Consider the following 57,671-nt stretch of genomic DNA (forward strand, 5'->3'; position numbering starts at 1 on the left):
GCCCGTTCGCTCGGCCAGGCCGCAGGGCTCACCCCCGCCGCCGCACGCTGGTACGATACGCACCACTGGCTGCGCGGCTGGGCGCTCGCCGCGCTGGCCGGGTTCCTCGTCATGGGGACCTATTACGACCACTACACCGCGGCCCTGCTCCCCTCGCTCAGCGTGCTCATCGCCCCGGCGCTGGGCACCGACGCGCCGCGGCGGGTGGTGACCGCGCTCGTCTTCGCCTTCCTTCTGGTCGCGGGCAGCGCGATCCTGGTAAGCAACCGCATCGGCTTTGGCGGCGCGCGCGATCTTGCCGTCGCGGCACGCGCGATCGAGGCGAACCTCGACGGGCGCTGCCTCTACGTTTTCGAAGGCAACGCCGCGCTCTATTCGGCGACCAGCGCCTGCATGGTGAGCAAGTACGCCTTCCCCCAGCACCTCTCGGGCGCGACCGATGCGGTGGCGCTGGGCGAGGATTCGCGCGCCGCGCTGGCCCGCGCGCTGGCGCGCCGCCCCGGCGTGATCGTGACCGGGCAGAAGCCGCTCCAGAGCCGGTCCAACTGGGCGGTCTGGCCGCTGATGGGCCGCACGCTGGCGCGCGACTACGAAGCCTTTGCCGACGTCAGGCTGGGCCACGTCAAGCTGCGGCTGTGGCGCTTGCGCAAGGCTCGCGCTCCCAGCCGCTGAGCGCTGCGCTCAGCGCGCCTTGGCGATCGAAAAGCCGTGGGTTTTCGCCGCGTCCTTGGTCGATTCCTCGGTGCGGTTGAGCGCCTTGGCGATTTCCTTGAGCCCCTTGCCCTTGCCCGCCAGGGTCTGGAGCTTTTGCAGTTCTTCCGGCTTCCAGGGCTGCTTGTGCTTGGCGATCTTCTGGCTCATCGTGTGATCTCTTGCGCTGATGGGGTCGTGGCGGGCGTGGTGCCCGCCAGCAAACCGCAGGAAGCCGCAGTTCGCTCTGCGGCCAATGCCGAAAAACCGGAGCGGAGCCGAAGCTCTCACCCCTCGGTGTCCCAGGGCACGTCGTCACCCTGATCCTCGACGACGTCAGCCTTCTTGGCAGGGGCCTTCTTCGCGGCCGCCTTCCTGGCCGGAGCCTTCTTGGCGGCCGGCTTGGCCTCGCCGTCCTTGGCCGCGGCCTTCTTGGGCGCCGCCTTCTTCTTGGGGGCGGCCTTCTTCCTGCCCTTGGGCGGGCCCTTGGCGGCCTTGGCGTCGATCAGCGCGATCGCCTCGGCGTCGGTCAGGTCCTCGGGCTTGGCGTCGCGCGGGAGCGTGGCGTTGTAGGTGCCATCGGTCACGTAGGGGCCATAGCGGCCCGACATGACCTTCATCTCGCCCTCGGTCGTGGGATGCTTGCCGAGCACCTTGATCGGCTCGGCCTTGGCGCGCGCGCCCCGCCCGCCGCCCTGCGCCGCTTCGGCGAGGATGGAGACGGCCGCGTTCATCCCGGTCTCGAACACGTCGGCCGTCGTACGCAGCTTGCCGTACTTGCCATCGTGCAGCAGGTACGGCCCGTAACGCCCGATGTTGGCGACGATTTCCTGCCCGGTTTCGGGGTGCGTACCGACCGTGCGCGGCAGGCTCAGCAGCTTGAGCGCCCAGTCGAGCGTCAGCTCGTCGATGTCCTTGGGGATCGAGGCGCGCTTGGCCTCCTTGCCCTCGCCCAGCTGGATGTAGGGGCCGAAGCGACCGACCTTGCGCACGATTTCCTCGCCGGTCTCGGGGTCCTTGCCCAGCGCCTCATCGTCCGCCTGCTCGCCGCTGCCACCGGGCTGCGCGAACTTGCGGGTGAACTTGCACTCGGGATAGTTCGAACAGGCGATGAAGGCGCCGTAGCGGCCACCGCGCAGCGACAGGCGCCCTTCCCCGCACTTGGGGCACACGCGCGGGTCCGAACCATCGTCCTTGGGGGGGAAGAGGTAGTCGGAGAGAAACTCGTCGAGCGCCTCGGTCACTTCGGAGGGCTTCTTCTCCATGACCTCGTCGGACTTGGGCTTGAAGTCGCGCCAGAAGGCCTCGAGCAGCTCCTTCCATTCCTGTCGGCCACCCGACACGTCGTCGAGTTCGTCCTCCATCCCGGCGGTGAAGTCATAGGCGACATAGCGCTCGAAGAAGCGTTCGAGGAACGAGGTGAGAAGTCGGCCCGATTCCTCAGCGAAGAAGCGGTTTTTCTCGGTCCGCACGTAGGCGCGGTCCTTGAGCACCTGGATCGTCGCGGCATACGTCGACGGGCGCCCGATGCCCAGTTCCTCCAGCCGCTTGACGAGGCTGGCTTCCGAAAAACGCGGCGGCGGCTGGGTGAAGTGCTGCTCGGCCGAAACGCTCTTCTTGGCGGGCATGTCGCCCGACTTCATGAACGGCAGCAGGCCGCCGTCGTCGTCGTCACCCTTGTTGTCCTGCCCTTCCTCGTAAACCGCGAGGAAGCCGGGGAACTTGACCACCTGACCCGAGGCGCGCAGCTCGTTCTGGCCGGTCCCGTCGCGCAGGGTGACGGTGGTGCGCTCGAGCTGGGCGGAGGCCATCTGGCTGGCCATCGCGCGCTTGAAGATGAGATCGTAAAGCCGCGCCGCATCGCCCGAACCATAGGTATCGCGGGTGAAATCGGTCGGGCGGATCGCCTCGTGGGCTTCCTGCGCGTTCTTGGCCTTGGTCTCGTAGTGGCGCGGCTTGTCGGGCAGGAAGTGCGCGTCGTAGCGCTCGGCCACGGCCTTGCGGCAATCCTGGATCGCGCTCGGGTCCATCTGCACGCCGTCGGTACGCATGTAGGTGATCGCGCCCGCCTCATAGAGGCCTTGCGCCACGCGCATGGTCTGGCTGGCCGCGAAGCCGAGCTTGCGCGCGGCCTCCTGCTGGAGCGTCGAGGTGGTGAACGGGGGCTGCGGATTGCGCCGATGCGGCTTGGTCTCGACCGTCTCGACCCGGAACGCGCCGTTTTCGACCGCGGCCTTGGCGCGCAGCGCCACGCCTTCCTCGCCAAGGCTGAGACGATCGAGCTTGTTGCCCTCGAAGGTCACCAGCTTGGCGGCGAAATCGGTCCCGTCGTGCGCCATGAGCGCGCCGACCGACCAGTATTCCTGCGGCTTGAACGCCTCGATCTCGCGTTCACGATCCACGATGATGCGCAGAGCGACCGACTGCACGCGGCCCGCCGACTTGGCGCCGGGCAGCTTGCGCCAGAGCACCGGCGAAAGCGTGAAGCCGAACAGGTAGTCGAGCGCGCGGCGCGCGAGATAGGCATCGATCAGGTCCTGATCGAGCTCGCGCGGCTCCTGCATGGCCTTGGTGACGGTCGCCTTGGTGATCGCGTTGAACGTGACGCGCTCGACCTCCTTGGGCAGCGCGCGGCGCTTCTTGAGCAGCTCGAGCACGTGCCAGGAGATGGCTTCCCCTTCGCGATCAGGGTCAGTCGCGAGGATCAGACGGTCGGCTTCCTTGGCCGCATCGGTGATCGCGCGGACCTGCTTCTGCTTGTCGCCGTACAGCTCCCAGTCCATCTCGAAGCCCTCGTCCGGGCGCACCGAGCCGTCCTTGGGCGGCAGGTCGCGGACATGGCCGTAGCTGGCGAGTACCTTGTAGTCCTTGCCGAGGTATTTTTCGATGGTCTTGGCCTTGGCAGGCGACTCAACGATAACAAGCTGCATTTCAGACTTTCTTTTATGCCCCTCACGTGCGTGCGTGTGCACATACACGTGTATGTGTGTACGCATAGGGTGGGAATCGCAGGAGCGGTTCGTCAAGCACCAAAGCATGACAGGGACGTTTCAATCGCATCACGCCGATTGCCGGGCAATGACCCTTCGCAATATCGCGAACAGCCGCACACCATCGCTTCCACCAATCGGCAGAAGGTTTATCACTGCCCCGCCTGAAGCGACCGTCGTGCCGGCAGCGGCAAGAGCAACGCTCCATTCACGCCATCCGTGGGCATGGGGCGTCGCCGCCACGAGGTGCGCATAGGCGAAGAGAACCCCAGCCAGGAGCAATTCAGCCAGCGGCCCACTCGCAAACATGACAGCCGCGTCGCGAACCTGCGCCTGAGGATGCCAGCGGACAACGACATAACCCGCAATATCGCTTCCTCTCGGGCGCCGGGCGGAACTCATTGGGCGCGTCGTCAAATCGAAAGCGAAAGGCAGAACGGCAATGCGTATCACGCGGCTCCCACTTGCCCACGCGCCGCCTGCATGCCCCAATTCGTGAACCAGCGTCACCAGCCACTGCACCGCCAAAATAACGCAGGGCACAGCCACGCCTTCGTGTACCAGCCCCGCACGATCGAACGCATCACCCGCCGCGAAAAAGACAGACAGGGCGAATAGAATCCTTAAGCCCCGCCCAACCCCTGTTAGGATTCGTGCGATCATCCAAAGCCCTCTTCGAGTTGCAATTCTTCTTCGGGCAGCCGCAGATGGATGGCAATGGGAAGCGGTAGAATACGCACTTCCCAGCTACCTTACGATCAAGACAAACTGACCCGCCCACCCGCGTGGCGCACCAGCCGTCCGGCGAGTTCGAGTTCGAGCAGCGCGAGCTGGACCGAGGCCGCGCTGGCCCCGCTCTGGCGGATCAGTTCGTCCACGCCGACAGGCGCGGTGGTGAGCAGCGCGGCAACCTCGGCCGGATTGTCATCGCTTGCAGGCTCGCCGCCCTCCCCGGCCAGGTCCCAGGCCTCGTTTTCCTCGCGAAAGGTCGAACGGGGCGAGAGGCCGTCGAAGGCGGTGAGCAGTTCGCGCACGTCCTCGACCGACTGGACCAGCACCGCGCCATCGCGGATGAGGCCGTTGCAGCCGTGCGCGCGCGGATCGAGCGGGGAGCCGGGGATCGCCATGACCTCGCGCCCCATCTCGCCCGCCAGCCGTGCGGTGATGAGCGAGCCCGACTTGGGCGCCGCCTCGACCACCAGCGTGCCCGCGCTCAGCCCGGCGATGATCCGGTTGCGCGCGGGGAAATGGCGCGCGAGCGGTTCGGCTCCGGGAGGCTGTTCGGCGAGCAGCAGGCCCTTTTCGGCAATGCGTTCGTGCAGTTCGGCGTGCTGGGGCGGGTAGGCGATGTCGATCCCGCTGGCGATCACCCCCACCGTCGCGCCGCCGGCGGCCAGCGCGCCTTCGTGCGCCGCCCCGTCGATCCCGCGCGCCAGCCCCGAGACCACGGTGTAGCCTGCCTGCGCCAGTCCATGCGCGAAGTCGCGCGCCAGCCGCACCGCCGCCGCCGAAGCGTTGCGCGCGCCGACCATCGCGACGCAGGGACGGTGCAGCAGAGCGACGTTCCCCCGGCAGGTCAGAATCGGCGGCGCGCCGGGCGCGGCGGCCAGCAGCGGGGGATATTCGGGCGAATCGTGAAAGAGATAGCGCGCGCCCGCCTTGCGCATCGCGGCGGCCTCAGCGTGGATCTGGCCGACCGGGGCAATGGCATAGCGCTTGCCCGCCTTCCCGGCGAGATCGGGCAGCGCCTCAAGCGCGGCGGTGGCGGTCGCGAAGCGGCTCAGCAGCTGGCGATAGCTGACCGGCCCGACATGGGGCGAACGCAGCAGGCGAATGCGCGCAAACGCCTCTTCCTGCGTAAGATCGCGCGCTTCGACTTCGGCCCCGTTCGCTCCGTCCATTCGCCCCCGCTCGAAATGCCTACTTCTTGCTGCCCACGCGGGGCTCGGTGCCCGCGATCAGGCGGGCGATGTTGGCACGATGCTGAAACAGCACGACCAACGCAATAACCCCTAGAACCATTGCGGCTTCATTCTGGCCGAGCGCGAGCGCAACGAGCGGCGCGATCACCGCCGCACACATCCCCGCGACCGAGGAAATACGCACCAGCGCGAGCAGGCCGATCCACGCGACAGCATAGGCCAGCCCGATCGGCCAGGCGTAGCCAAAGGCGATCCCCGCCGTCGTCGCCACGCCCTTGCCACCCTTGAAGCGCAGCCACAGCGGGAAGCAGTGCCCGGCGAAGGCGCCCAGCGCCGCGGCCCAGGTATAGGCCGGCCACAGCGCCGCGGCGATCAGTACGGCGGCCAGTCCCTTGGCCAGATCGAGCAGCAGCGTGGCCGCGGCCAGCTTCTTGTTGCCGGTCCGCAGGACGTTGGTCGCCCCGATGTTGCCCGAACCGATCGAGCGCAGGTCCTGCGTCCCCGCCATGCGGGTGAGCAACAGGCCAAAGGGTATCGAACCGAGGGCATAGCCCGCGAGCGGTGCAAGAATCCAATCCATCGCGCGCCCATAGCCCGAATGCGCGTCAAGGCGAAGACGTGTTGCTTTGCCTGCGCGTCCAATTGCGCCATCGCGCCTTGTTCCCGTGTGTGAAACGGGCCAGACTGGGGTTCGATTCAGGGCAAGGCAATGGCGACAGAAACTCTCGAAGAGCCCCGCACGGGGCAATCCGGCACCGCGCCGCGCGCGTCCATCATCGATGCGGCCGCGCCCGTGCTGCTGTTCGATTCGGGCGTGGGCGGGCTCACCGTGCTCGAAGAAGTGCGCCGCAGCCTGCCCGATGCGCCCATTCTCTACGCCGCGGACACCGCCGGCCTGCCCTATGGCACCAAGAGCGAGGCGCAGATCGCCGCGCGCGTCGCCGGGCTGCTGGGCCGCATGGCCGAGCGCTTTCGCCCCCGCCTCATCTGCATTGCCTGCAACACCGCCTCGACCATTGCGCTGGGCATGGTGCGCGAAGTGCTGGAAACCCCGATCGTGGGCACCGTCCCTGCGATCAAGCCCGCCTCCGCGATGACCCGCAGCGGGGTGATCGGCCTGCTCGGCACGCAGGCGACGATCCGCCAGGGCTATGTCGATCGGCTCGAACGCGAATTCGCCGCCGACAAGCGCCTGCTGCGGCACGGCGCGCCCGAACTGGTCGACGCGGCCGAAGCCAAGCTGCGCGGAGAACCCGTCGATCCGGCCGCGATTGCGCACGCGGTCGAAGCCCTGCGCACGATGCCCGGCGGCGCGCAGATCGACACCGTGGTCCTTGCCTGCACGCATTTTCCGCTGCTCGAAGAGGAACTCGCCCCCGCCTTCGGACCCGATGTGCGCTTCGTCCACGGCGCGCAAGGCATCGCGCGCCGGATCTCGCACCTGCTCGAAGGGCAGCCGTTCGCGCGCAGCGGCCCCGACCGCGCGCTGTTCACCGGCGACCCGGCTTTCGCCGAGGCCTACCGCGCCGCGCTCGATGGGCGCGGGCTCAGCGTGATCGAACGCTTCTGAAGCGTGGCCAGGCCCGCCGCTTGTTGACCGCGATCAATGCCCTCTTGCGCAATCCACGCGATGAGAGCGGCCATCCGGGAAACTGCGCAAGTCCTTCGAGACGGCTTGCGCAGCGCCCCTCAGCTAGGGTCTCGCGGGGTAGGACAAGGCGTCCACTATGCGAATTTCCGATCGCTGTATAAGGGACATTCGTCTGGTCATGGACCAAGGGATAATGTATTGGCCCGCAATACGGGGTAGGTTACGCATCCAGGTGGGACGTTCCGGCAGCGAACGGACAGCCATGTGGACACAGGCAAAGGTTAAGCCGGCGCAGATAAAATGGCATAGCGGCGTAGAGCAGGACAAGGCTTACGTGAATTACGATCAGATTTTCGACCAGGCGATCGATCGCCTTCACTCCGAAGGTCGCTATCGCGTCTTCATCGACATCCTGCGCAACAAGGGGGCCTATCCCAACGCCCGCTGCTTTGCCGGCCACAACGGTCCCAAGCCGATCACGGTGTGGTGTTCGAACGACTATCTCGCCATGGGCCAGCACCCCAAGGTGATCGAGGCCATGGAAGAAGCGCTGCACGACGTGGGCGCGGGCTCGGGCGGCACGCGCAACATCGGCGGCAACACCCACTACCACATCGAGCTGGAACGCGAACTCGCCGATCTGCACGGCAAGGAAGGCGCGCTGCTGTTCACCTCGGGCTATGTCTCGAACGACGCCACGCTCTCGACCCTGGCCAAGCTGCTGCCCGGCTGCGTGATCTTCTCGGACGAGCTGAACCACGCCAGCATGATCGCGGGCATCCGCAATTCGGGCTGCCCGAAAAAGATCTTCCGCCACAACGATCTTGAGCATCTTGAGGAACTGCTGGCCGAGACCGACCCGTCGCTGCCCAAGCTGATCGCCTTCGAATCGGTCTATTCGATGGACGCGGACATCGCCCCGATCCACGAAATCTGCGACCTTGCTGAAAAGTACAACGCGCTCACCTACATCGACGAAGTCCACGCGGTGGGCATGTACGGCCCGCGCGGCGGCGGCATCACCGACCGTGACGAAGCCGCGCACCGCATCGACATCATCGAGGGTACGCTGGGCAAGGCGTTCGGCGTCATGGGCGGCTACATCGCAGCCGACCAGAAGATCATCGACTGCATCCGCTCCTACGCGCCGGGCTTTATCTTCACGACCTCGCTCTCGCCGGTGCTGGTCGCGGGCGTGCTCGCCTCGGTCAAGCACCTCAAGAGCTCGAACGTCGAGCGTGAGGCCCAGCAGAAGTCGGCGGCGATGATGAAGGCCAAGTTCCGCGAGGCGGGCCTGCCGGTCATGAACTCGACCACCCACATCGTGCCGCTGATGGTCGGCGATCCGGTCAAGGCCAAGAAGATCAGCGACATCCTGCTCGCCGAATACGGCGCCTACGTCCAGCCGATCAACTTCCCGACCGTGCCGCGCGGCAAGGAGCGCCTGCGCTTCACACCGGGTCCGGCGCACACCGAGGCGATGATGGACGATCTCACCGCCGCACTGGTGGAAATCTGGGAACGCCTCGAGATGCGCAAGGCGGCCTGAGGCCCCTTCGCGCGCACATTTCGAAAACACGAACGGGCCTGCCATCGGCGGGCCCGTTTCGCGTGCGGCGTCCCCCTCGGCAGCGCCGAAGGTTCCCGTCCCTGCCCCAAGCGCTTCTTGGGGCAGGCCAAGCAATCCCCTGCAAGACGGCCCTTTTTCCGGCCCGGCCGCGCCCTATCTAGAAGGTCCGGGCCGCGCTTCCCCCTCTTCCGCGGCCTGTGACACCTTCGGAGCACGCGACATGGCCAAACTCTTCGAGCCGATCACGCTGGGCGATCTCACGCTTTCCAACCGCATCGTCATTGCCCCGATGTGCCAGTATTCGGCCGAGGATGGCTGCATGACCGACTGGCACGCCCAGCACATCGGCCAGCTCGCGCAGTCGGGCGCGGGCGCCTTCACCATCGAGGCCACCGCCGTCACCCCCGAAGGGCGCATCAGCTATGGCGACGTCGGGCTGTGGGACGATGCGAGCGAGGCGGCGATGGCGCGCGTGCTTGCCTCGGTGCGCCGCTGGTCGGACATGCCCATCGTCATCCAGCTCGCCCACGCAGGGCGCAAGGCAAGCTCGGCCAAGCCGTGGGACGGCGGCGGCCAGATCGCCCCCGATGCGCCCAACGGCTGGCAGACGCTATCAGCCTCCAACGTGCCCTTCGCGCCCGCGCACAACGCCCCTGTCGCGCTCGACGAAGCGGGCCTCACCCGCATTCGCGACGCGTTTGCCGACGCGGCCCGGCGCGCCGCGCGCCTTGGCATCGACGCGATCCAGCTTCACGGCGCGCACGGCTACCTGCTGCACCAGTTCCTCTCGCCGCTCGCCAACCAGCGCACCGACCGGTACGGAGGCAGCCTTGAAAACCGCATGCGCTTCCCCCTCGACGTGTTCGACGCGGTGCGCGCCGCGTTCCCGGCGCAAAAACCGGTAACGATGCGGCTGTCGGGCACCGACTGGGTCGCGGGCGGCTGGGATATCGAGCAGACGCTGGTCTTCGCCCGCGAACTGGAAAAGCGCGGCGTGTCCGCGATCCACGTCTCGAGCGGCGGGCTCCACCCGGACCAGGCGATCCCGGTCGGACCGAGCTATCAGGTGCCGCTCGCCCGCGCGGTCAAACAGGCGATCTCGGTCCCGGTCATCGCGGTCGGCCTCATCACCGAGCCCGAACAGGCCGAGGCGATCGTCGCAACCGGGGATGCCGATATGGTCGCCATCGCGCGCACCGTGCTCTACGACCCGCGCTGGCCCTGGCACGCCGCCGCCGCACTCGGTGCGCAGGTCCACGCCTCGCCGCAGTACTTGCGCTGCCAGCCGCGCCGCTACAGGGACCTGTTCGCGGCGCGCTGAGCCCCCTCACGCCTCGCGCCGATGGTCCTCATCGTTCCGGCGAGTTTAACCATGAGGCGCACCAGATCGTCGAACTCGCCCTCGCTCCACGCGGCAAAGCCTTCGTTCAGCAGCCGCTCGCGCGCGGCGTCGATGGCGCGGTTCATCGCCTCGCCAGCAGGCGTGATGTGCGCCTCACGCACGCGGCGGTCGGTCGCGCCCGGTCGGCGTTCGACGAGCCCCAGCTCATCGAGCCGGCCCATCTGGCGGCTGACGGTGGTGTAGTCGCGCCCGACCCGGTCGGCGATGTCGACCACCCCGATCGGGCCGAACTTGCCCACCGTCACGAGGAGCGGGAACAACGCCCGGTCAAGCCGGATCCCGGCTTCGCGAATGAGGATCTCGTCGCGCTCGGCGCCGTTCATCATCCCCACGATCTGAAGCAGGGCAAGGTGGAATTCACGCAGCTGCGCCGATTTATGTGTACTTTGCATATAATTTCTTGCCAAAACCCCCGGCGGTCTATTAGGTGCATCTTGCATATAAGTCTCCGGCAGGAAAGGACCCGCCCGTGAAAGCCGCCCTGATCGACCACTTCACGACCCCGCCCACGTGGCAGGACTACCCCGAACCCCAGCCGCAAGAGGACGAAGTGCTGATCGACGTGCGCGCCGCCGCGCTCAGCCAGCTGGTGCGCGCCCGCGCCTCGGGCCAGCATTACAGCGTGCGCTCGCTGCCGCTGCCCCAGATCGCCGGGGTCGACGGCGTGGGCACCCTGCCCGATGGCCGCCCCGCCTACTTCGTGCTTGCGCGCGCGCCCTACGGCACAATGGCCGAACGCGCGCCGGTGCGGATCGACCACACCGTCGCCCTGCCCGAAGGGCTCGACCCGGTGCTGGCCGCCGGGCTGGCCAACCCCGGCATGTCGTCCTGGGCCGCGCTTGCCGAACGCGCGCGCGTTAAGCCGGGTGAAACCGTGCTCGTCAACGGCGCCACCGGCACCTCGGGCCAGCTGGCGGTCAAGGTGGCGCGCCACATGGGCGCGGCGCGGGTGATCGCCACCGGGCGCAACCAGGCCGTGCTCGACAGCCTTGGCGCCGATGCCACGATCGGGCTCAACGCCTCCGCGGAGGATCTGGCCCTGCGCTTTGCCTCCTGCCTGTCCGAAGGCGTCGACGTGGTGCTCGACTATCTGTGGGGGCCGAGCGCGCTGGCGCTGCTCTCCACTGCCGCACGGCTGGCCCCGCACGGGCGCGAGATGCGCTTCGTCCAGATCGGGACGATGGCCGCAGCCGAGATCGCGCTGCCCGGCGCGGTGCTGCGTTCGAATTCCATTTCGCTCATGGGCAGCGGCTTTGGCAGTGTCTCGCTCCCGCGCCTGCTCCACACGATCGGCGCGCTGTTCAAAGCCGCCGCACAGGAAGGCTGGACCATCCCGCTCGACACCCTGGCGATGGAAGAGGTCCACCAGGCCTGGCAACGCCCCGGCAGCGACCGCATCGTGCTGGTGCGCTGAGCGCAACGAAAAGCCCCCCGCAAGCATGGGCTTGCGGGGGGCTTTCGAAACACGGCCATCGGCCCTGCGATCAGCGCAGCGACACCACGTTGTCCGAAACGCGCGGGTCCTTGCGCTCGCCGGTGTAGAGGCTGGCCATCGGCTCATCACTGACCACTACGACTTCGGCGCCGCCAAAACCGTTGAACGCGGTCTTCATCGCCGCGCCATAAGCGCCGAGCATGCCGACCTCGATCCAGTCCCCCGCCTTGATACCCGGCGGCAGCATGAACGGGCCTTCCATGAAGTCCGCATCATCGCAGGTCGGACCGTAGAACGAGAACGCCTCGAGATCCGCCGCATCGATCGCCGCGTTGTCGTTGTCCATGTCGCGCGCGATGTGGCGGACCGGGAAACGCCAGGCCACGTGCGCCGCGTCATAGAGCGCGCCATAGGCCCCGTCGTTGATGAACAGCTCGTCGCCGCGGCGCTTTTCGACCTTGACGATCAGCGAGTTGTACTCGGCCGACAGCGCACGGCCCGGTTCGCACCACAGCTCCGCGTTGTAGGCGATCGGCATCGCCTCGAAGTGGCGGTGAATGATCGCGAAGTAATCTTCGAGCGGCGGCGGCTCCATGCCCGGATAGCTCGACGGGAAGCCCCCGCCGACGTCGATCATGTCGATGACCACGCCCGCATCGGCAATCGCCGCGCGCGCGCGTTCGAGCGCCTGGACATAGGCGAACGGGGTCATCGCCTGGCTGCCGACGTGGAAGCACACGCCCAGCCAGTCCGCAACCTGGCGGGTCGACTGGAGCAGCTTGCCGGCATCGACCAGATCGACACCGAACTTCGACGCGAGGCTGAGCTCGGAATATTCCGACGAGACGCGCAGGCGCACGCACAGGCGCAGATCGCGCGCGCGTTCGCCATTCGCATCGGTCGTCGCCGCGACGATCTTCTCGACTTCCTCGATCGTGTCGAGGCTGAAAGTACGCACGCCGTGCTGGAAATAGGCCTCGCGGATCGCGCTCGCCGTCTTGACCGGGTGCATGAAGCACAAGGTCGCCTGGGGCAGCGTGGCGCGGACCATGCGCACCTCGGCGATCGAGGCAACGTCGTAGTGCGTGATCCCGTTATCCCACAGGATCTGGATCAGATCAGGCGAGGGATTGGCCTTGACCGCATAGAGCGACTTGCCCGGAAACTTCGTCGCGAAGAACTGGGCAGCGCGCGCCGCGGCGTGCGGGCGGTTCAGGATGACGGGTTCGTCGGGCGCGAGTTCGCGCGCTACGGCCGGTGCGTCGAGATGTTGGAGCAATTCAAGGGACCCCCAGCGAAATTGTTAGCGACAAAGCTGCCTTGCGGTTTGGAAGTCCCCATGGGGCAGCGAGGGGCGGGATATAGGATCGATGGGGCAAATCGCAAGCGAAAAACCACACGCTTCACAAAACTGTCGCAAAGGCGGAAAAAATCCTTTGCACAGGCCCGGAAATCCCGGGTTTCTTCCTTCCATTCCAGCGCGATACGCGGGGCAAAAGGGACCGTTCCGGCAAACCCCGATAGCGCCCGTCCAACGCCGCGTCGCAGCGTGTCGAACACAACGCCAAGCTTATCGCCGCGATCCCCGCGAATCGCCCCTGGCGTGCCCGGCCGAGCCTCGCACACGGCCAGCCGAGCATCGCTGCAGGAAGCCCACCGCTCAGCTCAGGCGCGCGCGGAAGTCCTCGTAGCCGAACGTACGGATGCATTCGAGCGAATCGGTCTCGCTGTCCCACAGCCAGATCGAGGGCAGCGGCACGCCGTTGAAGGTCGTCGTCTTGACCATCGAGTAGTGCGCCTGATCGAGAAACGCGAAGCGCGTGCCCGGCTGCGGATCGCCGGGAAAGCGATAGTCGCCGATGACATCCCCCGCGAGGCACGACGGCCCGCCCAGACGCACCGCGCCGCCCTGCCCTTCGTCGATCATGCCGTGGTCGGCCGCAGGGACCTCGCCCAGCATCGCCGGGCGATAGGGGGCCTCGATCACGTCGGGCATGTGGCAGGTCGCCGATATGTCGACCACCGCGACCGGCATCCCGTTCCAGCCCATGTCGAGCACGGTGCCCACCAGGATGCCCGCATCGAGCGCGACCGCCTCACCCGGCTCGATATATATCTGCGCGCCCGTGTCGTCGGCCATGTCGGACAGGAATTCGACCAGCGCGTCGCGGTCGTAATCGGCGCGGGTGACGTGGTGCCCGCCGCCCACGTTGATCCACTTGAGCTGGCCGAAGAAGGGTTCGAGATAGTCGAACACCTTGTCCCAGGTCCGCTCGAGCGGGCCCAGGTCCTGCTCGCACAAGTTGTGGAAGTGGATACCATCGACCAGTTCGACATGCTCTTCGGTCAGCTGATCGATCGGAAAGCCCAGACGCGAGTGCGGCGCGGACGGATCGTACTTGGGCACTTCGCCCTCGGGGTGCATCGGATTGATGCGCAGGCCGATGTCGAAATTCTCACCGCGCGCGCGCGCCGCCTCGATGATCGCCGAGCAGCGCACGATCTGCTGGGGCGAGTTGAAGATGACGTGGTCCGACAGGCGCAGGATCTCGTCGAGCTCATCGGGCTTGTAGGCTGCGCAGTAGGTCGCGATTTCGCCATCGTAGAACTCGGAAGCCAGGCGCGCTTCCCACAATCCCGAAGTGCACACCCCATCGAGGTACTCGCCCACGATCGGCGCGGTCGACCACATCGAGAACGCCTTGAGCGCGGCCAGCACCTTGGCGCCCGAGCGTTCGCCAACGTCCTGCAAAATCTGCAGGTTGGCCCTCAGCCTGGCGGCATCGACCACGAAGGCCGGGCTGTCGACCCGCGACAGATCGAAATGGGCAAAGGCGCCCGGATCACCGGCCTTGGTTTCCATAGCACGCATCCTCGCTTCGAAAAGAGACGGGCCGCCCGCGCCTTAGCGCAGCGGCCCCTTAAAAATGAACCACGCCCCCGCGCCCACGAGCGCGAAGCCGACCAGCTCGTTGAGACCCGGCTTCTGGCCGAACAGGAACCACGCCACCACCACGAAGGCGCCAAGCGACATGGCTTCCTGAAGGACCTTGAGCTGGTCGAGCGAATAGACCCGCGCGCCGATCCGGTTGGCCGGCACCGCGAGCCAGTATTCGAAAAAGGCAATTCCCCAACTGAGCAACACGGCTAGCCACAAGGCCTTTCCCGGCACCTTGAGATGCCAGTACCACGCCGTGTTCATCAGCAGGTTGGAGCCGGCCAGCATGACGACCGGCGCCACGAACGCCCAGTTCAATCCGTGCGCCTCAGAACGGAAGCGGCTCGGCCAGTTCCTCGACGCTCCAGGGCAGGCCCTGCTCGCCCAGCATTGCAAGGAACGGATCGGGATCGAACTGCTCCATGTTGAACACGCCTTCGCCGGCCCACTTGCCGGTCAGCAGCATCGCCGCACCGACCATCGCGGGAACCCCGGTGGTGTAGGACACGGCCTGGTTGCCGGTTTCCTCGAAAGCCTCTTCATGGTCGCAGATGTTCTTGATGTAAAACGTCTTCTCCCCCGAACCATCGAGCGCTTCGCCGGTCGCGATGTCACCGATGTTGGTCTTGCCCTTGGTCGTCGCGCCAAGCGAGCTGGGCTCGGGCAGCACGGCTTTCAGGAACTGCAGCGGAATGATCTCGACACCGTTGTAAAGCACCGGATCGATCCGCGTCATGCCCACGTTTTGCAGCACGGTGAGGTGCTTGATGTACTCATCGCCAAAGGTCATCCAGAAACGGCCACGTTCCATTTCGGGCAGGAACTTGGCGAGGCTTTCCAGTTCCTCGTGGTACATCATGTACATGTTCTTGGGGCCGACGGCCTCGAAATCGAAGGCCTGCTTATGCGCCATCGCCGGGGTCTCGACGAACTGGCCGTTCTCCCAGTGGCGCGCCGGCGCTGTCACTTCGCGGATGTTGATTTCCGGGTTGAAGTTGGTCGCGAAGGCCTGGCCATGATCGCCGCCGTTGCAGTCGAGAATGTCGAGCAGGCGGATGGTCTTCAATCGGTGCTTCTTGAGCCACATCGCGAACACGCTCGTCACGCCCGGATCGAAGCCTGAGCCGAGCAGCGCGGTCAGGCCCGCTTCCTTGAAGCGCTCCTGATAGGCCCACTGCCAGTGGTATTCGAACTTGGCCACGTCCTTGGGCTCGTAGTTCGCGGTGTCCATGTAGTTGACGCCGGTCGCCAGGCACGCGTCCATGATCGCGAGATCCTGGTAGGGCAGCGCCAGATTGACGACGAGTTCGGGGCCGATCTGGCGGATCAGCGCCGAGGTCGCCTCCACGTCATCGGCATCGATGGCATAGGTGCCGATGGTCACGCCGGTACGTGACTTGACCGATTCGGCAATCGCCTCACACTTCGAAACCGTGCGGCTGGCGAGATGGATATCGCTGAAGATATCCGGATTCATGGCCATCTTGTGGACCGCGACCGAGCCGACGCCACCAGCGCCGATCACCAGAACCTTGCTCACCTGTCATTCTCCTTCGCCGCGAGCCGGGGAAAGGAGCGCATATAAGGGTCCTGTGTGACAACTCAACTGTTGCAAAAGACGCGATCAACACCGGCGTTGCCGGCGGGGGACCGAGCCACTCGCCCGAGCCGGTGTCACAAACTGCCATCGAGACGTCATGCCCCGGTCATCGCGCCGCGCCATGGACGAGGCCGACGCACCTGCACCGGCAAAGGACCCGACCGCCGTGATCCCCAGCAAGGCCCCTTCCGATCCCGCTTCGGCCCACTCTCCCCACCCCCATGGCAAACGGGGCGGGCGCGGCGCCCGGCTCATCAAGGGCGCGGTCGTGCGCCACGAGGCGAGCCGCAGCGCCAAGCTGCTCGACAAGGCCTTTGCGCTCGCGTTCAAGGGGCTGGTCTATGCGCAGATCTGGGAAGACCCCGTCGCCGACATGGACGCGCTCGCGCTCGATGCGGACAGCCGCGTGCTCACCATCGCCAGCGGGGGCTGCAACGCGCTGTCCTACCTCACCGCCAACCCGCAGGCGATCACCGTGGTCGACCTCAACACCGCGCATATCGCGCTCAACAAGCTCAAGCACGCCGCGCTTCGCGAACTGACCGATTACGCGCAGCTGCGCCGCTTCATCGCCGAGGCGGACCATCCCGGCAATCTCGCGCTCTACCGTGAACGCCTCGCCCCGCAGCTCGACGAGGCCACCCGGCGCTACTGGGAGGGCCGCGATCTGGTCGGCCGCCGCCGCATCAAGGCCTTCACCCGCGGGATCTACAAACAGGGCCTGCTCGGCGGCTTCATCGGCGCCGCGCACGTCGTCGCACGCCTCTACAAGGTCGATCCGGCCGAGATCCTGGGCGCCGCCACGATCGCGGAGCAGCGCCGCGTGTTCGACGAGCGCTTCGCCCCGGTGTTCGAACGCAAGCTGGTGCGCTGGCTGACCGACCACCCCGCCTCGCTGTTTGGGCTGGGCATTCCTCCCGCGCAGTATTCCTCGCTCGCCGGACAGCAGCGCATGGCCGACGTGCTGCGCGAACGGCTGGAAAAGCTCGCCTGCGGCTTCCCGGTCAACGACAACTACTTCGCCTGGCAGGCCTTCTCGCGCGGCTACGGACGCGCCGAAGCCGCGCCGCTTCCGCCCTACCTGCAGGCCGCGAACGTCGATGCGGTGCGCGAACGCCTGCCGCGCCTGTCGGTCCGGCACGCCAACTTCACCCACGTCGTGCGCGCAAGCGAGCCGGGCGCCTTCAACCGCTTCATCCTGCTCGACGCGCAGGACTGGATGAGCGATGCCCAGCTCACCGAGCTGTGGAGCGAGATGACCCGTGTCGCGCCGCCCGGCAGCCGCGTGCTGTTCCGCACCGCCGCGGCGCCGTCGCTGCTGCCAGGACGCGTGCCGGACGCCCTGCTCGACCAGTGGGAATACCGCGAAGCTGAATCGCAAATGGCAACCGAGGCCGATCGCTCCTCGATCTACGGCGGTGTTCACCTCTACGTGCGGCGCGGCTGAGGGCATGGCCAGCCAAGCGCACGACCATGCCGGACTGATGGACGCGATCTATCGCTGGCAGCGCCCGATCTATGACCTCACGCGCAAGTATTACCTTTTCGGGCGCGATCGGCTGATCCGCGAACTCGACGCGCAGCCGGGCATGGCCGTGCTTGAACTGGGCTGCGGCACGGGACGCAACCTTGAACTGATCGCGCAGGCCTGGCCGGGGGTGGAGGGCTACGGGCTCGATATCTCGAACGAAATGCTCAAGAGCGCGCGCAGGCGCCTCGGGGACCGCTTCAGCCTTGCGCAAGGCGATGCCACCCATTTCGATCCCGCCGCCCTGTTCGGGCGCGAGGCGTTCGATCGCATCGTGCTCTCCTACGCGGTCTCGATGATCCCCGACTGGCGTGGCGCGATCGCCCACGCGGCGGCCAGCCTCACGCCCGGTGGCGCGCTGCACATCGTCGATTTCGGCGATGGCGGCAGACTGCCCGGTCCGGCACGGCGGCTTCTGCTCGGCTGGCTTGCCCGGTTTCACGTTAAGCCGCGCCTCGAACTGCCCGCCCTCGCCCGCCATCTGGCCCACGCGCACGGCCTTCACGTCGAAGTGATCGACGGGCCCTTGCGCTATTACCAGTTGGTGCGGCTGACCCGCTGAGGCTATGCAGCGGGCATGACCATGCCCTCCCCCGCTTCGCTCGCTCCGGCCCCTTCCGATTCGCCGGCGTCCACCGCGCGCACACCGACTTACGAAGGCGCCTGCGAGGCCGCGCGCCGCGTCGCCGCGATCCTGCCCGAAACCCCGCTGCTCACGCTCGAGGTCGATGGCCGCACGATCTGGTGCAAGGCCGAAGGGCTCCAGCCGATCGGCGCGTTCAAGATTCGCGGCGCCTGGCACCGGCTGAGCGCACTGAGCGAGGCCGAGCGCGCGCGCGGCGTGATCGGCGTGTCGAGCGGCAACCACGCGCAGGGCGTCGCCTGGGCCGCGCGGCGTCTGGGCATCGCGGCCACCATCGTCATGCCCTGCGATGCCCCCGCGATCAAACTCGCCAACACCCGCGCGCTGGGCGCCGAAGTCGTGCTCTACGACCGCCCCGGCGGGGTCGATCGCGATGCGGTGACCGAGGAACTGCGCGCCGCCAGCGGCGCCACGCTGGTCCACCCCTTCGGCGATGCCTGGGTAATCGAAGGTCAGGGTTCGGTCGGCATCGAGATCGCCGCGCAGATGCAGCGCCAGGCCGGGTTCGCGCCCGACCTCATCGTCACCCCCTGCGGCGGCGGCGGGCTGACCGCCGGGCTCGCCATCGCCTGCCCCGAGGCCGCGATCATCCCGGTCGAACCCGAAGGCTGGAACGACGTGGGCCAGAGCCTGGCGGCGGGCCACATCGTTCCGGTCGGCAAGGACGCGCCCGCCACCCCCTGCGACGCGCTCCAGACCCCTGCGACGCACCCGCTCAATTTCGCGATCCTTTCTGCACGCTGCCCCTTCGGGCTCAACGTCAGCCCCGCTGAGGTGCGCCGCGCGCAGCGGTTGATCTTCGAAAAGCTGCACCTGGTGGTCGAACCGGGCGGCGCCGCGGCGCTCGCCGCCGTGCTTGCTGGCAAGGTCGAGCTGACCGATCGCACCGCCGTCGTCCTTTCGGGCGGCAACACCGATGCCGCCGCCTTCGCCGCGATGCTCGCTGGCCAGGACTGAGCAAAAGGATACCCGCATGGACTTCAACGACCAGTTGCGCCGCTACTTCGGCACCGACGATCTCGACGCCGTGGCGCCCGGCGCGATGGAGGCCGGGATCGAACGCATGAAAGTCGACCTAGGCATGGAAACCGACCCCGGCCGCCGCTTCGCGCTCTGGGCGCTCATGCACATGCTGGGCGAAGCGCCTGACCTTGATGTGGCCTTCAAGGACCCGCAGGAACGCGACGCGGCGCGCAATTTCATGGACCTGCTCGACAAGGCTCCCGGCGCGCTCTCCTGACGAGCCGCATCGGAACGCAAAAAAGCCCCGGACTTTGCGGTCCGGGGCTTTTTGTGCTCGGCTTCGTGAAATGCGCAAGGACTATTGGATCCAAGGGATTTACCATCCCTTGACCCTGTGACCTGTCCAGCTCGGTGCGTGCCCGAGACGTTCCGCATGCCTTGTGAAGGGCTCCCGAATACCTCGCCTCCCTTGCGCCACGAAAGCCGAAAGAAGCGAGGTCTACAGTATCGGGGTCAAGGGGTAATAACCCCTTGAATCATCTTTTTCTTCCGAAACCCAATTCGGCAGATTTCTGGAAAACGGGCCGCGACGCAAGAAACCCGCGCCAAGGCCCGCCGCCGCTTATTCGTCTTCGGCCGAGGGGCCGACCATCATTTCCTCGGCGAGGCCTTCGGTCTGGCCGCGGATCGCCTTTTCGAGGCGATCACAGACCTCGGTATTTTCCTTAAGGTAGTTCTTCGCGTTTTCACGCCCCTGACCGATGCGGATCGAATCGTAGCTGAACCACGAACCCGACTTCTCCACGATGCCGGCCTTGACGCCGAGATCGAGGATTTCGCCGATCTTGGAGATGCCTTCGCCGTACATGATGTCGAACTCGACCTGCTTGAACGGCGGGGCGACCTTGTTCTTGACCACCTTCACGCGGGTCGCGTTGCCCACGATGTCGTCACGATCCTTGATCTGGCCGGTACGGCGGATGTCGAGGCGGACCGAGGCGTAGAACTTGAGCGCGTTACCGCCCGTGGTCGTTTCCGGGTTGCCGTACATCACGCCGATCTTCATGCGCAGCTGGTTGATGAAGATCACCATGCACTTGGAGCGGTTGATCGAACCCGTCAGCTTGCGCAGCGACTGGCTCATCAGGCGGGCCTGCAGGCCGACGTGGCTATCGCCCATCTCGCCTTCGATTTCGGCGCGGGGAACGAGCGCGGCGACCGAGTCGACCACCAGCACGTCGATCGCGTTCGAGCGCACCAGCGTGTCGGTGATTTCGAGCGCCTGTTCGCCGGTGTCGGGCTGCGAGACGATCAGTTCATCGATGTCCACGCCCAGCTTCTTGGCGTAGACCGGATCGAGCGCGTGTTCGGCGTCGATGAACGCGGCCGTACCACCGTTCTTCTGCGCCTCGGCGATGACGTGCAGGGCCAGCGTGGTCTTGCCCGAGCTTTCCGGGCCGTAGACTTCGATCACGCGGCCCTTGGGCAGGCCACCCACGCCAAGCGCGATGTCGAGCCCCAGCGAACCGGTCGAGATCGCCTCGACCTGCATCGTTTCCTTCGAGCCCAGCTTCATCGCCGAGCCCTTGCCGAACGCGCGATCGATCTGGGCGAGCGCTGCGTCGAGCGCCTTCTGACGGTCCATTGCGTCCTTTTCCTTGCCTTCCTGGATCAGCTTGAGCTGAGCAGCCATAAAACTTCCCCTGTGCTACCGGGCTGACCGGAAAGGTCAACGTCACAAGAGTTCGTGTACCCTATTCGTTCTACAGGAACAAGATGGGAACATTTGCAAATTTACAAATTTTAATCGCAGGGCTGCCCGCCTTTTCGAGCATGTCCCACCGTCGGGACAGAGCCGTCAGCCCGTTCGAATGTGCCGATGCCTTGCCTCAAACTCGCGCGGATTCAAACGCTTCGCGCTCTCCCGGAAGGTCCCGCAGCCCCCTTGTGACCGGCGATCACGACGTGCGGCGCAAGCGTTCTCAGGGAAAGACCGGAATTGCCAGAAAGCCCCCCTCATCACGCCGAGTCGCCCGTGGCCCGCTTTCCACAGTTTCGAGCCAGCGGCCGCCTACTGCGCGGTCTGGGCCAGCACGTCGCCCACCTTCTCGGAGAGCTGCTGGACCGAGAACGGCTTGGGCATGAACCAGGCGTTGGCCAGCCCGATCTCCTTGCGCAACTGCTCCTCGGCGTAGCCGGACATGAACAGCACCGGCATCCCCGGCACAATCCGCCGGATCGCGCGCGCCATGCCGGGGCCATCGAGGCTGGGCATGACGACATCGGACACCACCAGATCGAAGCCGCCTCCCGCCGCCACGCTTTCCTCGACGATCGCGAGGCCATCCTCGCCATCCTCGGCGCAAGTCACTTCGTAACCCTGCCGCACCAGCGCGCGTTCGGCGATGATCCGCACGGTGACTTCGTCCTCGACCAGCAGGATACGCCCGCCGCCCGCCCACTGGCTGGGCTGCGCCTCGACGATCGGCGCGGCGGGGCGCTCCTCCACGCTGCCCGGCGCGGCGTGGTGGACCGGCAGGTAGACGATGAAACGCGTCCCCTTGCCCAGTTCGCTCTCGGCGAAAATGAACCCGCCCGACTGCTTGACGATGCCATAGACCGTCGAGAGACCAAGCCCGGTGCCCTTGCCCTGCTCCTTGGTGGTGAAGAACGGCTCGAAGATCTTGCCCAGCACGTCCGGCGCAATGCCGCCGCCGGTATCCTCGACGATCAGCGCGGTGTAATCGCCCGCAGGCACGATCTCGCTGCGCATCGCGCGCACGTCGGTGGTGAGCACCTTGCGGGTGGAAAGCGTCAGCTTGCCCGAACCGTCGCCGCGCCCCTGCATCGCATCGCGCGCGTTGACGCACAGGTTCACGATGACCTGTTCGAGCTGGGTCGGGTCAGCGCGCACGGGGCCAAGGTCGCGGTCGTGCTTGACCACCAGCTCGATCCGCTCACCGATCAGGCGGCGCAGCATCTGCGAGACATCGGCCACCACGTCGGGCAGCTGGATCACTTCGGGGCGCAGTGTCTGCTGCCGCGAGAACGCGAGCAGCTGGCGCGTGAGCGAGGCGGCGCGGTTCGAATTGGCGCGGATCTGCTGGATGTCGTCATAATCCGAATCGCCCGGCGTATGGCGCATCAGCATGAGATCGCAGGTGCCCAGGATCGCGGTCAGCACGTTGTTGAAATCGTGCGCGACACCGCCCGCCAGCTGGCCCACCGCCTGCATCTTGGTGGCCTGCGCGACCTGGCGCTTGAGCCGCGTCTCCTCGGACGTATCGGTCAGCCCCAGCAGCACCGCCGCATCGCCCAGACCGCGTACACCGGCAAGGCTGAGCGAGACGGGATCGTCCGAAATCGCCGAAAGGCGCACCGCGATGTCGCCCGCCGTGGCCGGGCCTTGCGCAAAGCGGCGGATCGCTTCGGACAAGGCGCGCTTGTCCTCGCGCACGACGAGATCGGTGGGGTAGGTCGGCGGCTCCTGCCCTTCACGCCCGGCGGCGCGCATGAAAGCCGGGTTGGCGAACAGCAGGCGCCCGTCGCGATCGGCCATGGCGAGGCCGAGCGGAAGCTGGCCGAGCAGCGCCTCGAGGTGCGGCGCGGCGGCGCTGCCTCCCGCGTTGGCGCCGATCCCCTGCGCCGCGCTCATCACCAGCATGAGCGTGGGGGCGGCTTCGGGGTCGCCGGCGTCCGGCTGGTCGGGATCGACGAGCGGCACCGGGTAGATCACCAGCGGCTCACCCCCGCCGCCATCGCGCGCCCAGCCGATACAGGCGTTTTCATCGCGCGCGAGCAGTTCGACGAAATCGCTCCCCGCGACATCGCCTTCGGCAAGACCGCTGGCGCGTTCGCAAAACGCCTCGCTCGCCGCACGGATCGAGCCATCGGGCTCGACCAGCGCAGCCAGGATCCCGGCGCGGGCGAGGCCACGCCCCAGTGGCCCGGTCAGCCGGGAGACCAGTTCGTCGAGCGAATCGGCGGCGGCGAGCGGGGCGAAAGTCCAGATCAGGAAATCGTCTCCGCGCCCGGCGCGGCGCACCCCGACACTCCAGCGCAGGGGCACCGTTCCGGCCGGCGCCGCGATCTCGCACGTGGCCTGGCCATCACGCAGGGCCAGCCGCGTGGCGCTTGCCAGACGGTCCTGCGAGGCGGCATCGAGGCCAAGCGAGGGCGGCGCGGCGACCACCCCGAAGGTGGCCTCGAAACGCGCGTTGGCACAGGTCAGACGGCCAGCCCGGTCGGTGATCGCAATGCCCATATCCTCGCGCTCGATCGCGGCGACGGTTACCGACCAGTCCGGCGGAGCGTAATCGGGCGCGACGGCATCGGGACGGCGGCGCGCGAAGAACCAGGCCAGCGCACCAAGCCCGATCAGCGTGCCGCCGAAAATAGCCGTCAGCACGCGATCGTCGGTCAGCGCCCAGACCAGCGCCAGACTGGCCAGCAGGGCAAGCACCACGGCCAGTCCATCGGTCATCGGCCGGCGCACGGCGAAAGGCTCTGTGTCCTGCGACCCGTTGTTCACCCGTCCTGCCCCGTCCTTTCCACGGCGTTTCCAGCCGCAGCGCCCGCTCCCGAAGCGCCAACCGCCGAAGCGCCGCGTATCGGGCGCGCACGCCGTTCGCGGTGCTTGTGGCCGATCCAGAAGCGCCAGACCCAGCCCGCGACGAAATAGCCCAGCACCGCGCTGACCACCGCAAGCACCACGAAGCCGATCGCCGCCTGCCCGGCCGAATGGGCAAACCAGTTGACGTCGCTCCAGAACACGTCGGCGTTACCGGCCGTCTGGACGACCTCCTGCGCGCTGTCGGGGCGCAGGAAGAAATGGCCGACGCGATTGGCCACGACAAACCAGAAAGGCAAGGTGAAGGGATTGGTGACGAAGGTCAGCAAGGCCGCAACGGCAACGTTCGCGCGCGCGGGGAAAGCCAGCAGGCACGCCAGGAAGATCTGCCCCAGCGGCACGATGAACGCGGCGAACAGGCCAAGCGCCACTCCGCGCGGCACCGAGCGGCGCGTGAAACGCCACAGCTCGGGACTGAGCGCACGCCCCGCGACGGGCGCAAGCCACTTGTTGCGCGCCACGTCCTCACGGCTGGGCATGCGCTTGTGCAGGGCCAGGGAAAGGCGATGAAGGAGCGCGCCGAGCGTCATGCCACGCGCCCATGGCCGGGACGATGCCACGGCGCGCCGGGCGCCGCGCAGCCCCCCTGATCAGGGTCCACCGGATCATCGCCGCCGGGGCTGTCGCCGGGGTTGCTATTGCTCACCCCGCCAGTCGCCAGGGTTGCCGCCTGCCCGCCGTCCACATCAAACGGCCGGTCGCGGCGGCGGCGCGCCTTGCCCGCGATACGCAGGCGCCACAGCCCTGCGGCCAGGAAATAGCCAAACACCGTGGCGACCACCGCCTGTACGAAGAGGCCGAGCACGATCGCCGGGGCGGTGTCGGAAACGATCCACACGCTCCACTGCGCCAGCCCGGCGCCGCTGTCGATCAGCGTGGTCACCGTGGCGATATCCGCGTGAAAGCCGAACAGGTTCCCGATCGAGACCGCCAGCGGCAGGATGACGAGCAGCGTGGTCAGGGGATTGCTGATGAAGGTCATCGCCACGGCGAGCGGGATATTACCGCGAAACGGCACACACAGGAGCGCCGAGCCGACGATCTGGACGCCGGGAACAAGCGCGAAGATGCCGATGAACAGACCCGCCGCGACGCCGCGCGGAACCGAGCGCCGGGTAAAGCGAAACAGCTCCCCGCGCCGGGCCAGCGGCGCGGTGAAACGATTTGCCTCGATCTGCTGATGGGTTGGCATCTGCCGGTGAAACCAGCGCGCCAGGCGCCCGAAGGCCGTGGTCATCCGTGTTCTCGCAAAAGCCGGCCCTGTTCGCGCTTCCAGTCACGCTCCTTGACCGTCTGGCGCTTGTCGGCCGCATTCTTACCCTTGGCAAGCGCCAATTCGACCTTCGCCCGGCCCCGTCCGTTGAAGTAGACGGACAGCGGGACGAGCGTCATGCCCTTGCGTTCGACCGCCCCTTGCAGGCGCGAAATCTCGCGCTCGTGGAGCAGCAGCTTGCGCGGGCGCTTGGGCTCGTGGTTGAAGCGGTTGCCGTGGCTGAATTCGGGAACGTTGGCGTTGATCAGCCAGCATTCGCCGCCGCTGATCTCGGCGTAGGATTCGGCGATCGACCCCTCACCGAAGCGCAGCGATTTCACTTCGGTTCCGGTCAGCGCGATTCCCGCCTCGAACTTCTCCTCGATGTGATAGTCGAAGCGAGCCCGGCGGTTTTCGGCGACGGTCTTGGTCTTTTCGAAAGTTGTGCGTTGCGGACGTGCCATGATGATGGGGCATGTAGTGATGCGCGAGGCAAAAGGAAACGGGAGAAACCGACGAGACGCCTTATAGCGTCGATCCGTTTAAAACCGGTGACCGGAGACCTGGTTGGCGCCCCCAAGGCGCCAGCGCCCGTTCCCCCTGCCGCAGCCCCGTGCCGCCCCCCCCCCGAGCCGGCGCCCAGCTGCGTGACGCAGAACACGGCTTTCAAATTAAATATATGTATCTGATTGAAAAACGAGTGACACATTACGGCAACACGGCTTAACCCGTGGAACTCGCAAGACGATTTACAGGGGGACAATTCGTGATCCGAACTTGCCTGACGCGCGCAGGTCTCGCGCGCCTGGTTCCGGCCGTGGCCTTGATGCTGGCCGCCACGCCCGGCCATGCGGCCGCGGCGAAATCCGAAAGCGCGCAGGCGCCCACGCTTTCGGCCTACGGCGAACTGCCTGGCGTCGTCGACTTCGCGCTCTCGCCCGACGGCACCAAGCTGGCCTCGGTGCGCAACGTCAAGAACGAGTTGTGGCTGATCGTCGTGGGCACCGATGGCACGGGCTACGTAAGGGCCTCGCTTGGCGCGGCCAAAGTGCGCGCGGTCGGCTGGGCGGACAACAACACGGTAACGCTCACCAAGTCGGACACCGTACCGGCCGGATTCGGCTTTACCGCCGCCAAGTACGAACTGACCGGGACCGTCCTGATCCCGCTCGACGGGACCGGAGAAAAGGGGCTGGTGTTCAGCCGCAACAACGACATCATGAACACCACGCGCGGCTTCTACGGCGTGCGCACGATCGACGGGCGTAGCGTGGGCTATTACGGCGGCATCGCGCTCGACACCTCGGCGATGAGCGGCAACCCCACCTTCCGCCACGGCCGCCCCTATCTCTACGCGGTCGACATCCAGACCAACCGTCCGCGCGTGGTCGCCCGCGCCGCGAGCGAGGACCACTGGCGCGACTGGCTGGTCGACGCGGCGGGCGCGGTCGCGGTGATGATCGACGTCGACGAGACCAACGGCGTGTGGCGGATCGAGAACGCCAGAGGTCAGGCATTGACCCGCGGCAAGGACAAGGTCAACGGCGCGAGCCTGATCTGCTTCAACCACGACGGCACCGGCGTGATCTTCGAACTAACCGACGAGGACGGCAAGAGCCACTGGTACGAAGTCCCGCTGGCTGGCGGCACCCCGTCCGAATTCCTCGAAGGGGTGGACGTCGAGCGTCTCTACATCGATCGCACCAGCAACCTCCTGCTGGGCTACCGCAAGATGGGCGAGAAGCCCGAGACGGTGATGTACGACCCGGTGCTCCAGGCCAAGCTCGCAATGATCTTCCGCGCCTTTCCGGACCGCAACGTGCGGCTGATGGACTGGACCGGGAACTTCAACCAAGTAGTCCTGCGCACCGATGGCAACAAGGACAGCGGGACGTGGTTCTTCGTCGATGTGCCCGGCCGCCGCGCCGATCCGGTGGGCGATGAACACGCCGCCATCCCCGCGAGCGAAGTCGGCGCGATCTCCGAGGTGGACTACGCCGCACAGGACGGCCTCAAGCTCGACGGCGTGCTCACCCTGCCTCCAGGCCGCGAAGCCAAGGGGCTCCCGCTCGTCGTGCTCCCCCACGGGGGGCCGCACGCCGCCGACGAGGTCGGTTTCGACTGGTGGGCACAGGCCTTCGCCTCGCGCGGGTACGCGGTGTTCCAGCCCAATTTCCGCGGCTCGACCGGGCGCGGAGACAGCTTTCGCAACGCGGGCAAGGGCGAATGGGGCCGCAAGATGCAGACCGACATTTCGGACGGCGTGGCCGAACTGGTCACGCGCGGCCTGGTCGATCCCAGGCGCGCCTGCATCGTGGGTGCGAGCTACGGCGGTTACGCGGCGCTTGCGGGCGTCACCTTGCAGCACGGGCTCTACCGCTGCGCGGTCTCGGTCGCGGGCGTGGCCGACGTCGGGCTGATGTACCGCACCGACGTGCAGGAAAGCGGGGGCTCGAACATGACCCGCGCCTGGCTGCGCGAGGACCTGGGCGACCCGCGCGGCTTCGATGCGATCTCGCCGCGCGCGTTCGCCGCCAGCGCCGACGCGCCGATCCTGCTGATCCACGGCAAGGACGACACCGTCGTCCCCTTCAAGCAGAGCCTGGTCATGGCCGATGCGCTCAAGGACGCGGGCAAGCCTTACGAGATGGTCGTGCTCAAGCAGGAGGACCACTGGCTCTCGCGCTCGGAAACCCGCCAGCAGATGCTCGAGGCCGCGGTCGCCTTCGTCGAGAAGAACAACCCGGCCAAGTAAGCCCGATCACGCCTCTCCCGCCCCGCGCCAGCGCGCCGGGGCGGGAGAACGAAAGGATCAGAGCAGCCCGGCGTGGACCAGCGCTTCGTCGACGGCGGCGCGGGCCTTGTCGTTGCAGGGCACCAGCGGCAGGCGCAGCTCGTTCTCGATCCAGTCGTGGACTTGCGCCAGCGCGTACTTGCACGGACCCGGCGAGGAATCCTCGAACATCGCGTAGTGCAGCGGGTAGAGCTTGTCGTTCAGCTCGCGCGCACGGGCGAAATCGTTCGCCGCACAGGCCGCCTGGAACTCGGCGCAGAGCGCGGGCGCGACGTTCGCCGTCACCGAGATGCAACCCATTCCGCCCGCCGCGTTGAACGGCAGCGCCAGCTCGTCGTCGCCCGAGAGCATGCAGAAGCCCTCGCGGCCGATCCCCATGCGGTGGTCGGTCACACGGCTCAGGTCGCCGCTGGCGTCCTTGATGCCGATGATCTTGTCGGGATAACGCCTGGCCAGCTCGCACACGGTCTCGGGCTGAAGATCGCTCACCGTGCGCCCCGGAACGTTGTAGAGCAGGATCGGAAGTTCGGCGTTTTCAGCAAGGTAGGCAAAATGCGCGAACATCCCCTGCTGGCTCGGCTTGTTGTAGTAGGGCACCACCACCAGCGCCGCGTCGGCGCCGCACTTCTTGGAGAAATTCATGTGGAGAAGTGCGTTCTTGGTATCGTTGCTGCCGCAGCCCGCGATGACCGGCACGCGGCCCGCCGCCTGCTCGATGCAGACTTCGATCACGCGGTGGTGCTCGGCGTTGGAAAGCGTGGAATTCTCCCCCGTCGTGCCGCACGGCACCAGCGCCGAGGACCCGCTGTCGATCTGCCAGTCAACCAGCCGACGGAACGCCGCTTCATCGAAGGCACCGTCCCGAAACGGTGTGACAAGCGCCGGAATGGAACCCGAGAACATGGACTTTAACCCCTAGTGATGCGCAAATACGGTCCGGTACGGGAACCTGCCCCGGCGCCGAGCCTTACCTTTCTGCGCCTGATAAGGAGCCTCCATCCAAGATGTCCAGTACGTTGCGCTTTTCCTCTCTTGCCGCGATGGCCGCAAGCATGGCCTTCGCGCTGCCCGCAATGGCGCAAGACAGCCATGATTGGGACCTTGCGCGGGCCCGGCAGGCGCAGACCATGGACGTGGGCGTGCACCAGTCGATCGACACCTGGAGCCGTCTGGTGGCCAGCGACCGACTCGACTTCGCCACTTACTCGGGCTTCCTGCTGACCTATCCCGGCTATCCGCAAGAGGAGAAGATTCGCCGCTACGCCGAAAAGGCGATGCTGCGCGAATCGCCCCCGCCGCAAACCGTGATCGCCTTCTTCGACCGCTTCCCCCCGCTCACCAACGAAGCGGCCGGGCGCTACGCCACCGCGCTCGCCGCGGTGCGTCGGTTCGACGCGCTCGACAAGGCGCGTACCGCCTGGCGCGGCGGCGACCTGACCGAAAACGCCGAGAACACGCTGCTCTCGCTCGACCAGGGGGTGTTCACCCAGGACGACAACGATGCGCGCATGGACGCGCTGCTCTGGCAGGGCGAGACCGATCAGGCCGAACGCCAGATCTCCTTCGTCTCGCCCGCCCGGCGCGCGGTGTTCATGGAGCGCCTCTCGCTGCTCCAGGGTTCGCCGCCCGGATCGCTTGGCCTGCAACTGCCCGGCGATGTCGCGACCGATCCCGGCTACGCCTTCAACCGCGCCAACCAGGCGCGCCGCAGCGGCAACCTGCCCGCAGCGATCGCCTTCCTGACCAACCGTCCCAAGCTGCGCGCGCCCGTCCCCAGGCCCGAAGCCTGGGTGCGCGAACTGCTGGCCGCCGCGCGCGGCGCGGGACCATCGGACGCGGTGCAGATCGCCGCCTCGATCGACGATGCCTTTGCGCCGGGCACCGACATCAGCCAGTTGTCCTATCGCCTGCGCGACGATTACACCTCGCTCGTCTGGCTGGGCGGGACCACCGCGCTGTGGACGCTCGACGCGCCGCAGCGGGCCGCGCCGCTGTTCTACCGCTACGGCGCCGCCGCGCAGACGCCGGGGACACGCTCCAAGGGCTTCTACTGGGCCGGGCGCGCGCTCGCCATCGGCGGGGACAGCGCAGGCGCACGGCGCTATTTCGAAATGGCCGCGCAGTACCCGCACTACTTCTATGGCCAGCTCGCGCTCGAGCGGCTCGGCCGCCCGCTGCCCGATCTCGACACCCGCCCCTCGGCGGTGCCCACCCCGGCGCAGCGCGCGGCGTTCAACGCCCGCCCGCTCACCCGCGCGGTGCGCGACGTGGCGGTCAGCGCCGACTGGCGTACCGGCATCCAGTTCTTCCGCGAAATCGCCGACCAGGCCCAGACCGAGACCGATCACGTCCTCGTCGCCGACCTTGCGCGCGAAATCGGACGGCGCGACCTGGCGGTCATCCTGGGCCAGAGCGCGCACGCCGATGGCTACGGCGATTTCGGCAGGATCGCCTTCCCCACGATGCCCGTGCCCGAGGGTTCGGACTGGACCATGGCGCACGCCCTCACCCGCCAGGAAAGCCAGTTCGCGCAGAACGCGATCAGCCATGCGGGCGCGCGCGGGCTGATGCAGCTCATGCCTGCGACCGCGCAGGAAATGGCCACCAAGCTCGGCGTTGGCTACTCGACCTCGGCGCTGATCGACGATCCGGCCTACAACATTCGCCTGGGCACCGGCTATTTCGAACGCATGCTCGCCTACTTCGACGGCTCGCGCCCGCTCGCCATCGCGGCCTATAACGCGGGCGCGGGCAACGTGAACAAGTGGCTGCGCGCCAACGGCGACCCGCGTACGGGCAGCGTCGAGTGGGTCGACTGGATTGAGCGTATCCCGTTCTACGAGACCAAGAACTACGTCATGCGCGTGCTGGAAAACGCCACCGTCTACGACGCCATGTACCCCGAGAAAGCCGAATTGCGCAGCCCCAACCTGCTCAGCAAGCTGATGGGCAAGCGCACGCCGGGCTGAAGCCGGGAGGGACCGGCGATCACCCGGCCCCGCGCCGGTACCCGCCCCGTTTCAGGCCCGCGGGGTGAGTGTGTAGAGCGCCGCGCCATGCGCCGGCAGTTCGACAGAAACCGCTTGCCCGGCTAGGCCCAGATCGCGCCGCGCCCAGGCATCGCGTAGCGACCAGGCCCCGTTCGCCCCGATCGCGGCGAGCGGTACACGCACCGTGCGCGCGGTATCGACGGTGTTGAACAGCGCGAGGTGACGCGCCTTGCCGTCCGCCCCTCGCGCGCTCCACACCCGCGTCTCGTCGGCGAGGAAGTGGGGGCAATTGCCCGTGCTTGCCTGGTTCACGGCGAGCACTTCGGGATTGGTCAGCAGCGCCAGCGTCGCCGCGTCGAGATGGCGCAGATCCCCGCCCATGATCAGCGGCGAGCGCGCGATCGCCCACAGCGTCATCAAGGTGCGCTGTTCGTCGGGCGTAAAATGCGTGTCGCGATCGCCGAGCGCGAGCCGGCCCAGCGGCAACATGTCGGCATCGGGCCAGGAGCCCGGCCCCATCCAGGCGTTCCAGTTTTCCAGCCGCGTGAACTGCGCGGCGAGCATTTTCCAATCGTCCCAGAAATCGTCCGAGATGCGCCACATCTGCGCGTGGCGGCGGACATGTTCGGCCCGCGGTACCGGGGTTTCGCCCGGCGAGAGGCTGAGCACGATCGGCCGTCCGCAGCGCGCGATCGCCCGCGCCGCCGCCTCGATCTCGGGCGCGTGGGCATCGTAGGGGCGGCTCATGTCGTCCATCTTGACGAAATCGACGCCCCACGCGGCGTAGAGCCGGAACAGCCCGTCGTAGTAGTCCTGCGCGCCGGGCCGGGTCATGTCGACGCCGACCATGTCCGGATTCCACGAACAGATGCTCGCGGTATCGGCGATGTCCCGCGCGGTATAGGGCGTGCCCTCGATCGGCAGGTCGCGCTCGACCGCGTGGCGCGCGATCCCGCGCATGACATGGATGCCGAACTTGAGCCCGAGCGCGTGGACTTTCGCCGCCAGCGGCGCGAAGCCGCGCCCGCCTTGCGCCGAGGGAAAGCGGTTGGGCGCGGGCACCAGCCGGGCGTGCGCGTCGAGCGCGGGGACCGGGTGCGGGTTGTAGGTGTAGCTCGAAGCGTCAGGCTCGTACCACTGGATGTCGACGGTCAGCACGTCGTAACCGAAGGGCAGCAGCTTTTCGGCCATGATCGCTGCGGTTTCGAGCGTCTGCGCCTCGGTAATGGTCCCGGCAAAGCTGTTCCAGCTGTTCCACCCCATCGGCGGGCGCGGGGCGAGCGTTGCGTTCGGTGCGCCTGCCGCCCTGGTCTGCTCGGCACGCGCCCCCTCGGCCCCTGCGATCAGCGGCAGCGCCGCCAGCCCGGCCGCCGCCTGCATCGCCCGCCGGCGCGACAGCGCGTTCGTCTTCCCATCCATGGCTCGCATCCTCCATCCCGCTTATCCAACGTGCTCCATTCCCTTTTGTCCGACTAATAACCCCCGCACAACCCACCGCTGCGTGCCGATCGCGGCGAAGGCGGCTTGGCCGGACCCCGTGCGCTGCCTATGAAGGGCCGATGACACCTGCTGGCCCTCCCATCACCCCCGCCGGAATGGCGGCCCTTCGCGCGCGCTATGACCATCTTCTGGGCAAGGAGCGTCCCGAAATCGTCGAGATCGTCTCCTGGGCGGCGGGCAACGGCGACCGTTCGGAGAACGGCGACTATCTCTATGGCCGCAAGCGCATGCGCGAAATCGACCGCGAACTGGGCTACCTGGCCCGCCGGATAAAGAAAGTCCGCGTGATCGACCCCGCGCAGCAGGTCGAGCGCGGCAAGGTCTTCTTCGGCGCCACCGTCGAACTTGCCGACGAGGACGACGAACGCATGGTCGTGACCATCGTGGGCGACGACGAACAGGACGCGAGTGCGGGCAAGATCGGCTGGAGCGCGCCACTCAGCAAGGCGCTGCGCGGCGCGGCCATCGGCGATTTGCGCGTCGTGCGCCTGCCTTCGGGGGAGAAGGAATGGGAAGTGATGACCGTGCGCTATCCCGAAGCGCGGTGATCGTGCGCCGTCTTGCGCGCGCTCTTGCGACAGGGCTGCTGCTGGCCACGCTGGGCGCACTTCCCGCCTGCGGGCGAACCGCCAGCAAGCCGGAGGCGAGCCGCACCACAGCGTCCGCGCCATCGGCAAGCGATACGCTGGTCCTTCACGGACGAGTAAACGATGCGGCGAATGCGCTCGCTCCCGAAAGCGAAGCGCGGCTCGATGCCCAGCTTGCCGCGCTTGAGCAGCGCACCGGCCACCAGATGGTCATCGCTACCACGCCAAGCCTCGGCGGCGAGCCGATCGCACGCTATTCGCTCGCCCTCGCCCGGCGCTGGAAAATCGGGCGCAAGGGCATCGACGACGGCGTCCTGATCGTGCTCGCCCCGCAGGATCGCACGGTGCGTATCGAGGTCGGCTATGGTCTCGAAAAGGCGCTGCCCGATGCGCTGTGCGCGCGAATCATCCAGCAGGACATGCTCGGAGCGTTCCGCCGGGAAGACTACGCTGCCGGGCTCGAGGCGGGGATCGGCGCGCGGATTGCCCACCTTCCGGCGGATTGACGCGCGCCCTGCCCGCTTCCCCCGCACGCCAAATCATGCCAGGAGCACCGCTGCCATGGTCGCGATCGCATCCGTTTTCCGCACTCTCTCCCCCGTTTGCCTCGCCGCGCTCTGCACGCTGAGCGCAGGGGCCGCCTCGGCGCGCGAAAGCCTTGGCCTCTATGAACAGTGGGGCGCCTTTCGCGATCCAATCGTGCCGCGCTGCTACGCCATCGCCGAACCGGCACCAAGCGCGCTCTGGCGCGATTACCAGCCCTTTGCCGCCATCGGCACCTGGCCCCGGCGCGACCGGCGCAACCAGCTGCATTTTCGCGTCTCGCGCAAGATGGCGCCGGACACCACGATCACCCTGCGCATCGGTCCGCAGCGCTTCACGCTCATCGGCGGCGGCGGCGATGCCTGGCCCGCCAGCGATACCGACAACGCCGCGATCACCGCCGCGATGCGCTCGGCCAGCGAGATGACGCTTTACGCCACGGGCGCGCGCGGCGGGCGCTTCTCGAACACCTGGCAACTGGCGGGCGCGGCTTCCGCGATGGACGCTGCGCTGCTGGGCTGCGCCAGCCAGCGCTGAGGGGACGCTGCGCTGCTGGGCTGCGCCAGCCAGCGCTGAGGGCCCACATCCGCACGCGAAAAGGGCGGGAGCCGCATGGCCCCCGCCCCCTTTTCTTCTCCGCGTTCAATGTCGCAAGCGCGCCGCGATCAGAAGCGCACGCCCACGCCCGCCATGATCTGGTGGCGATCGAGGTCGAGATCGAAGCGCGAGCTGTCGGGAATGTCACCGGTGTAGTCCACCTCGCCGCGCGAGTAGTTCGAATAGCGGTATTCGAGCTTGGCGAACGTGTTGTGGGTGATCGCCTGCTCGACGCCCGCGCCGATGCGCCAGCCGTCGGCATCGATGTCACGCCCGTACATGGTGCCATCGTACTGGTTGTTCACGTCGAACTTGGCGTTGGTGTAGCCGCCCTTGACGTAGAGCATCGTCTTGGGGCTGACGATGTAGCCCGCCCGCGCGCCGATGTAGAGGTCGCGGTTGGTCTTCACGTTGCCGATGCCGAAGCCTTCGAAGTCGCCATCGTTGAAGGTGGTCTTGGCGGTCGACCAGGACACTTCGGCCTCGGGACCGACGACGAAGCGGTCACCGACCTTGAAGTCGTAGCCCGCACCCACGCCGTAGGTGAAGCCGTCGATCGACTGGTCGTTGGGAACCGAGGAATCATCGTCGACGCTGCTGCCCGCCTCGGTGATGTCGTAGCCGCCCAGCGCTTCGACGTGGAACCCCTCGAAGGGACCGACGGGGCCGACGTCCTGCGCTAGCGCCGGAGTGGCGAGAGCCGCCGAACCGGCCGCAAGAGTGAACAGGATGGTCTTCATAATCAAACTCCAGACTTGTTCTTGGGTGCAGGTTGCGACCCGCATGGACCCCCTCAATTCGCGAAGAGATCGGGGAGTTTCATGAATGTAAGACAACGAAATCATTGATGTTTTTATGTCACACAAATGAGATGGAGTGGCTCACGGGCGCGGTGGATTCCCGGAACGAAACCGCCCCTTGCGGCATTCGCGCGAGCGCTGCGTGCGCGGGTATCTTCCGTTGACGCGCGAAATCGATTATAGGGCGGTGCAATCATGACAGACACGAATTCACTGCCTGCCGCCGGGATCATGACGATCCCCGGCCACGACGAGCCCCTGCCGGTTCCCCGCCCGACGCTGGTCGACGGGGTGACGCCGCGCGCCGATGGCCGCACCGACCTCATCGGCCTGCCCAAGAAACGCATCGCCGAGCTGTTCGAAGACGCCGGGCTCGACGCCAAGGCGGCCAAGCTGCGCGCCAAGCAGGTCTACCACTGGCTCTACCACCGCGGCATGACCGAATTCGAAGCGATGACCGACATCGCCAAGACCATGCGTCCCTGGCTCGCCGAACGCTTCGTGATCGGCCGCCCCGAAATCGTCGAGGCCCAGCATTCGAGCGACGGCACCCGCAAGTGGCTGCTGCGCACGGCGGACAACCACGATTTCGAAATGGTGTTCATCCCCGATGCCGACCGCGGCACGCTGTGCGTGTCCTCGCAGGTGGGTTGCACGCTCAACTGCCGGTTCTGCCACACCGGCACGATGCGGCTGGTGCGCAACCTTACCGTGGGCGAGATCGTCGGCCAGGTCATGCTCGCGCGCGACGCGCTGGGCGAATGGCCCAAGAGCGCATCCGACACGCGGCTTGCCACCATGGCCGGTCTCGACGAGGACGAAGAAGAAGGCTCCTACTCGGCCGACGGGCGCCTGCTCACCAACATCGTGATGATGGGCATGGGTGAGCCGCTCTACAATTTCGACAACGTGCGCGATGCCCTGAAGCTGGTCATGGACGGCGATGGCCTCGCGCTGTCGCGCCGGCGCATCACGCTCTCGACCTCGGGCGTGATCCCGCAGATCGAGCGGTGCGGCAAGGAAATCAGCGTCAACCTTGCGGTCTCGCTCCACGCAGTGACCAAGCAAGTGCGCGACGAGATCGTGCCTATCAACAAGAAGTACGGCATCGAGGAGCTGCTCCAGGCCCTCGCTGACTATCCCGGCGCGAGCAACGCACGGCGCATCACCTTCGAATACGTGATGCTCAAGGACAAGAACGACAGCGACGAGGACGCGCGCGAGCTTGTCCGCCTGCTCAAGAAGTACAAGCTGCCCGCCAAGGTGAACCTCATCCCGTTCAACCCCTGGCCGGGCGCCGCCTACGAATGCTCGACACCCGATCGCATCCGCTCGTTCTCGAACATCGTCTTCGAAGCGGGCATTTCGGCCCCCGTACGCACCCCGCGTGGGCGCGACATCGATGCCGCCTGCGGCCAGCTCAAGACTTCGGCCAAGAAGATGAGCCGCGCCGAGATCGACCGTCTCTACGCTGAAAAGGACAAGGACGCCGAAGCCGAGATCGCCGCTCCGGCCCCGTAAGACTGTCGAGAGTTCGGAGAGCCCGAGGGCAGTCGCCCTCGGAACCCGCCCTAATTTCTCTGCCCCTAGACCGGCGGCAGCTTGTCGAGGTACTTGTCGAGCGTGATCGGGTAGTTGCGCACGCGCACCCCGGTTGCGTTGTAGAACGCGTTGGCGATCGCCGCACCCACCCCGCACAGGCCCAGTTCGCCCACCCCCTTGGCCTTCATCGGCGAAGCGATCGGGTCGAGCGTGTCGAGGAAGATCACCTCCTGGTGCGGCACGTCGGCGTGGACCGGCACTTCGTATCCGGCAAGATCGTGGTTGACGAAAAAGCCGAGCCGGGTGTCGACCGCCAGTTCCTCGGTCAGCGCCGCGCCCAGCCCCATCGTCATCGCCCCGATCACCTGGCTGCGCGCCGAGATCGGGTTGAGGATGCGCCCCGCCTCGCACACCGCCAGCATCCGGCGCACCGCGGTTTCCCCGGTATAGGCATCGACCGCGATCTCCACAAAGTGCGCCGCGAAAGTCGATTGCTGGTAGGTCTGGTCGAGATCGCCGTATTCGAGCGTGTCCTCCACGACCAGTTCCCCCCCGCCTGCCGCCGCGCCGAGCGGGTAGCTGCGGTTGCCCGCGCGCACTTCGCCATCAAGGAAATCAGACCTTTCGGGATCGAGCCCGAGCTTGTGCGCCACCGCCGCGCGCAGCTTGACGCAGGCGGCGTAGACGCTCGAGGTGGAATTGGCCGCGCCCCATTGGCCGCCCGAGCCGGGCCCTGCGGGATGATCGGAATCGCCCAGCGTGACCGAAACCGCCGAGAGTGGCAGCCCCATCACCTCGGCCGCCGTCTGCGCGAGGATGGTGTAGGTCCCCGTGCCGATGTCGGTCATGTCGGTCTCGACCGTCAGGCGCCCTTCGCNGCCGTCTGCGCGAGGATGGTGTAGGTCCCCGTGCCGATGTCGGTCATGTCGGTCTCGACCGTCAGGCGCCCTTCGCCCGAGAGCCGCACGCGCGCCGAAGAGGTGCGCGGGATCGAATTGCGAAAGCCCACGGCCATGCCCTGCCCGACCAGCCAGCGCCCCTCGCGCCGGGCACCGGGCACGCGGTTGCGCCCCTCCCACCCGAACGCCTGCGCCCCGGTTTCGAGGCATTCGACGAGCTTGCGGCTCGAATAGCGCCGCTCGGGGTTTTCCGGGTCCACCCCGGTGTCGTTGGCGATGCGCAGCGCGATCGGGTCGATGCCCAGCTTTTCCGCCAATTCATCCATCGCCCCTTCGAGCGCCATCAGTCCCGGCGCTTCGCCAGGAGCCCGCATCGAGGCGCCTTCGGGCAGGTCGAGCGTGGCGAGACGGTGCGCGGTGTAGCGGTTGGGCGCGGCGTAGAGCAGCCGGCTCTGCGCCACCGCGCCCTCGCCCTCGCCGCCCGGCAGGTTGCCCGAAGTGCTGACGTGCGAGAACGCGGTCAGCCGCCCGTCGCGCTCGGCTCCCAGCCGCAGGCGCTGGATCGTCGCGTGGCGGTGGGTGGTGTTGTTGAAGATCAGCGCGCGGGTCAGCATGATCTTGACCGGGCGGCGCACCGTGCGCGCACCGAGCGCGGCCAGCACCGCATCGGCGCGCAGGAACAGCTTGCCGCCGAAACCACCCCCCAGATAGGGGCAGTCGACCCGCACGTTGGCCTCCTCGATCCCCAGCACCTCGGCGATCGACTGCTTGGTCCAGGCGATCATCTGGTTCGATGTCCACAAGGTCAGCTTCTCGCCCTGCCACGCGGCCATCGTCGCGTGGGGCTCCATCATCGCGTGGCTTTCATCGGGCGTGGAGTAGGTCACGTCGAGCGTGACCGGCGCACGCGCGAAGGCCGCATCGAAATCGCCGCGCGCGCTGACGTCCGGCGCGCCTTGGCCGGTGGTCTCGAACGGGGCGGTATCGGCCACGGCGCCAAGATCGTAATGGCCCTCCATCCGTTCGTAGGCGACCTGCACGAAGGCGGCCGCCGCGCGCGCCTGTTCGAAGCTCTCGGCCACCACCAGCGCAACCGCCTGGTGGTAGTGGTGAACCTCGTCCCCGCCGAACAAGACCGTAGCGTTGCCGATGCCCAGCGCCAGCGGCTCGCGCTCGGTGCTGGTCAGGATCGTGACGACGCCGGGCTGCGCCTCGGCCTCAGCCAGATCGAAAGACACGATGCGCCCCTTGGCAATGCTCGCGCCGACCACGTAGCCGACCAGCGGATCGGCGATGATGTCGTGCCGTTCATAGGCGTAGGGCGCCTGTCCCGTGACCTTGAGCGGACCATCGATGCGCGGGGTAGGCTGGCCTACCACGCGCTGGCGATCGATCAGCGTATCGCCTGCGGGCTGGGTGAACTTCATGCGACCTCTCCCTTCGCCTCAGCCACAACGCCGGCCAGCGTGCGCGCGACGAGTTCCACCTTGAACGCATTCTGCGCGGTGGTGCGCGCGCCTTGCGTCAACAGACGGGCCGCCTCGGCCGCATCGGGCAAGGCCGCGTCCGCCTCGGCCACACGCCAGGGGCGCGGCGCCACGCCGCCGACCGCAAAGCGCCCGCACCCTTCGCCATCGAGCACGGCGGCGACCGAGACGAGCGCAAAGGCATAGGAGCGCCGGTCGCGCACCTTGTGATAGAGATGCGCGCCGCCAAGCGGTGCGGGCAGAACCACCGCCGTAATCACCTCGCCCGGTTCGAGCGCGGTCTCGATGTGCGGGGTATCGCCCCACAGGCGGTGGAAATCGGCAATCGGGATCGTGCGCAAGGTGCCGTCGGCGCGCACCGTCTCGACCACGGCGTCGAGCACCCGCAGCGCCACCGCCATGTCGCCGGGATAGGTTGCGATGCAGTGCTCGCTCACCCCCAGGATGCCGAGCTGGCGGCTCACCCCGCCGACCGCCGGGCATCCACTGCCGGGGCGGCGCTTGTTGCAGGGCTGATCGGTGTCGTAGAAATAGGAACAGCGCGTGCGCTGGAGCAGGTTGCCCGCCGTCGTCGCCTTGTTGCGCAGCTGGCCCGAGGCCCCGGCGACGATCGCGCGGGCGAGCAGCGCGTAATCGCGCTTGATCCGCGGATCGCTGGCGAGCGCGGTGTTGCTGACCATCGCCCCGATGCGAAGGCCGCCTTCATCGGTTTCCGCGATCACGCCAAGCCCGGTGCGCGTCACGTCGATCAGGTGGAGCGGGGCTTCGATCTCGAGCTTCATGAGGTCGAGCAGGTTGGTGCCACCCGCGATGAACGTCGCGCCCGGACGGCGCGCGGCGGCCTCAGCGGCCTCGAGCGCCGTCCCGACGCGTTCGTAGGTGAACGGCCTCATGCGCGCTCTCCCGCGGCGGCTTCGGCCATGGCTTGCGCAATGTTCGAATAGGCGCCGCAGCGACAGATGTTGCCGCTCATGCGCTCGCGCATTTCAAGGTTGCTCGGCTCCATCGCCGCGGTCAGATCGCCGGTCACGTGGCTCGGCACGCCAGCCGCAATTTCCTGGAGCACCGACACCGCCGAACAGATCTGCCCCGGCGTGCAATAGCCGCACTGGTAGCCGTCGTGCTTCACGAAAGCCGCCTGCATCGGGTGCAGGTCCTCGGGCGTCCCCAGCCCCTCGATCGTCGTCACCGTATCGCCCTCGTGCATGATCGCGAGCGAGAGGCAGGCGTTGATCCGCGCCCCGTTGACGATGACCGTGCACGCCCCGCACTGGCCCTGATCGCACCCCTTCTTGGTCCCGGTGAGGTGGAGATGCTCGCGCAGCGCGTCGAGCAACGTGGTGCGGGTATCGAGCGTCAGGTCGCACGGCTCGCCGTTCAGGGTGAAAGCCACCCGCGCGGTCTCGACGCGGCGCGCGACGGCCTGGGCTGGCGCCGCCAGCCCCACACCCAAGGCTCCGGAAGCGACCCCTGCGGCGGTGCTGGCCAGGACACCGCGGCGCGACAGCGCAAAAGGATCGGTTTCGGGAGTTGCGGGTTTGGTCATGACGAACGGGGTTCCTCGGGATTTCGGGGATCGGCCGGGCTTGGCCACGCGGCACGACACCGCGCGCAGGTGCGGCGATCACCGCGACACCGCGCACGAGGCGCCGCCCGAGCGCACCCGATGGCCGGACAGGTATCGGCTATACGCAAAGGAAAGTCACGAGGGCCGTGAATCGTTCCAAAACACGAAAAACCTCAGGATCATGCCCCTCGACGTATCCCCAGCGTCAGACCTCGATCCGGACCGGCACGCCCTTGCTCGCCGGGGTCTTGGCCAGTTCCTCGTGGTATTCGAGCGGGACGAGCGGGTTGAGCTCGGGAAAATAGCCCACCACGGCGCCCTTGGGCAGATCGTAGGCGCGCACCGAAAGCCCCGACACGCGCCGCTCGATTCCATCGCCCACTTCGGTAACGAGCGAGACTTCCTGATATTCGTGCAGGCCCAGCCGGACGATTTCCTCAGGACTGATGAGCACGATCATGCGGTTACCCTCGAGCCCGCGCAGACGGTCCGAAAAGCCGTAGATGGTGGTGTTGAACTGATCGTTCGAACGCAGCGTGACCAGGTGCATCCCGCCGGGATGGTCGCGGATGCCGCAGGCGTTGAGGACCGTGGGGGTAGTGAACTCGGCCTTGCCGCTCTGGGTCTTCCAGATGCGCTCGTGCGCCGGATTGCCCCGGTAGAACCCGCTGGGCTCGTGCATGCGCCGTTCCATGTCGTAGAACTGCTCGGGATAGGTCTGCGCAATGAGATCGCGGATGCGCGCGTAATCCCCGCGCCAGGCGTCCCACTTCCAGCGCGGATTGGGATCGAGCGTGGCCTTGGCCAGTTCGCAGATGATCGCCGTCTCGCTCATCAGGTCCTCGCTCGCGGGCTTGCGCTTGCCCTTCGAGGCCGAGACGTGGCTGAAGCTGTCCTCGATCGAAACCCACTGGTTGCCCGTTGCCTGGATGTCCTCCTCGGCGCGCACGAGGCAAGGCAGCAGCCACGAAGCCTTGCCCGGCATGCAGTGCGTCTTGTTGAGCTTGGTGGCGATATGGACGGTCAGCTCCATCGTGCGCCAGGCGGGATAGACCCGGTCGTGATCGGGCACCGCCCGCGCGAGGTTGCCGCCAAGCCCGATGTAGCCGGTGTTGGTCCCCGCGATCAGCGCCTCGAGGAATTCGACCGTCGTGTGCCCGTCCTCGGCCGGGGTTTCGAGGCCAAGCACCTCGCGGTACTTCTCGACCGGGGCGAGCGCGACCTTCTCGGTGATGCCCACCGTGCGCTGGCCCTGCACGTTGGAGTGGCCGCGGATCGGCGAACAGCCCGCGCCCTGGCGGCCCATGTTGCCGCCCAGCAGCAGCAGGTTGACGAGCAGGCCGATCGCCTGGCTGCCGTGGACGTGCTGGGTCAGCCCCATGCCGTAGATGCCGATGACCTTGGAACTGTCGGCGTAGATGTCGCCCGCCGCTTCCATTTCGGCGCGGGTCACACCGCTCGCTTCCTCCAGTTCCTCCCACGAGGTCGCCGCCAGCTTTTCGAGGAAATCCTCGAGCCCGTGCGTGTGCTGGTCGAGGAAGGCGGTGTCGAGCACGCGCCGCACGCCCATCGCCTGTGCCTTCTCGTCGCGTTCGAGCACGCGCTTGCAGGTGCCCATCAACGCCGCGATGTCCCCGCCCGGACGCACCTGGAGGTAGAGGTGGCTCATCTTCGTCGCCTTGCCGAAGGTCATCTGCAAGGGGTTCTGCGGGCTGCGAAACTCGGTAAGCGCCTTTTCCTTGAGCGGGTTGAACACCACGATCTTGCACCCGCGCTTCACCGCCTTCTGCAAGGGGTGGAGGATACGCGGCGAGTTCGTCCCCGGATTCTGGCCGAGGTAGAAAATCGCATCGCAGTGTTCGAAATCCTCCATCTGGCAGGTGCCCACGGACGATCCGGTAACCTTGCGAAGCCCGACCGAAGTCGTCTCGTGGCACATGTTCGAACTGTCGGGCAGGTGGTTGTTGCCGTACATGCGCGCGAAGATCGCGTAGAGGTAGCTGGGTTCGAGCGCGGCCTTGCCGCTGGCGTAGAAGGTCACGCCCTTTGGATCGAGCGTGCGCAGCTTCGCCCCGATTGCCGAGAACGCCTCGCTCCAGCTGGTCGGCACGTAGTGGTCACTGACCGGATCATAGCGCATCGGCGTGGTCAGCCGCCCGGTCATCTCCAGCTCGTAGTCCGACCATCCGGCCAGCTCGCTCACCGTGTGCGCGGCGAAGAAATCGGGCGTGCAACGGTCGCTGGTAAGGTCCCATAGCGTTGCCTTGGCGCCATTTTCGCAAAACTCGAAAGGCTTGGGCTCGGCCGACTTCACCCAGGCGCACGAGGTACACATCGTCCCACCCGGCTTGTTGAGCTGGCGCAGCGTGTCGAGCGCGGCGGGCTTGGCCTTTTGCGAACGTTCGATGCGCGAAATGCCCCGCAACGATCCCCAGCCACCAGCCGAGCCACTGTACGATTGGGCCTTGGGGGGCTTGGACATGAACTTTCTCCGGTCTTTTCGCGCTCATCACGGGCAATGCGTGACGCCTAGACCTGGTTCCACGTTTCGCCAAGCACCCGCAAGGGGTAACCTTTGCGATGGTGTTGCCAGTGCCAGATTGGCAACACACCGGCAGGCTCTGGACCCAAGCCGGACGCGGTGCGTTAAAGCATTTCCCAGTCAGGTGGAATCACCTGACGGTTCAGAAAATGCGTAAAAACAAATATCTAGAGCACGATCCATTCGACCAGGAACCTTCCCAATGCGCGCGTTCGCCTGCCCTTCTTGCCACCAGCCGATCCACTTCGAAGCCCGCATCTGTCCGCATTGCGCCGCGACGCTCGGCTACGACCCGCAGATCGACGCCTTCTGCCACCTCACCGATGCCGCCACGACCTGGCGCGATGCCAGCGGTGCGCGGCGCGCCGTCGTGGTCTGCGCCAACAACAACGACTACGCGATCTGCAACTGGATGGTGGGCGAGGACGAAGCCACGCCGCTGTGCCGCGCCTGCCGCCACAACCGCACCATCCCCGATCTGGCCGAGCCTTCGGTCCCGCCGCGCTGGGCCCGGATCGAGGCCGCCAAGCGGCGCATGGTGCACACCGTCCTCAAGCTCGGCCTCCCGCTCGAGACCAAGGCCCAGGAGACGCCCCGCCACCAGGGCCTCGCCTTCGATTTCCTCTACGACCCATCGGCCGAGAACGCGGGCACGCCCCAGGTCATGACCGGGCACGAGGCGGGGCTCATCACGCTCAACCTGATCGAGGCCGACGATGCGCAGCGCGAACGCATCCGCCAGTCGATGGGCGAACCCTACCGCACCCTGCTCGGCCATTTCCGGCACGAAGTGGGCCATCACTACTGGGCGCGGCTGGTTGAACCCAACGCGCAGGCGCTGGAGGAATTCCGCCGCCTCTTCGGGGATGAACGGATCGATTACCAGCAGGCCATCGCCGATCATTACAGCGGCGCCTCGGACACCGTGTGGACCCAGGCTTACGTCAGCGCCTATGCCACCGCGCACCCGTGGGAGGACTTTGCCGAGACCTGGGCGCACTACCTGCACATGGTCGACCTCCAGGCCAGCGCGCAGGGTTTCGACCTCAGCCTCCACCTGCCCGGCGACGGGACGGTGCAAGGCGACGTAGCCGTCTCCTTCGATCCCTATCGCGCCGATGGCGCCACGCTCACCGCACACATGGAACCGATCGCCTTCGCGCTCAACACGCTCAACCGCTCGATGGGCCTGGGCGATGCCTACCCTTTCCACCTGACGGAGGCGGTCGTCGCCAAGCTCGATTTCATCGCCCGCCTCGTGGCCCGCAGCCGTGCCGGGGCGATGGTCGACTGCGACTGACAGGAGACAGGCGAATCGACCGCTCTAAGGCTTCAGACCATAGCTTTCGAAGTCACGCACCTGCCCCGGCTGGATCTTGGCGAGGTAGGCGATGTAGCTGTCACCGCTGCCATCGCCCATGCGGCGCAGCGCGATCGCGCGGAAGTAGCGGGTCGAGGTCTGGTCGGGCGCCAGCGCCAGCGCGGCGTCGGCATCGGCCTTGGCCTTCCCCGGATCGCCCAGCTGGAGCCAGGCAAGCGCGCGGCTGTCGAGCGCGGCCGAGGCCATGCCCGATTGTTCGACCGCCTTGTTGCAGGCGTCGATCATGGTGTCCTCGCCAACCTTGAAGCGCGCGCGAAACCAGCACGAGGAATTGTAGAGGTAGGCCTGCCCAGGGCGTTCCTCGATCAGCGCGTTGATCGCATCGAGCCCGTCCTGCGCGCGGCCGCCATAGGCCAGCACGTCGGCCCGCACCTCGACGAACGAGGGGTGCTGTTCGCCGTAATCGTCGAACTCGTCGATCAGCGCCAGCGCTTCCTGCGTCTTTCCGGTGCGCCCCAGCACGCCGGCCAGCGCCCGCGCCGATTGCGCTGAAGGATCCAGCTCGAAGGCCTTGCGCGCATCGAGCAGCCCCGCCTCGAAATTGCCCATAACCCTCTTGAGCAAGGCGCGGCGGCGATAGGTGGCAGCCGAGGGATCAAGCTCGATCGCCTTGTCGAAGTCCTTGAGCGCGCCGGCCAGATCGGTCGTACCCCAGCGGAAGCTGGCGCGATTGAGGTAGGCATCGGCATCGTCGGGCTCGCGCGCGATGGCCTTGGCGTAGGCTTCCTCGTAAGGCGCGATGCGAGCGCGGTACTCAGGCAGGCCCAACTGCCACTGGCGCACCGCATCGGCCGGCGAAAGCAGGAACACCGCCGAATTGGCGATGCGCGCGGCCTTGCCCTTTTCCGCCGCGATCTCGCCCGCGGGCAACTCGCCGCCCAGCGATTCCACCGATTCCACCACGTGCAGGCGATGGTCGGTCAGGGTTGCCGTGCGCTGCAGGCGGTTGCCCGCGAACGTCATGTCGAGATCGGGCCGACCGCGCAGGAGGTAGCCGTCCTCGTCCTCGGGCAAGAGCACGGTCAGCTCGGTGACCTGGTTCGAGGCGAAGCCCAGGTTCACCGGCATGTCCTTCCACAGGGCGCGGGCACGGTCGGGGTTGAAGGTCACGTCCTTGCTCGGCAGGTCGCCGAAATCCTCGCGCTTGCGCACGCCCTGGCGTTCCCAGTTGCCGCTCTGGATGCCGGTCACGTCGATATGCGCGGTCGCGCTGTCGGCATCGTAGCTGAGCGAGCCGCCGGTGATCACCAGATTGGGCAAAGTGGAACCCGCGAATTTTTCGATGATCTCGTCTTTCTGTTTCTCGCTCACTTGCGCCACGATCGCGCCGAGATTGGCCCCGATCGCACCCGACAGGCTGGCCCTTGCGGTCACCAGCGTGGGCAGGTCGATCCCGCCACGCTCGTCGAAGGTAAGCGCGACCCGCGCCTGCGGCACACGCGGCACGCGCGGCGCGATGGCCATGAGTTCGGCGCCCGCGCGCCGCAGCGGCAGGCCATTGCGAAAGCCCGGCGTATCGCCCAGATTCGCCAGCCGCGTGCCCGCCGAAGTGCCATCGAGCCAGTATTCGCCTCCCGCGATCGTTGCCCGCACGAGCACGTGATCGAAGGCGTTGGGCATCGGCAGAAGATCGGGCACCGCATCGCTCGCGCTCGAATTGACGAGCACCGGTTCGGCCGCGATCTGCAGGGCATCGAGCAGCGCAAGCAGCAGGTAGGTCTTGGCCTTGCAATCACCGTAGCGCAGCTGCCAGGTCTGCTCGGGCGTCTGCGGCACGTAGTTGCCGGTCGCCATGCCGTTCATCTGGTAGCTGATCTGGTCCTGGACGAGCTGCGTGGCGAGCGCCGCGCGGGTCAGCGGATCGGCGCTCTGCCCCGCAATGCGCGCCACTTCGCCCGCGAGCGCGCTCCCTTCGGCGATGGTCCCCTTGGGATCGTAGAGCGGCGCGAAGATCTGCGAAACCTCGGCCCAGCCCCGGAACGTGCCGGCCTGGATCGCCGAGGGGCGACGATAGCGCACCGGCGCATCCTCGGGCATGTCCTCGGGCTTGGCCAGCGGCAAGGCGATGGTCAGGCGATGGTCGCCCGCAATCTCGCTCTCCTTGACCGCGACCGTCCCCGGCCCGGTCTTCCACACGACGTGTTCGGCCTTGGGCCAGGAAATGATCTCGCGCGCGAAACCCGCCTCGGTCGGGGCGGCGATGAGCGGGTTGGTCAGCTGGACCTCGCCCTTGAGCGTGGGGTCGTGGATGGTCTGGGTATAAGCGATGCGCAGCACGTCGCCCATCTGCAGGCCGGGCACCGCCAGCGTCGCGGTCAGCGCGCCGTCGAGCGTGCGCTGTTCAAGCTGCGTCTCGCGCCGCAGCACGGTGTATTTCGCCCCGCCCGCCAGCACGTCGATCACCTGGCCGCCGCGCAGGATCTGGACCCGATGGACGATGAGATCGCCCTTGTCGGGCTGCCAGGCGGCCGAACTCGTCCCCGCCTGGGTGAGCGCCTGCGGCGCATCGAGCTTGATCGCGCGGTCGACATAGATGCTCAGCACCCCGCTCTCGATGCGCTGTTGCACGTCGTAGAGCGCCAGCGGGGTCTTGCCCGCGGTGTCGATGTCCTTGTCCTTGTAGGGCTCGACCCACCTGGCGGGCGGCGCGTAGAGCACGTCCTCCCCCGCCTGGGCCGGCCCCACCGCCAGCAGGGCCGCTCCGGCAAGCGAGGAGACCCCGGCCAGACACAGTGAAACGAACCGCATTTTACCCCCTCATTTCGCACTCTTGTATACAATAGTGGCAAGATCGTCGGGCGATGGCAACGGGGCGATTGGCGCCATGATGGAGCATCTCGCCCCACGGCAGGAGAGACCGCGCGGCGATCATGGACAATTGACCAGTATTGCGCGCAGCCCGAAGCCCAGGTGCCCCACAGCGCACGATGGAGGAACGCCGGCAGCGTAACGACGCCGTGGCCGCGCTCTTGTCGCTGGCCTCCCCTTGCGCTTGATCGCACGCGCCCCCCTGCCCCTTTCGGCAACACGCGCGCGTGTCCGGTGCGCCGCGCCGCAGCGCACTCTTGCCATGCCGCGCCCGCGATGCCACCTGTCCAGACCCGCGAAGGCGGCAGGCGCCGCGATTTTCGGGCGCCTGCGGGCCTCTTGCCGCGTATCAACGAGGGTCTACCGTCAAGTACTTATTCGCACGCGCACAAGACCCGAGCCCCCACTTCTCGCCAGCTTCACGGTCAAGCGATCTAACGAGAACGACAACGGTCGCGTCCACGGGATGGGTACTGAATTTCACGGTTTGGGGAGCTTTACATGCTGAAAAAGAAGCAAATTGCCAGGGCTCTGGCCTGTAGTGTCTCACTTGCGGCGTTCTGTGCGGGAAGCGTCCGGGCCGAAGCAGCCGACACCGCCGCCACCAGTCCGGCCGCGACGAGCGATGAGGGTTCGTCAACCACCGGCCTGCACGACATCGTGGTGACAGCCGAACGCCATGAGATCACGCTGCAGGATGCCCCGCTGTCGGTCTCGGCGATCACCGCCGACGATCTCAAGGCCTCCAACATCACCGACATCACCGGGCTCAACGGCACCGTCCCCGGCCTCGTCGTGGCGCGGTCGGGCGGCGGCGAGCGGATCCTCTCGATCCGCGGCGTGGGCTCGGAAACGCCCGAGAACACCAACACCCAGCCCGGCGTCTCCTACCACATCGACGGCGTCTACATCTTCAACTCGATCGCCGCCTCGGCCGCCTTCATCGACGTGGCGCAAGTCGAGGTGCTGCGCGGGCCGCAGGGCACGCTGTTCGGCCAGGGTTCGACCGGCGGCACGATCAACGTGGTGAGCAAGGAACCGAGCACCGATGCGCTGACCGGCGAAGTCAACGCCGGGATCGGCAACTACAACTACAAGGAAGGCAACGCCGCGCTCAACGTGCCGCTGACCGACACCCTGGCGGTGCGCGGCGCGTTCCAGTTCACCAAGCACGACGGCTACGCCTATGCCACCGCGGTCGAGGGCGTGGACAAGTACCAGCTCGACAACGAGGACAACACCGGCTGGCGCCTGGGCGCCAAGTGGTCGCCCACCTCGAACCTGTCGATCACGCTCAACACCATCCAGTATTCGAGCAACACCAACGGCCCTGCGCAGCGCAACATCCTCGATCCCTCGGGCGATGCGCGCGTGCTCACGCAGGACTATCCCGGCCGCTCGCAGGTCAAGACCCAGCTCTACACCGGCACCATCCGCTACGAAACGCCGATCGCGGTCATCAAGTCGATCTCCAGCTACCAGAAGCTGCATTCCGAACAGGCCTGGGATTCGGATGGCCTCGATTCCGACCTGTTCTACGCCGAAACCTACAACGCGGCGACTTACGGCGGCTACACGTATGACCACGTGCCGCTGTGGCGCTCGGACACCAAGAGCTGGACCCAGGAAATCAACGCGACCTCGAACACCAACGGGCCGCTGAGCTGGGTCGTCGGCGCGGTCTACCTGCATTCGAAGAACAGTCAGTACATCAACGAATACAACGGTTCGGACGATGACGGGCTGCGTTCCGCGCTTCCCGTCGACACCGCGTGGGACGACGATGCGGTGCAGTACCTGAGCTACGCCGAACTGTCCTCGATCACCCGCAAGGACTACGCCTTCTACGGTCAGGCGAGCTACGCCATCACCCCCGATCTCAAGCTGACCGCGGGCGCGCGCTACAACCACGACGAAGCCTCGGGCATGTACGACAGCATGTCGGGCGGCGAATCGAACTGGACCTCGGGCAACTACCTCCAGCCCTACAGCACCGGCACGCGCACCGCGCACGCCTGGACCGGCAAGGTCGCGCTCGACTACCAGTTCACGCCCACCAACATGCTCTACGCCAGCTGGACGCGCGGCTTCAAGCCGGGCGGCATCAACAGCGCTTCCTCGGCCGGGTCGAGCGCCTACTACGCGCTGGGCTGGACCGATTCGATCAAGCCCACCTACAAGGAGGAAATCGTCGACTCCTTCGAGATCGGCACCAAGAACCGCTTCCTCGACAACACCTTGCAGGTCAACGCCTCGGGCTTCCTGTACCTCTACAAGAACATGCAGTTCCTCGAGGAAGACCCGATCCTCTACGGCGAGGGCATCAGCAACGCGCCCAAGGCGCGGATCTACGGGCTCGAACTGGAAACCTCCTATGTGCCCACCAAGCACCTGCGCTTCGATGCTTCGGGCTCGTGGCTCGAGGGGACTTTCACCTCGCACTACGACGCGCTCGATCCCTCGGACGCCACCGCCGCGCAGAACGCGGCCGGCTATCCCGACTGGCTGTTCTGGAGCAACTACTACGCCGCCGCCGTGGCGCGCGACAGCGCGCGCAAGGACATCTACGGCAACCGCGTGCCCAAGCTGCCGCGCTGGCAGGGCCAGGCCGCGGTCACCTGGAACGACCACGTCGGTCCGGGCGAACTGAGCGCGCGCGCGCAGGTGATCTATCGCGGCAAGTACCAGTACCGCGTGTTCAACGAAGGCTCGACCGACACCGTGCCCGACTACACGCAGGTCAACCTCCAGCTCAAGTACGAGCCCGACGACACCAACACCACCATCACCCTGCGCGTGACCAACCTGTTCAACACCGACGGCGTCAACTCGCGCTTCTCCGATCCCTACGGCAGCGCGCAGGTGTTCGACACCTACATCCCGCCGCGTCAGGCGATCCTCTCGTTCGGTTACAAGTTCTGAGCCGCCATCCGGCCTGAACCGGCACGAACACACGGACCGATCCCGCATCGGTCAGGCGGGCGCGGCAGCAAAAGCTGTCCGCGCCCGTTCCTTTTGCGCGCTTGCAGCATCGCGGCGCACGAGGCATCATGCCCGCGATGTCTGCCAGATCGCCCCACTTTGCCCGTTGCGCGCCTGCAACCAGCGCGGCGGGCCTGTGCGATCAAGCGAAGAGGCGTTCTCCATCAAGAGTACGGCGCCGCAACGTAGAAACATGCCTGCCGACGAATCCCGGAGCCTCTTCCGGGGCGTCGCTGTAAGCAGGAGAAGCCATGCCCCGCTCCATCCAGGTCATGTTCGCCGCCTCACTGGCATTCTTTTTCGTGACCGCCACAACGTTCACGTCGCTGGGGTATGTCCTTTACATCATGGTCGACCAGCTGCACTGGTCGAAAGCGGCGGCGGGCTTCAGCTTCGCGCTGCTGGGCCTCGCCTGTGGCCTCGCCAGCCCGCTCCCGCCGCTGCTGATGAAGAAGATCGGCACGCGCATGACGATGGTCGTGGGCGCGGCGGTCCTCGCCAGCGGCTTCCTGCTTGCCGCGCTGGTCCATTCGCTCGCGCTGTTCTTCGTCGCCACCTCGCTGATGGGCGCAGGCTTCACCCTGCTCGCCCCCTCGCCCGCGATGTACCTGCTCGCCAACTGGTTTCCGCGCAGCTCGGCACGGATGATCGGGTTCTATTTCATGGCCGGGGCCTCTGGCGGGATCGTCGGGCCGCTGATCGTTGGCGCCATCGCCGGGGCGACTGGGGACTGGCGCCTGCACTGGATGGTCATGGCCATCGGCGCGGCGCTGCTCGGTCTGGTCTGCCTTGTCTGCATTCGCGACACCGCCGCGATCAAGAACGTTGCCGATGTCGGCGCGGCCGCGGGCAAGGACCCATCGGGCAAGGAAATTCCCGATAGCGGCTTCACCGTGCGCCAGGCGCTGTTCAGCCGCGCCTTCATCGTCCTCGCGCTGATCCTGACGGTGGTCCAGACGGTCGTCACCGCGACCCATTCGCTGCTCGTCGCGCATATCGCCAATCTGGGCCACGGCGCGGAGCCGGGCGCCATCGCGATGAGCCTGCTCGCCTTTGCCGGGACGGCGACCAAGGGCGTGACCGGCGCGGTGTGCGAACGCGTGCCCCCGCGCCTTATCCTGATCACCGGACTGCTGTTCCAGGCGGCGGGCATGGGCCTGCTCGCCCATGCGCCGGGCGTGCTCGTCGCGGTCGGCGCCTCGGCGCTGTTCGGCGCAGGCTGGGGCATGGCCTGGCTTTCGGGGCACATCCTGCTGCTGCGCTACTTTGGCCCCCGCCTCGCCGGTGACATGACCGCGATGGTCACCACCGTCTCGACGCTCGCGGTGTTCGGCCCCATCGCGGCCGGGCGCGTGGCCGACGTCAGCGGGACTTATGCGCCCGCCATCGTGGTCTTTGCCGTGCTTCTGCTGGTCGCCGCGATCGCGGGCGTGCTGCTGCTCCAGGCACCGCGCCCGCTCGTCCAGCGCGACGAGGACAGCGCGCTCGACGCCGACACGCTCAAGTTCGAACCGGCCGAATGAGCCGTCATCCGGCCGCGCGACACGCGGTTGCAAGGCCGGTCAAAAATGAGGACGCGCGCGGCCAAGCCACCTGCAGCGCGCGCGTCTAGGATCACGGTGTTGTCGCCCGGCGCCCGGCGCGCCGCGACTCCTTCCACAAAAAGCAACACGGGAACAGGCACGCATGACACTCCTCACCGACCAGTTCTTCGACAGCCTCGCCAGCTCGAAACTGGACACGCTCGAGGCCGAGACGCTGCCGCGCGAATGCTACGCGAGCGAGGAATTCCACGAATTCGAGATGGAAGCGGTGTTCGCACACGAATGGCTGTGCGTGGGCCGTGAGGAATGGCTGGAAAACCCCGGCGACTACTTCACCGTCAACCGCGTCAACGAACCGATCGTGGTGTGCAAGACGCGCGAGGGCACGATCAAGGCGCTGTCCTCGGTCTGCCAGCACCGCGCCATGCTGGTCGCCGAAGGGCACGGCAACGCGCGCGCTTTCGTGTGCCCCTACCACCACTGGACGTATGATCTCGACGGCGCGCTGGTCGGCGCCCCGGCGATGAACCGCACCTGCAATTTCGACAAGAAGGCCGCCTCGCTGCCCGAAATCCGGCTCGAGACCTGGCACGGCTTCGTGTTCATCAACCTCGACAACGCGGCCGAGCCGCTTGCCCCCCGCCTCGCCGCGCTCGAACCGGTGGTCGCCAACTACGATTTCGCCTCGCTGCGCGGGCCGCGCCCCGAAGAGCCCACCCTGTTCCCGTGGAACTGGAAGGTCATGCTCGAGAACAACAACGACGGCTACCACGCCAGCCGCCTCCACGCCGGGCCGCTGCACGACTTCATCCCGAGCGGGCTTGCCTCCTTCCCCGAAGTCCCGGCGGACAGCGCGGGCTATTACCGGCTCAACGGCACGCTGCACAAGAACGCCGGGTTCAACGCGACGCAAAAGTCGATCTTCCCGGTCTTCCCCAAGCTGACCGAGGAGGAGCAGAACCGCCTGCTGTTCGTCAACCTGCCGCCCAGCCTCTCGCTCGTCGTGCTCAACGACAGCGTGATCTACCTCATCATGGACCCGCAGAGCGCCCATTCGCACAAGCTGACCATCGGCACGCTGATGGCGCCCGAGGCGATGGACGACCCGCTCTACGAGCTCAAGGTCAAGATGACCGACGAGGCGGTCGAGCGTATCGTCGCGCAGGATTTCCACGTCGACGAGCTGGTCCAGCAGGGCCTGCGTTCACGCCACGCGCCGCGCGGGCGCTATTCCTGGCAGGAGGGCGCACAGCGCCTGCTCAACGTCTGGCTGGTCGATCGCTACTGGGCCGAATGGGACCGCCGCCGCGGCCCCAGCGCGCCGGTGACGAAGATCCGCTCGGGCGCGGTGGGCTGACGCCCCCCCCTTCCTCACACACTTCGAGCTGCGGCGTCCGGCCTCGTCCGGGCGCCGCTCTTCTTTGTTCCCGCCCCGGTGCGACGAGCCGGGTCGCGCCCGGTCAAGCTTTCGTGCGCGGGTTGCGCAGCGCTTTCGCCCCGCTCGCCGCTACGCCTCTGCGACGCATTAGGGAGCACGTATGACCAACAGCCTGATCTTCTTCGACATCCCCAGCGACGATCCGGACGCCGCGGGCAGGTTCTATGCCGAGGTGTTCGGCTGGGAGGACGATCCGCGCCTGGGCGGGCGCTACCACCGCATGGTTCCAGGCGGCATGTTCAAGAACCCGGACGGGTCGGACAGCGAAATCGGCAATCTGCACATGGGCATCGGCGATGTCGCCAACATGCGCCCGCATCCCGCCCCCGAAGGCATCGAACCGCGCGGTCCCGCCACCGGCGGACGCGGCCCGCGCATCTGGATCCTGATCGGCGACGACGACACCCCCGAGCGCATCCTGGGCAAGGCCGAGGAACTTGGCGCCACGGTGCTGTGGCGCAACCATTACTGGGCCGAATTCAACGGGCTCAACCACTGCTTCGTGGACCCCTGGGGCAACCACATCATGCTCTGGGGCAAGGCCGGCAAACCGCCGGTGATCCCGGCGGACTACACGCGCGAATAAGCCGCCACACGAGGAACGCCTTGCCGGTCAGCGCACCAGCCATGGGCCAGCCACGGGGCGCGCACGACAAATTCTTGTGCGTCCGCTCCCAAGACCGGCACGGCCCCTCCTCATAGCCTTTGCCCCATAGCCTGCCTTTTTCGCCAACGCGCATCACCCAAGAGGAGCATCCCCTGCCATGAGCCGACTTCCCATCGTCTTCTTCGGACATGGAAGCCCGATGGTAGCGCTGGAAAAGAGCGCTATCACGCGCCAGTGGAAGGCGATGGCCGATCGGATCGGCCGGCCCAGGGCGATCCTGTGCATCTCGGCCCACTGGCAGACGCGCGGCACCGCGGTTACCGCGATGCCAAGCCCGCGCACCATCCACGATTTCGGTGCCTTTCCGCAGGCGCTGTTCGACATGCAGTACCCCGCCCCCGGCGATCCCGAACTGGCGCTGCGCGTGCGCGAGCTGCTCGCGCCGATGGAGGTCACGCTCGATACCGGCTGGGGGTTCGACCACGGCACCTGGACGGTGCTCGTCCACGCCTATCCCGAGGCCGACATTCCGGTCGTCCAGCTCGGCATGGACCTTGCCAAGACCCCGCAGCAGCACTGGGAAGTGGGCCGCAGCTTGCGCGCTATGCGCGATGAAGGCGTGCTGATCATGGCCAGTGGCAACATCGTCCACAATCTGCCCGCGATGGACTGGGGCAACCCGCTCGCCGAGCCCTACCCCTGGGCAAAGGCCTTCAACGACACGATGTGCCACGCGGTCGAGAGCGACACGCCCGAAGTGGCCATCGATTACCAGGCACTGGGCGATGCGGCGCGCTACGCGGTGCCTTCCGCGGACCATTTTCTGCCGCTGCTCTATTTCCTGGGCGCGCGGCACGAAGGCGAAAAGGTCGAATTCGCCCCGCACTTCATCCAGCACAAATCGCTTTCGATGACGAGCATCCTGATCGGCGCCGACTGAGCGCTTTACAGCGCCCCCGCCGATCCGAACCGCTCGCATCCCCTCCCTTTCCCGCCCCTACAGGAGTTTCGATGGCTCTCATCAACCCCAAGTCCGACACCGTCCGAACCATGACGATGCCCGGCGCCCTGCACCACCTCAAGGCCACGCCCGAGACCGTGCACTGGGGCTACTTCTCCCCCGAGATCAAACCGGTTCTGCGCGTCAAGAGCGGCGACCTGATCCACGGTGAGGCGATCACCCACCACGCGGGCGACGATCCCGAGCTGATGTTCGACGAAAACATCCAGCGCATCTTCACCGAGATCGATCCCTCAACGCGCGCGCCGGGCTGCCACATCATGACCGGGCCGATCTATATCGAGGATGCGGAACCGGGCGACATGCTCGAGGTGCGCTACTTCGAGATGAAGCCGCGCCACAACTACGGCTCGAACCTCCAGGCCAACTGGGGCCATCTCTACAAGGAGTTCGACGAGACCGAGCGGGTGACGATCTACAAGCTCGATCCCAACGCGATGACCGCCAGCGCGCTCTACGCCTACGATGTCGAAGGGGTCTACACCACGCCCGGCCGGATCACCCACTGCCCCGCGTGCGACCGTTCTAAGGCGCTGCCCGGCATCACCATTCCCGCCCGCCCGCACCTGGGCACCGCAGGCGTGGCCCCGGCGGTCGATGCCCCGGTCAGCACGATCCCGCCCGGCCTGCACGGCGGCAACATCGACAACTGGCGCATCGGCGCGGGCGCCAAGATGTACTACCCGGTGCAGGTCAAGGGCGGCCTGTTCTCGATCGGCGATCCGCACGTCAGCCAGGGCGACGGCGAGATTTCGGGCACCGCGATCGAAAGCTCGCTCGACGTGCTGTTCCAGATCATCCTGCGCAAGGACTTCGCCTTCCCCTCGCCGCTGCTCGAGACACCCGACTACTGGATCGTCCATGGTTTCGGCGAGGATCTGGACGTCGCGATGAAAAGCGCCTCGCTCGACATGATGCACCTGCTGACCGAACATCAGGGCCTCTCGCGTCACGACGCCTATTCGCTGATGAGCGTGGCAAGCGACTTTGGCGTGACCCAGGTGGTCGATGGGACGCAGGGCATCCACTGCAAGATCGAACGGCGCATCTTCCCCGACAAGGGCACGGTGCAGGACCCCGAATAAATTGCTATTGCGGCAATGCCCGCAAGGCGGCGGCCGGCGAAGCGAACCATCGCGCTCGCACCACCGGCCACCTCCTCCGGGCGCTTACGGAGAGTGACGATGAGCTATGAAACGATCGACGTGCGGCCCGTGACCAAGCGGATCGGCGCGGAGATCTTCGGGGTCGACCTGACGCGGCCGCTCGGCAACCAGACTTACGCCGAAATCCGCACCGCGCTGCTCGAACACCAGGTGGTGTTCTTTCGCGACCAGCCGATCGATCACGAGGCGCATCGCACCTTTGGCCGCGCCTTCGGCCCGCTCGCGATCCATTCGGCGGTCGCGGGGATCGAGGGCTATCCCGAAATCGTCCAGATCCACGCCGACGCGACGAGCAAATACATCGCGGGCGACAACTGGCACTCGGACCTCTCGTGCGATCCCGCTCCGCCGATGGGCTCGATCCTCTACATGCACACGATGCCCAGGGACGGGGGCGACACGCTGTTTTCGAGCATGTACGCCGCTTACGACGCACTGTCCGAGCCGATGAAGCGTTTCCTCGAACCGCTGACCGCCGTCCACGACGCGAACCCGGTCTACAAGGCGATCTTCCCCGACATCGACAAGACCTACGAGTGCAACACCCACCCGGTGGTGCGCACCCATCCCGAAACCGGGCGCAAGCTGCTCTTCGTCAACTCGTCCTACACCACGAAGATCAACGAGCTGTCCAAGGCCGAAAGCGACGCGGTGCTGCGCTGCCTCTACGACCATGTAAAGGACCCCAATTTCCAGGTCCGCTTCCGCTGGCAACCGCACTCGATCGCGTTCTGGGACAACCGCTGCACGCAGCACTTCGCGGTGTGGGACTACTTTCCCGAAACCCGCTCGGGATACCGCGTGACGGTCGCGGGAGACAAGCCGTTTTGAAAACGGGCGCCGCGCTGGCCGGGTTCGCGCTGCTCGTGGGCCCTCCCGCCTTCGCGCAGGAACCGGCCCCGGCCGCGCGCACGCTCAAGGCCGAACTGGACGCCATGGTCGCCCATGGCGAACTGCCCCAGGCGCTGGTCCTGATCGAACAGCATGGCCAGCCGCTGGCCGAGATCACCACCGGCTATGCCAATGTCGCCAAGCGCACGCCGATCCGGCGCGATGCGCTGTTCCGGCTCTATTCGATGTCCAAGCCGATCACCACCGTCGCCGTGCTCCAGCTGGTCGAGGCGGGCAAGCTCACGCTCGATACCCCGGTCGGCCGCGTCCTGCCCGATCTGGCGCACCTGCGCGTGTGGAACGGCTCGAACGCCTATCCGCCCGAGACCGTGGCGGCGGACCGGCCGGTGACCATCCTCGACCTGCTCACCCACACCGCAGGGATCACCTATGAGTTCATGGGCAATACCCCGGTCCAGCGCTACTACCGCGAGCATGGCGTAGGCCGGGTGACGCAGGCGCAGAGCGGCGCCCCCGAGGCCCCGCCCGCACGCGACCTTGCCCAGCTGGTCCAGCGGCTGGGCCAAGCCCCACTGCTCCACCAGCCCGGCGGCCCGTTCAGCTACGGCTTTTCGACCACGGTGCTGGGCGCAGTGGTCGAAAAGGTCAGCGGGCAGAGCCTCGATGCCTATTTCCACGATCACATCTTCGCGCCGCTGGAGATGACCGATACGACCTTTGTCGTCAGCGACGCGCAGGCGCCCCGGCTGGTCACCGGCTACGCGGCAAGCGGCGACGGGCTGACCGCAGTCGACCCGCCCGAAACCTCCGAGTACCGCGATCCGAACCGGCTGCGCGACGGCGGCGGTGCGCTCGCCGGAACGCTCGAGG

General features: G+C 66.9%; 45 protein-coding genes and 2 pseudogenes (1 of these 47 running past the window's edge). 24 read left to right on the forward strand and 23 right to left on the reverse strand.

Going from position 1 to position 57,671, the window contains the following annotated elements; all coding sequences use genetic code 11:
• Positions 1-672, forward strand: a pseudogene (locus tag MTR62_RS06080) (hypothetical protein); the annotation flags it as partial.
• A gap of 9 nt (positions 673-681) precedes the next feature.
• Here the strand turns inward: MTR62_RS06080 and MTR62_RS06085 are convergent.
• From MTR62_RS06085 to plsY, 5 genes are all read right to left on the reverse strand, one after another.
• Positions 682-861 (reverse strand): hypothetical protein, encoded by a 180-nt coding sequence (locus tag MTR62_RS06085; protein ID WP_244018023.1) that lies wholly within the window; start codon positions 859-861, stop codon positions 682-684.
• A gap of 116 nt (positions 862-977) precedes the next feature.
• Positions 978-3,620 carry a type I DNA topoisomerase gene (gene topA / locus MTR62_RS06090; RefSeq protein ID WP_244018025.1) on the reverse strand — a complete coding sequence of 881 codons (2,643 nt, stop codon included), beginning with the start codon at positions 3,618-3,620 and terminating at the stop codon, positions 978-980.
• 129 nt (positions 3,621-3,749) lie between these two features.
• Positions 3,750-4,343, reverse strand: coding sequence for a zinc metalloprotease (locus MTR62_RS06095; protein WP_244018027.1), 594 nt, complete (start codon positions 4,341-4,343; stop codon positions 3,750-3,752).
• Positions 4,344-4,438: 95 nt separating this feature from the next.
• Positions 4,439-5,581: a DNA-processing protein DprA gene (gene dprA, locus MTR62_RS06100; protein ID WP_244018029.1), complete on the reverse strand. Its 1,143-nt coding sequence runs from the start codon at positions 5,579-5,581 to the stop codon at positions 4,439-4,441.
• Positions 5,582-5,600: 19 nt separating this feature from the next.
• Positions 5,601-6,182: a glycerol-3-phosphate 1-O-acyltransferase PlsY gene (gene plsY / locus MTR62_RS06105; protein ID WP_244018031.1), complete on the reverse strand. Its 582-nt coding sequence runs from the start codon at positions 6,180-6,182 to the stop codon at positions 5,601-5,603.
• Between the two features lie 129 nt (positions 6,183-6,311).
• Here plsY and murI point away from each other — a divergent pair, with 129 nt between their 5' ends.
• The 3 genes from murI (at position 6,312) to MTR62_RS06120 (ending at position 10,084) form a co-directional block, all read left to right on the forward strand.
• Positions 6,312-7,172, forward strand: coding sequence for a glutamate racemase (gene murI, locus MTR62_RS06110; protein ID WP_244018033.1), 861 nt, complete (start codon positions 6,312-6,314; stop codon positions 7,170-7,172).
• 355 nt (positions 7,173-7,527) lie between these two features.
• Complete coding sequence (gene hemA, locus MTR62_RS06115; RefSeq protein ID WP_244018035.1) at positions 7,528-8,742, forward strand: 5-aminolevulinate synthase; 1,215 nt, start codon at positions 7,528-7,530, stop codon at positions 8,740-8,742.
• 241 nt (positions 8,743-8,983) lie between these two features.
• Complete coding sequence (locus tag MTR62_RS06120; protein WP_244018037.1) at positions 8,984-10,084, forward strand: NADH:flavin oxidoreductase/NADH oxidase; 1,101 nt, start codon at positions 8,984-8,986, stop codon at positions 10,082-10,084.
• On the opposite strand, the gene MTR62_RS06125 is transcribed toward MTR62_RS06120, so the two are convergent.
• The gene (locus MTR62_RS06125) at positions 10,057-10,557 is read right to left on the reverse strand and encodes a MarR family winged helix-turn-helix transcriptional regulator (protein ID WP_244018039.1); all 501 of its coding nucleotides are present in this window, start codon (positions 10,555-10,557) and stop codon (positions 10,057-10,059) included. The genes MTR62_RS06120 and MTR62_RS06125 overlap by 28 nt on opposite strands.
• 77 nt (positions 10,558-10,634) lie before the next feature.
• Here MTR62_RS06125 and MTR62_RS21425 point away from each other — a divergent pair, with 77 nt between their 5' ends.
• Positions 10,635-11,579 (forward strand): quinone oxidoreductase family protein, encoded by a 945-nt coding sequence (locus MTR62_RS21425; RefSeq protein ID WP_244018041.1) that lies wholly within the window; start codon positions 10,635-10,637, stop codon positions 11,577-11,579.
• A gap of 70 nt (positions 11,580-11,649) precedes the next feature.
• Here MTR62_RS21425 and MTR62_RS06135 read toward each other — a convergent pair whose 3' ends face one another.
• The 4 genes from MTR62_RS06135 to MTR62_RS06150 all read right to left on the reverse strand — a co-directional run bounded on the left by MTR62_RS06135 (position 11,650) and on the right by MTR62_RS06150 (position 16,078).
• Positions 11,650-12,879, reverse strand: coding sequence for a type III PLP-dependent enzyme (locus MTR62_RS06135; protein WP_244018043.1), 1,230 nt, complete (start codon positions 12,877-12,879; stop codon positions 11,650-11,652).
• A 381-nt stretch (positions 12,880-13,260) separates the two neighbouring features.
• Positions 13,261-14,463, reverse strand: coding sequence for a carboxynorspermidine decarboxylase (locus tag MTR62_RS06140; RefSeq protein ID WP_244018045.1), 1,203 nt, complete (start codon positions 14,461-14,463; stop codon positions 13,261-13,263).
• 42 nt (positions 14,464-14,505) lie between these two features.
• Positions 14,506-14,856, reverse strand: coding sequence for a DMT family protein (locus MTR62_RS06145; protein WP_244018047.1), 351 nt, complete (start codon positions 14,854-14,856; stop codon positions 14,506-14,508).
• A gap of 10 nt (positions 14,857-14,866) precedes the next feature.
• A complete protein-coding gene (locus MTR62_RS06150) occupies positions 14,867-16,078 on the reverse strand; it encodes a saccharopine dehydrogenase family protein (protein ID WP_244018049.1) in 1,212 nt (403 codons plus the stop codon).
• A gap of 157 nt (positions 16,079-16,235) precedes the next feature.
• Here MTR62_RS06150 and MTR62_RS06155 point away from each other — a divergent pair, with 157 nt between their 5' ends.
• Genes MTR62_RS06155 through MTR62_RS06170 form a run of 4 tightly spaced genes read left to right on the forward strand, consistent with a single transcriptional unit; the run spans position 16,236 to position 19,549 of the window.
• Positions 16,236-17,585 (forward strand): DUF3419 family protein, encoded by a 1,350-nt coding sequence (locus MTR62_RS06155; RefSeq protein ID WP_244018051.1) that lies wholly within the window; start codon positions 16,236-16,238, stop codon positions 17,583-17,585.
• 4 nt (positions 17,586-17,589) lie between these two features.
• Positions 17,590-18,228: a class I SAM-dependent methyltransferase gene (locus tag MTR62_RS06160; protein WP_244018053.1), complete on the forward strand. Its 639-nt coding sequence runs from the start codon at positions 17,590-17,592 to the stop codon at positions 18,226-18,228.
• A gap of 21 nt (positions 18,229-18,249) precedes the next feature.
• On the forward strand, positions 18,250-19,266 hold the full coding sequence (locus tag MTR62_RS06165; RefSeq protein ID WP_407672622.1) for a threonine ammonia-lyase: 1,017 nt from the start codon (positions 18,250-18,252) through the stop codon (positions 19,264-19,266).
• 16 nt (positions 19,267-19,282) lie between these two features.
• A complete protein-coding gene (locus tag MTR62_RS06170; RefSeq protein WP_244018057.1) occupies positions 19,283-19,549 on the forward strand; it encodes a hypothetical protein in 267 nt (88 codons plus the stop codon).
• A 345-nt stretch (positions 19,550-19,894) separates the two neighbouring features.
• Here the strand turns inward: MTR62_RS06170 and recA are convergent, their stop codons facing one another.
• From recA to smpB, 5 genes are all read right to left on the reverse strand, one after another.
• Complete coding sequence (recA, locus tag MTR62_RS06175) at positions 19,895-20,965, reverse strand: recombinase RecA (protein WP_244018059.1); 1,071 nt, start codon at positions 20,963-20,965, stop codon at positions 19,895-19,897.
• Positions 20,966-21,343: 378 nt separating this feature from the next.
• Positions 21,344-23,755: a hybrid sensor histidine kinase/response regulator gene (locus MTR62_RS06180; RefSeq protein ID WP_244018121.1), complete on the reverse strand. Its 2,412-nt coding sequence runs from the start codon at positions 23,753-23,755 to the stop codon at positions 21,344-21,346.
• Between the two features lie 44 nt (positions 23,756-23,799).
• The gene (locus MTR62_RS06185; protein WP_244018061.1) at positions 23,800-24,432 is read right to left on the reverse strand and encodes a DUF2062 domain-containing protein; all 633 of its coding nucleotides are present in this window, start codon (positions 24,430-24,432) and stop codon (positions 23,800-23,802) included.
• Complete coding sequence (locus tag MTR62_RS06190) at positions 24,429-25,139, reverse strand: DUF2062 domain-containing protein (protein ID WP_244018062.1); 711 nt, start codon at positions 25,137-25,139, stop codon at positions 24,429-24,431. The genes MTR62_RS06185 and MTR62_RS06190 overlap by 4 nt, the downstream gene beginning before the upstream one ends.
• On the reverse strand, positions 25,136-25,618 hold the full coding sequence (gene smpB / locus MTR62_RS06195) for an SsrA-binding protein SmpB (protein ID WP_244018064.1): 483 nt from the start codon (positions 25,616-25,618) through the stop codon (positions 25,136-25,138). The genes MTR62_RS06190 and smpB overlap by 4 nt, the downstream gene beginning before the upstream one ends.
• Before the next feature lie 302 nt (positions 25,619-25,920).
• Here smpB and MTR62_RS06200 point away from each other — a divergent pair, with 302 nt between their 5' ends.
• On the forward strand, positions 25,921-27,909 hold the full coding sequence (locus tag MTR62_RS06200; RefSeq protein WP_244018066.1) for an alpha/beta hydrolase family protein: 1,989 nt from the start codon (positions 25,921-25,923) through the stop codon (positions 27,907-27,909).
• 57 nt (positions 27,910-27,966) lie between these two features.
• On the opposite strand, the gene dapA is transcribed toward MTR62_RS06200, so the two are convergent.
• The gene (dapA, locus tag MTR62_RS06205) at positions 27,967-28,851 is read right to left on the reverse strand and encodes a 4-hydroxy-tetrahydrodipicolinate synthase (RefSeq protein ID WP_244018068.1); all 885 of its coding nucleotides are present in this window, start codon (positions 28,849-28,851) and stop codon (positions 27,967-27,969) included.
• Positions 28,852-28,952: 101 nt separating this feature from the next.
• Here dapA and MTR62_RS06210 point away from each other — a divergent pair, with 101 nt between their 5' ends.
• Complete coding sequence (locus MTR62_RS06210; RefSeq protein ID WP_244018070.1) at positions 28,953-30,917, forward strand: lytic transglycosylase domain-containing protein; 1,965 nt, start codon at positions 28,953-28,955, stop codon at positions 30,915-30,917.
• Between the two features lie 51 nt (positions 30,918-30,968).
• Here the strand turns inward: MTR62_RS06210 and MTR62_RS06215 are convergent, their stop codons facing one another.
• Complete coding sequence (locus MTR62_RS06215) at positions 30,969-32,357, reverse strand: glycoside hydrolase family 27 protein (RefSeq protein ID WP_244018072.1); 1,389 nt, start codon at positions 32,355-32,357, stop codon at positions 30,969-30,971.
• A 140-nt stretch (positions 32,358-32,497) separates the two neighbouring features.
• On the opposite strand from MTR62_RS06215, the gene greB reads away from it, so the two are divergent.
• Genes greB through MTR62_RS06230 form a run of 3 tightly spaced genes read left to right on the forward strand, consistent with a single transcriptional unit; the run spans position 32,498 to position 34,105 of the window.
• Complete coding sequence (gene greB, locus MTR62_RS06220; protein WP_244018074.1) at positions 32,498-32,986, forward strand: transcription elongation factor GreB; 489 nt, start codon at positions 32,498-32,500, stop codon at positions 32,984-32,986.
• The gene (locus tag MTR62_RS06225) at positions 32,947-33,531 is read left to right on the forward strand and encodes a TPM domain-containing protein (RefSeq protein WP_244018076.1); all 585 of its coding nucleotides are present in this window, start codon (positions 32,947-32,949) and stop codon (positions 33,529-33,531) included. The genes greB and MTR62_RS06225 overlap by 40 nt, the downstream gene beginning before the upstream one ends.
• 55 nt (positions 33,532-33,586) lie before the next feature.
• Positions 33,587-34,105, forward strand: a complete 519-nt coding sequence (locus tag MTR62_RS06230) for a hypothetical protein (RefSeq protein ID WP_244018078.1) — start codon at positions 33,587-33,589, stop codon at positions 34,103-34,105.
• A gap of 128 nt (positions 34,106-34,233) precedes the next feature.
• On the opposite strand, the gene MTR62_RS06235 is transcribed toward MTR62_RS06230, so the two are convergent.
• Entirely contained in the window at positions 34,234-34,905 is a 672-nt protein-coding gene (locus MTR62_RS06235; protein WP_244018080.1) for an outer membrane protein, read from the reverse strand.
• A gap of 255 nt (positions 34,906-35,160) precedes the next feature.
• Here MTR62_RS06235 and rlmN point away from each other — a divergent pair, with 255 nt between their 5' ends.
• On the forward strand, positions 35,161-36,486 hold the full coding sequence (rlmN, locus tag MTR62_RS06240; protein WP_244018082.1) for a 23S rRNA (adenine(2503)-C(2))-methyltransferase RlmN: 1,326 nt from the start codon (positions 35,161-35,163) through the stop codon (positions 36,484-36,486).
• Between the two features lie 65 nt (positions 36,487-36,551).
• On the opposite strand, the pseudogene MTR62_RS06245 reads toward rlmN, so the two are convergent.
• From MTR62_RS06245 to MTR62_RS06260, 4 genes and pseudogenes are all read right to left on the reverse strand, one after another.
• Positions 36,552-38,833: pseudogene (locus MTR62_RS06245) on the reverse strand (molybdopterin cofactor-binding domain-containing protein).
• Positions 38,830-39,786: an FAD binding domain-containing protein gene (locus MTR62_RS06250; RefSeq protein WP_244018084.1), complete on the reverse strand. Its 957-nt coding sequence runs from the start codon at positions 39,784-39,786 to the stop codon at positions 38,830-38,832. The pseudogene MTR62_RS06245 and the gene MTR62_RS06250 overlap by 4 nt, the downstream one beginning before the upstream one ends.
• Complete coding sequence (gene paoA, locus MTR62_RS06255; protein ID WP_244018086.1) at positions 39,783-40,439, reverse strand: aldehyde dehydrogenase iron-sulfur subunit PaoA; 657 nt, start codon at positions 40,437-40,439, stop codon at positions 39,783-39,785. The genes MTR62_RS06250 and paoA overlap by 4 nt, the downstream gene beginning before the upstream one ends.
• Positions 40,440-40,665: 226 nt before the next feature.
• Complete coding sequence (locus tag MTR62_RS06260; RefSeq protein ID WP_244018088.1) at positions 40,666-42,942, reverse strand: FdhF/YdeP family oxidoreductase; 2,277 nt, start codon at positions 42,940-42,942, stop codon at positions 40,666-40,668.
• Between the two features lie 262 nt (positions 42,943-43,204).
• Here MTR62_RS06260 and MTR62_RS06265 point away from each other — a divergent pair, with 262 nt between their 5' ends.
• Positions 43,205-44,302: a zinc-binding metallopeptidase family protein gene (locus MTR62_RS06265; protein ID WP_244018090.1), complete on the forward strand. Its 1,098-nt coding sequence runs from the start codon at positions 43,205-43,207 to the stop codon at positions 44,300-44,302.
• A 24-nt stretch (positions 44,303-44,326) separates the two neighbouring features.
• Here the strand turns inward: MTR62_RS06265 and MTR62_RS06270 are convergent, their stop codons facing one another.
• Positions 44,327-47,131 (reverse strand): DUF3857 domain-containing protein, encoded by a 2,805-nt coding sequence (locus tag MTR62_RS06270; protein ID WP_244018092.1) that lies wholly within the window; start codon positions 47,129-47,131, stop codon positions 44,327-44,329.
• Between the two features lie 561 nt (positions 47,132-47,692).
• Here MTR62_RS06270 and MTR62_RS06275 point away from each other — a divergent pair.
• The 8 genes from MTR62_RS06275 to MTR62_RS06310 form a co-directional block, all read left to right on the forward strand.
• Positions 47,693-50,113 (forward strand): TonB-dependent receptor, encoded by a 2,421-nt coding sequence (locus tag MTR62_RS06275; protein WP_244018094.1) that lies wholly within the window; start codon positions 47,693-47,695, stop codon positions 50,111-50,113.
• A gap of 311 nt (positions 50,114-50,424) precedes the next feature.
• Positions 50,425-51,696 carry an MFS transporter gene (locus MTR62_RS06280; protein WP_244018096.1) on the forward strand — a complete coding sequence of 424 codons (1,272 nt, stop codon included), beginning with the start codon at positions 50,425-50,427 and terminating at the stop codon, positions 51,694-51,696.
• 163 nt (positions 51,697-51,859) lie between these two features.
• Positions 51,860-53,074 (forward strand): aromatic ring-hydroxylating oxygenase subunit alpha, encoded by a 1,215-nt coding sequence (locus MTR62_RS06285; RefSeq protein WP_244018098.1) that lies wholly within the window; start codon positions 51,860-51,862, stop codon positions 53,072-53,074.
• A gap of 181 nt (positions 53,075-53,255) precedes the next feature.
• Positions 53,256-53,741, forward strand: coding sequence for a VOC family protein (locus MTR62_RS06290; protein WP_244018101.1), 486 nt, complete (start codon positions 53,256-53,258; stop codon positions 53,739-53,741).
• Positions 53,742-53,919: 178 nt separating this feature from the next.
• A complete protein-coding gene (ygiD, locus tag MTR62_RS06295; protein ID WP_244018103.1) occupies positions 53,920-54,702 on the forward strand; it encodes a 4,5-DOPA-extradiol-dioxygenase in 783 nt (260 codons plus the stop codon).
• Between the two features lie 71 nt (positions 54,703-54,773).
• On the forward strand, positions 54,774-55,868 hold the full coding sequence (locus MTR62_RS06300; protein ID WP_244018105.1) for an acetamidase/formamidase family protein: 1,095 nt from the start codon (positions 54,774-54,776) through the stop codon (positions 55,866-55,868).
• 99 nt (positions 55,869-55,967) lie between these two features.
• Positions 55,968-56,780 carry a TauD/TfdA dioxygenase family protein gene (locus MTR62_RS06305; RefSeq protein WP_244018107.1) on the forward strand — a complete coding sequence of 271 codons (813 nt, stop codon included), beginning with the start codon at positions 55,968-55,970 and terminating at the stop codon, positions 56,778-56,780.
• On the forward strand, positions 56,777-57,671 hold the 5' portion of the coding sequence (locus MTR62_RS06310; RefSeq protein WP_244018109.1) for a serine hydrolase domain-containing protein. 365 nt of this gene lie beyond the right edge of the window; only the first 895 of its 1,260 coding nucleotides appear in the window; its start codon is at positions 56,777-56,779; the stop codon falls past the right edge of the window. Before MTR62_RS06305 ends, MTR62_RS06310 begins: the two co-directional genes overlap by 4 nt.

It is taken from the genome of Novosphingobium organovorum, assembly GCF_022832435.1.
Taxonomy (GTDB): Bacteria; Pseudomonadota; Alphaproteobacteria; order Sphingomonadales; family Sphingomonadaceae; genus Novosphingobium; species Novosphingobium organovorum.

Coding starts and splice junctions, on each gene's coding strand:
- MTR62_RS06085 (WP_244018023.1), bottom strand. CDS start 861: ATGAGCCAGAAGATCGCCAAGCACAAGCAGCCCTGGAAGCCGGAAGAA.
- topA (WP_244018025.1), bottom strand. CDS start 3,620: ATGCAGCTTGTTATCGTTGAGTCGCCTGCCAAGGCCAAGACCATCGAA.
- MTR62_RS06095 (WP_244018027.1), bottom strand. CDS start 4,343: ATGATCGCACGAATCCTAACAGGGGTTGGGCGGGGCTTAAGGATTCTA.
- dprA (WP_244018029.1), bottom strand. CDS start 5,581: ATGGACGGAGCGAACGGGGCCGAAGTCGAAGCGCGCGATCTTACGCAG.
- plsY (WP_244018031.1), bottom strand. CDS start 6,182: ATGGATTGGATTCTTGCACCGCTCGCGGGCTATGCCCTCGGTTCGATA.
- murI (WP_244018033.1), top strand. CDS start 6,312: ATGGCGACAGAAACTCTCGAAGAGCCCCGCACGGGGCAATCCGGCACC.
- MTR62_RS06120 (WP_244018037.1), top strand. CDS start 8,984: ATGGCCAAACTCTTCGAGCCGATCACGCTGGGCGATCTCACGCTTTCC.
- MTR62_RS06125 (WP_244018039.1), bottom strand. CDS start 10,557: ATGCAAAGTACACATAAATCGGCGCAGCTGCGTGAATTCCACCTTGCC.
- MTR62_RS06140 (WP_244018045.1), bottom strand. CDS start 14,463: ATGGAAACCAAGGCCGGTGATCCGGGCGCCTTTGCCCATTTCGATCTG.
- MTR62_RS06155 (WP_244018051.1), top strand. CDS start 16,236: ATGCCCCGGTCATCGCGCCGCGCCATGGACGAGGCCGACGCACCTGCA.
- MTR62_RS06160 (WP_244018053.1), top strand. CDS start 17,590: ATGGCCAGCCAAGCGCACGACCATGCCGGACTGATGGACGCGATCTAT.
- MTR62_RS06165 (WP_407672622.1), top strand. CDS start 18,250: ATGCCCTCCCCCGCTTCGCTCGCTCCGGCCCCTTCCGATTCGCCGGCG.
- MTR62_RS06170 (WP_244018057.1), top strand. CDS start 19,283: ATGGACTTCAACGACCAGTTGCGCCGCTACTTCGGCACCGACGATCTC.
- recA (WP_244018059.1), bottom strand. CDS start 20,965: ATGGCTGCTCAGCTCAAGCTGATCCAGGAAGGCAAGGAAAAGGACGCA.
- MTR62_RS06180 (WP_244018121.1), bottom strand. CDS start 23,755: ATGACCGATGGACTGGCCGTGGTGCTTGCCCTGCTGGCCAGTCTGGCG.
- MTR62_RS06185 (WP_244018061.1), bottom strand. CDS start 24,432: ATGACGCTCGGCGCGCTCCTTCATCGCCTTTCCCTGGCCCTGCACAAG.
- MTR62_RS06190 (WP_244018062.1), bottom strand. CDS start 25,139: ATGACCACGGCCTTCGGGCGCCTGGCGCGCTGGTTTCACCGGCAGATG.
- smpB (WP_244018064.1), bottom strand. CDS start 25,618: ATGGCACGTCCGCAACGCACAACTTTCGAAAAGACCAAGACCGTCGCC.
- dapA (WP_244018068.1), bottom strand. CDS start 28,851: ATGTTCTCGGGTTCCATTCCGGCGCTTGTCACACCGTTTCGGGACGGT.
- MTR62_RS06210 (WP_244018070.1), top strand. CDS start 28,953: ATGTCCAGTACGTTGCGCTTTTCCTCTCTTGCCGCGATGGCCGCAAGC.
- MTR62_RS06215 (WP_244018072.1), bottom strand. CDS start 32,357: ATGGATGGGAAGACGAACGCGCTGTCGCGCCGGCGGGCGATGCAGGCG.
- greB (WP_244018074.1), top strand. CDS start 32,498: ATGACACCTGCTGGCCCTCCCATCACCCCCGCCGGAATGGCGGCCCTT.
- MTR62_RS06225 (WP_244018076.1), top strand. CDS start 32,947: ATGGGAAGTGATGACCGTGCGCTATCCCGAAGCGCGGTGATCGTGCGC.
- MTR62_RS06230 (WP_244018078.1), top strand. CDS start 33,587: ATGGTCGCGATCGCATCCGTTTTCCGCACTCTCTCCCCCGTTTGCCTC.
- MTR62_RS06235 (WP_244018080.1), bottom strand. CDS start 34,905: ATGAAGACCATCCTGTTCACTCTTGCGGCCGGTTCGGCGGCTCTCGCC.
- rlmN (WP_244018082.1), top strand. CDS start 35,161: ATGACAGACACGAATTCACTGCCTGCCGCCGGGATCATGACGATCCCC.
- MTR62_RS06250 (WP_244018084.1), bottom strand. CDS start 39,786: ATGAGGCCGTTCACCTACGAACGCGTCGGGACGGCGCTCGAGGCCGCT.
- paoA (WP_244018086.1), bottom strand. CDS start 40,439: ATGACCAAACCCGCAACTCCCGAAACCGATCCTTTTGCGCTGTCGCGC.
- MTR62_RS06260 (WP_244018088.1), bottom strand. CDS start 42,942: ATGTCCAAGCCCCCCAAGGCCCAATCGTACAGTGGCTCGGCTGGTGGC.
- MTR62_RS06265 (WP_244018090.1), top strand. CDS start 43,205: ATGCGCGCGTTCGCCTGCCCTTCTTGCCACCAGCCGATCCACTTCGAA.
- MTR62_RS06270 (WP_244018092.1), bottom strand. CDS start 47,131: ATGCGGTTCGTTTCACTGTGTCTGGCCGGGGTCTCCTCGCTTGCCGGA.
- MTR62_RS06275 (WP_244018094.1), top strand. CDS start 47,693: ATGCTGAAAAAGAAGCAAATTGCCAGGGCTCTGGCCTGTAGTGTCTCA.
- MTR62_RS06280 (WP_244018096.1), top strand. CDS start 50,425: ATGCCCCGCTCCATCCAGGTCATGTTCGCCGCCTCACTGGCATTCTTT.
- MTR62_RS06285 (WP_244018098.1), top strand. CDS start 51,860: ATGACACTCCTCACCGACCAGTTCTTCGACAGCCTCGCCAGCTCGAAA.
- MTR62_RS06290 (WP_244018101.1), top strand. CDS start 53,256: ATGACCAACAGCCTGATCTTCTTCGACATCCCCAGCGACGATCCGGAC.
- ygiD (WP_244018103.1), top strand. CDS start 53,920: ATGAGCCGACTTCCCATCGTCTTCTTCGGACATGGAAGCCCGATGGTA.
- MTR62_RS06300 (WP_244018105.1), top strand. CDS start 54,774: ATGGCTCTCATCAACCCCAAGTCCGACACCGTCCGAACCATGACGATG.
- MTR62_RS06305 (WP_244018107.1), top strand. CDS start 55,968: ATGAGCTATGAAACGATCGACGTGCGGCCCGTGACCAAGCGGATCGGC.